The following is a 57,671-nucleotide window of genomic DNA, read 5'->3' on the forward strand; positions in this document are numbered from 1 at the left end:
CCGGCGGTCCGCACGCTTCCGGATTCACCCTGAGCCGACCCGGAATATGGCCACCGCCGCTGCGTTTTCCGACTACCGCGTACCGACTGCGTACCGAATCCGGGAATCAGTTGTGTTCGTGCAGTTCAGGTTTACACGTCGAAGTAGAGCTCGAACTCGTACGGGTGCGGGCGGACATTGATCTCGGCGATCTCGGAGTCGCGCTTGAGGCGGATCCAGGTGTCGATCAGGTCGTCGGTGAAAACCCCGCCCTGCGTGAGGTAGTCGTGGTCGGCCTCGAGCCGGTCGATGACCTGCTCGAGGCTGCCGGGGGTCTGGGTGACCTCGGCGCTCTCCTCGGGGGTGAGCTCGTAGAGGTCCTTGTCGACCGGCAGAGCGGGCTCGATCTTGTTGGTGATGCCGTCGAGCCCGGCCATCATCATGGCGGCGAAGGACAGGTACGGGTTGCCGGAGGAGTCGGGGCAGCGGAATTCGAGGCGCTTGGCGCCGGCGCTGGTGCCGGTCACCGGAATGCGCACGGCGGCGGAGCGATTGCGCTGGCTGTAGACCAGATTCACCGGCGCCTCGAATCCGGGCACCAGGCGCTTGTAGGAGTTCACCGTCGGGTTGGTGAAGGCCAGCAGGGACGGCGCGTGGTGCAGCAGGCCGCCGATGTAGTGGCGGGCCAGATCGGACAGGCCCGCGTAGCCGGCCTCGTCGTAGAACAGCGGTGAGCCGTCCTTCCACAGGGATTGGTGCACGTGCATGCCGGATCCGTTGTCGCCGAACAGCGGTTTGGGCATGAAGGTGACGGTCTTGCCGGACTCCCAGGCGGTGTTCTTGACGATGTACTTGTAGAGCATCAGATCGTCGGCAGCGGCGAGCAGGGTGCTGAACCGGTAGTTGATCTCGGCCTGCCCGGCGGTGCCGACCTCGTGATGCCCCTTCTCCAATTCGAATCCGGCGCGCTGCAGGTGGGTGCACATGCGATCGCGCAGGTCCACGTCCGCGTCGTACGGAGCGACCGGGAAATAGCCGCCCTTGGGCCGGACCTTGTAGCCGCGGTTGGGGGTGCCGTCCGGATTCGTGCGCCGGCCGGTGTTCCAGTCGGCCGACGACGAATCCACCTCGTAGAAGGCCCCGTTCATGGCGGTGTCGTACCGCACCGAATCGAAGATGTAGAACTCGGCCTCGGGCCCGAAGTAGGCCGTGTCGGCAATACCGGTGGAGCGCAGGTATTCCTCGGCCTTGCGGGCCACATTGCGGGGATCGCGGCTGTAGGCGGCGCGGGTGTGCGGGTCGTGGACGAAGCAGCTGATATTGAGGGTCTTGGCGGCGCGGAACGAATCCAGTTGCGCGGTGCGCAGATCCGGTAGGAGCAGCATGTCGGACTCGTGGATGGCCTGGAAGCCGCGCACCGACGAACCGTCGAAGGCGATGCCGTTCTCGACCAGATCCGCGCCGAACATGCTCGCCGGGATCGAGAAGTGCTGCTGGATGCCGGGGACGTCGCAGAATCGGATGTCGACGTATTCGACTTCCTCGACGTCGATGTAGCTCTGTACTCCATTGATGGTAGGGGTGATCACCGCTCGCTCCTCGTGGCCGCGCACGCCTACCCGATCGGACGGCCCGGTCGGGGTCCGGCGGTCCTGTTCGTGCTAACACGATACGTCGCAGAGATCCGGGTATGGACGCGAATGAGACTGCGTTACAAGTCCCGGAGTTACCCACATCGTGCGAAATCAGTTGTCACGTCCCGATCTACAAGGATCTTCGTCACTGTGCACAAATCCGCCGCCGCAGATCTTCGCCATTGCCACTGGTCCGCCCGGACCGTTGTGCGGTCTGCTGGAACAGCCCGGGGCCGTGGCCGCCCCGGCGATGGTCGATCCAGAGGTAGGTCGTGAGCTCAACACCGCGTGCGGGGACGGCCCCGCGCACCATGGTCGAGGCGTTCCAGGCCAATGTCGCCCGGTACCCGGACGAGATCGCGCTGCGCGCGCTCGGCGGCGCGGTCGTCCTCACCTGGCGCGAATACGGTGATCGGGTCCGCGCCATCGCCGCCGGGCTGGCGGCGCGCGGTATCGGCCGCGGCGACACGGTGGCGCTGATGCTGACCAACCGGCCCGAATTCCACCTGTGCGACACCGCGATCCTGCACACCGGCGCGACACCGTTCTCGGTGTACAACACCAATCCGGTGGATCTGCTGGTCTACCAGTTCGGGAACGCGGGCAACCGCGCGGTCGTCTGCGAGGCGCAGTTCGCGCCGCAGGTCCTCGAGGCGGTGGCGCAGGCGGCCGCGCAGGGCATCGCGGTCGAGCACGTGATCTGTGTCGACGACGCGCGCGAGGGGTGCGTGTCGCTGGCGGAGATCGAGGCCACCGGGGACGGCGGGTTCGACTTCGAATCCACCTGGCGGGCGGTGGATCCGGAGGATCTGCTGACCATCGTCTACACCTCCGGCACCACCGGCCCGCCCAAGGGGGTGGAGCTCACCCACACCAATTTCCTCGAGAACGCCCGCGTGGTGAACGAATTCGGCGGCGGCTCCCCCGCCGACAAGGTGGTCTCCTATCTGCCGGACGCGCACGCCGCCAATCGCTGGTTCGCGCACTACCTGTCCATGCTGACCGGCGGCGAGATCACCACCTGCCCGGACCTGCGGCAGGTGGCGGGCGCGCTCACCGAGGTGCGTCCGACGGTGTTCCTGGGCGTGCCCCGGGTGTGGGTGAAAGTCAAAGCGGCACTGGAGGAACGGGTCGCCACCGAGACCGGCCCGCTGCAGCGGCTGCTCATCGGCTGGGCGATCCGCACCGGCCGGGCGCGGGCGCGGGCGGCGTCGGACGGCCGCGCGCGGAGCGTGCTCGACACCGTGCGGTTCCGGCTCGCGGATCGCCTGGTGCTGTCCAGGATTCGCGCACGGCTGGGCATGGACCGCATCCGGATCGCCGTCACCGGTTCCGCGAGCTGGCGGCCGCCTTCGCCGAACGCCATCAGCTGACCGATCGGAGCCTGCCGGCCCTGACCGCGCACCCGCAGGTGCTGAAATCCCTGCAGGAGGGCATCGACGCGGCGAACAGCAAGCTCTCGCGAGTCGAGCAGATCAAGAAGTTCGCGGTGCTGCCCGAGGTGTGGGCCCCTGGCGGTGATCACCTCACGGCCACCGGGAAACTCAGACGCAAACCGATAGCTACCAGGTACGCCGCTACTATCGACTCGCTGTACGGGTAGTAGGAGAGTGATGCAGGCGCGATTGCGGGACCGAACGCTCGAGGAGCTGTACCGGCGCGCGGTCGTGGCGCGCGCGGAGGTACCGGCCTCGATACCGCGCTACCGTAGCCTGCCCGAACCTCTGGTGGCCGGCGGTTTCGAACGCGGCATCACCCTGAATGTGGACCTGTTCTTCGAGTTCGTGCGCTCCGGCCGCGTGCCCTCGCCGGAGGACACCCAGGAGGTCGTGCAGATCGCGCTGAGCCGGGTCCGCGACGGCGAATCCCTCGAGGACGTGCTGGGCCGCTACAGCATGGGCGCGGAATACCTGTGGTCTCGCCTGAAGGACACCGCCTCCGAGCCGGAGCGGGAACTGCTCGAGGACGCCGCGGTGTCGCTGCTGCGGTACATCACCCTGCTCACCACCCGCATCGCCACCGCGTGCGTGCAGCGCGCGCACGATCCGCGCTGGGAGTTGCTGGAACGCCGCCGCGCCATCGCCGACGCGCTGCTGGCCGGCCGCGACCCGATCGAGTGGGCGGACGAGCCGGCCATCACGGTGCCGGACGCGTTCCTGGTCGCGGCGTTCCGGCTGGGCGCGACCCGCAGCGCCGACACCGGCGAGCTGCGGCATCGCATCGAGTCCATTCCGGGTGTGTTCCTGCGGCTGGACAGCGGTGGCTGGACCGCGCTGCTGCCGCTGCAACCCGGCGACGACGGCACCGCCACTCTGACCGCACTGACCAGCCGCCTGCCCGGTCCCGCGCCCCAGCCCGAGACGCCCTTGTCCCGGATGGGCCCGCCCGCACCGTTCTGGGTGGGCGTCGCCACCGCCGCATCGCACGCGGCGGTCCCCACGGTCTTCGCCGAGGCCCGCCTGCTGGCCGAGCTCGGCCGCTGCCTGGACCGCCCCCAGCCGGTCTGCCGCCGCCCCGACCTCATGTTCGAATACACCGTCGCCGCAGGTGGTTCCGCCCGCGCGGGGCTGGCGGCCGTGCTCGCGCCGCTGGATTCCCAGCCGCTGCTGGCGGAGACCCTGGAGGTCTTCGTGGACACCGGCTTCAATCAGCTGGCCACCGCCCGGCTACTCACCATCCACCGCAATACCGTCACCTACCGGCTGGCCCGGGTGCACGAACTGACGGGGCTGGATCCGCACCGCCCGACCGACGCCATGACGCTGTCGGCCGCCCGCATCGCCCGGCGGCTCGAAATCGCCTGCTTCGCACCGTAATCCACCCCGTCGAACCGGCCCGTGACGCATCCTCGTTGCGGGCCTTCATGATTCACCGGCCCCCGCCGCTTGGACATATGCACAATGGTCCGGGCCGCAGTCTTGGCGATTGCCGATAGCGGCGCGCGGGCGCTGTGCGGTCTGCTGAACTCCGACGACGAGGTCGTGCGGGGCGCCGGAGATCCGGCGGACCCGACCGCGGCCCCCCGACCATCCGCAGAGGTAGATCGTTGAGTAGCTCCTTGCGGCCGTGCCGCTGCCGTCTGGCCCCGTGGGCCGTGGCCGGTTTCTCCGTGCTGGCCATGACCGTCACGTCCACCACCCCCGCCGGGGCCGCGCCGGTGTTCGGTCCGGTCCCCGACGCGCCCGTGAACTTCGGGCTCCCGTCCGGCTATCAGCCGACGCCGGAGCGGTACGGGGTGGGTTATCAACTGGGACAGGTCGTTCCGCTCTCCGACGGCACCCAGCTGCAGGCCGAGGTGCGCTATCCGACCGATCCGGCGACCGGCCAGCGGGCGGCGGGCGAGTTCCCGGTCGTCGTCAACTTCACCACCTACGGCGCGGTGACCAGCGCGCTCACCGCCGCCATCACCGGCGTCATCGACGACCTGCACATCCAGCTCCCCGAGCAGCTGAAGGACGCCCGCCGCATCATCAATCAGGCCACCTCCATGCAGGACATGCTGGTGCGGCACGGCTATATCGAGGTGACGGCGGACGTGCGCGGCACCGGCGGTTCGACGGGCGCGTGGAGTCCGGCTTCCGAGCAGGACGGCAAGGACGGCGCGGAACTGGTGGACTGGGCCGCGCGGCTGCCCGGCTCCAATGGCAAGGTCGGCATGTACGGCTATTCGTTCCCGGGCCTGTCGGCCATGCGGACCGCCGAAACCGTCGGCCCCGGTTCGCCATTGAAGGCGATCGTGCCCTTCGCGGTGCCCAACAACATCTTCGACGAGGTGCTCAACCACGACGGCATGATGAGCCCGCTACTGCTCACGGTCATCTCGCTGATGGTCCCCTACCTCAGCCTGATCGGGCCGTTCCTGACCGCCGCGGTCTCACCCCAGATGTTCCTGAAGTCCCTCGGCGATCACCTGCTGGCGCTGGTCGGCCCGGACACCAGCACCGTGAAGCTGCTGTTCGACGCCTACACCGGCGGCGCCACCGCCTACGACAACTCCTGGTGGCAGGACCGGCGTTTCGAGACCGGCCTGCACAACCTGGTCGACAACGGCATCGCCATGTACCAGGTGGACGGCTGGTGGGATCTGTATCAGGAAGGCGCGGTACGCAATTACGCGCAGCTGCAGAACCTGGCGGCCGGCCGCGACCAGTTCGCGCCCATGGCTCCCGGCCAGCAGGCCGACGGGCGCTACCAATTGCTCATGGGCCCTTGGTATCACGTCGGCCTCGGGCTGGGGCCGGGCTCGCGCATGGACACCGATCGGATCACCCTGGCCTGGTTCGACCGGTGGCTCGAGGACATTCACAATGGCGTCGACGAGACCGGCACCCCGCTGCACGTCATCGACGCCGGCGACAATGCCGCCGACACCGCGCGCTATCCGTTCGAGCAGGCGGCCGTCCAGCAGCGCTATTTCGACGGTGACCGTCTGGTCGCGGACCGGCCGACCGCTGCCGACGCCTCCGATCCCCTGAATTACACCGGCATCGACACCATCTGCAATCGCGAGTCGCTGGGCCAGTACACGGCGGGCCTGCTCGATTTCGTGTTCCGGATCTTCACCGTCTCCAACCCGTGCACCGAATGGGTGCAGAATCCGACGGCGGGCCTGCGCTACACCATGGACCCGGTGACCGGGCCGACCGTGCTGGCCGGGCCGTCGAGTGTCACCCTGTACGCCTCCTCCACCGGCACCGACGCCGCGTTCCAGGTGTGGCTCGACGATGTCGCGCCGGACGGCACGGCCGTGAACATTACGGGCGGTTCGCAATTGGCCAGCCAGCGCACCCTCGACGACGGCAAGACCTGGACGACCGCCGACGGCACCGTCTACGCGCCCGAGCACACCGTACTGAAGGAGAACGAGCAGCTCCTCACGCCGGGCGACGTGGTGAAGATGGAGGTCAAGATCCGGCCCGCCTTCCACCGGCTCGAGCCCGGCCACGCGCTGCGGCTGCGGATCAGCAGCGGCACGTTCCCCTCGACGATCCCCAATCCGGCGGATCTGGGCCGGCTGCTGGGCACCTCGCAGCAGATCCAGAAGAACGCCGTCTATCCGTCGGCTCTGGTGGTTCCACTCGGACCGGCGGATTCGTTCACGCACTGAACCGGACCGCCGCGGGCGCAAGCTCCGCGCGTGCTGCGGATTCGGCGGGCGCTGCTTGCGGGCGCCGCTGCACGCCGCTACAGGTGCATCCAGTTCGGCCACACCTGTGACCACGGCTGCTTCGGGCCCGAGCACTTCCAGATGGTGACGTCCTGGGTATTGCCCTTGAAGCCCAGCCTGGTGTCCACCTTGCCGACGGGTTCGACGTGCCCGAACTGGCTGCGCAGCACCGCCTCGGAGCTGCCGACGGCCAGCACCGCGGTGGCGTCGTCGGGCGGGGCGCCGAAGTAGCCGAAGCCGCGACTGGGGCTGTACAGCGGCGGTAGCCGGTCGCGGCCGAGCTCGTCGAGCGCGCTCGCCTGCCAGTAGGTGTCGGTGACGATGACCGCGTGCGTGCGCTCGGCCGGGGTGAGCGCCCGGTAGGCGCGGGTCACCTCGTCGGTGAGCTCGTGCCACCCGAACGAGCCGTACACGCCGATACTGATGGCGGCCTCGGCGTCGTCACGGGGCGGATGCACCTGATCGGCGGGCCGCCACGGGGTCGAGTGGAGCGTGAAAACCGTTGCGCCCAGCGCCAATACGGCCACACACACGGTGAGTGACCGGCGCCACACCGGGGCGATCCGCTCGGCCGTGCCGACCACGCCGACCGCGCCCGCCGCGATCAGCACCGCGTACATGCCCGTCGCGTAATAGATCCGCCCGCCGGTGATCAGGAACGCCGCGGACAACAGCAGCAGGGTGACGCCCAGAAACCGGAAGGGCCGCAGCACGTCCCAGCGCAGCAGCACCCACAGTCCCCACAACAGCAGCAGGGCGCCCAGATATCCCGCCAGACTCACCGACATCGGCACGAACAGCAGCCGCCCGCCCAGGATCCCCTGCTCGGATCCGATCACCCCGCCCATCTTCAGCTGCGGCCAGGAATGCCGGGCCTGCCAGATCAGCTCGGGCACGGTGGCGGCCACCACGATCGCCCCGCCCACCCACAGCAGCGGCCGCCGCACCAGCTCGCGCGGCCCGCACAGCAGGCTGCTCGCCACGACCGCGATCCAGAAGAACGGGATCAGCCACTTCACCTGCATATCCAGCGCGGTGACCAGGGCGGCGGCCAGCAGCAGCCGGTCATCGCGGGTGCGCACCCAGCGCACCACCAGCCAGGTGATGATCACCCACAGCGCGGTGTCGACGGCATTGGTGGTGAGCATGGTCCCCTGCAACAGCAGGAACGGCGAGCTGGCGTACCCGATCGCGGCGAGCAGCTGCGCCCACCGGCCGCCATCGAACTCCCGCGCGAGCATGGCGCAGAGCACGATCGCGGTCACCGTCAACGCGACCGACGGCAGCCTCAGCACGAAGAACGATCCGGGCGCGAGGCTGTCCATCAGCCACGCCAGCAGCGGCAGCACCGGCCCCTGATCCGCGTACCCGAACCCCGGCCGCCGGCCCGCGGCCAGGAAGTACAGCTCGTCCCCGAAATACCCGTACCGGCTCGCCGACAACAGCAGCGCCACTGCCGCCGGCACCGCGACAGCCGCGACGGTCCACCACGCCATGGGCGGGCGTTCCTCGGCCTTGGCGTGCCGTCCGGCACCGAGCGGCCGAGCTGGGCGATTCATCACATCTGTCAACGCGCACTCCTCGCCGACGGGTCATGGTGCGAACACTCCGGAATCTACAGCTTATTTCCAGCAAATTCCGGACACGGCGACACGCGATCTATACTCGATGCCGGTGTGACTGCCGCACAACGCGTTTCAGCGAAGGAGGACGGCATGACCGACCGGACCCCCGAGACCAATCCCTACGGGACCCCGACCACCACCGGTCCGGAGCCGATCCCGTCCTATCAGAACCTGCTCAATACCTGCATTCGCGGCCTGCTGCGGGTGCCGGTGCTGTCCGCCAAGGTCGGCAAGCGGCTGTGCGTGCTGCACGTGGTGGGCCGCAAATCGGGCAGGCACTACGACGTGCCCGTCGCCTACACCCGCCACGACGGCGACATCCTGGTCGGCACCGCCAAGCATCCGTGGGTCAGCAATATCCGCAAGGGCGTGCCCATCGAGGTGTCCTTGGGCGGGACCAGGCATACCGCCGACGCCGAGGTGGTCACCGATGCCGAATCGGTGGTGCGGCTGTCGGAGGTCATCGCCCGCGACAACAAGCAGTGGGCCAAGTTCAACGGCATGGGCGTCGACGCGGCGGGCAATCCCAATCTCGCCGATGCCTATCAGAGCTGGCAGCAGGGTTGTGTGATCATCCGGCTCACTGTGCGCTGACCCTCCGACTCACTGTGCGCTGAGCCGCCCGCCGGGCGTCAGTCGGCGCGCCGGGCCTGAACGTAGTCCTCGGCGTTCAGGCCCACCAGCACCTGACGCACCAGCGGCGGGGCCCACGATGCGGAGGCGTCGTGGCCGACCACCGGATCGGTGAGGGTCACCGTGTGCCCGCGAGTCTCGAACTCGAAGGTCCCCGCCGCCCGAATGTTCTTCAGCCAGTCCACGTCCCGCCCGTAGGTCAGGGCGATGCGGTAGCCGCCGTCGCGCTCGAAGACCATGACCGGGGACCGGTAGACACGCCCGGACCGACGACCGCGGTGGATCACGATCCCGAAGAACGGCGCCACCCGGGCCCCGACCCCCAGAACCGGGTTGCTGACCCGCCGATTGATCCTCGCGAGTACCTGCGGCAGCGGCATGATCTCGTCCTCCCTGACGAAAACGGTTGCGCCCCTGAGGCTACGCCGGGAGCCGGGAGCCCGCGAGGCATCGCTACTGTGCACGGCAGGGCGCCGGGTTCCGCGGCGCGGCAGGAAGGAGAGCCCGGTCCATGCCGGAGATGATCGCGGTGTACGACGCCGCCGGTCGTGAGATCGGCGCGCAGGAGCGCGCGGTGGTGTACGCGGAGGGCCTGTGGCACGCCAGTGCGGGCGTGCTGGTCCGCTCGGGCGACGGGTCGAAGGTATACGTGCACAAGCGGACCGATACCAAGGCCGTTTTCGCCGGTATGCACGACTGCCTGGCGGGCGGGGTGCTGGATCCGGGCGAGGAACCGGCCGCGGCGGCGGTCCGGGAGCTGGGCGAGGAACTGGGCATCGAACTGGGCCCGCACGATGATCGGCCGCTGCCACTGGCGAGCGCGTCCTGGGACGGCGAGTGGGCGGGGCGGCCGATGCGCTGCCATCTGTTCGCCTACGAACTGCGCTACGACGGGCCGATCCGGCATCAGCCGGAGGAGATCGCGGACGGCTGGTGGTGGTCCGACGAGGAGCTGCGGTCACATCTGGAGAACCCGGCGTGGCCGTTCGTGCCCGACACCCGGGTGCTCATCCCGGACCTGCTGCGCTGAGCCCACCAACGCCGACGGCCCACCGAATCCCGCGCGATTCGATGGGCCGTCGTGCTACTGCGGTTTCAGGCGGTCGGCGTGGTGCCGCCGGCACTGCCGCTGAACAGACCCTGGATGGTCTTGATCAGAACCGAAGCCAGGAAATCCGAAGCGGATCCGGACACGGGGTACTCCTCATCTTTCAAATGACATGTCGGGCATGTGAATCATGCACGGTTCACATTCGAGGGGAAGCCATTTCCCGGGGAAACATTTCCCCAACCCGACGAGAGCCCCACGGTAGAACGTGTTCCACCAGGGTTTATATCGGTTTGATAAAATTGTGACTTACATCACATAATGGCCGAACGCGCTACTTCCCGCCTTCGGCGAGGGTGACCGGCTGTGCGACGTAGGAACTCCCGGTGACATCGACGCCCTGGGACTTCAACTGGTCGAGGGCCTTCGTGACGTACTCGACGCTGTACGCGGCGGCGTCGGGATCCTTGGTGAGGACGGTCTTGCCCTCCTGGTTGCGGGTGGTCCTCGCGATCGAGACGGTGCGGTCCCACGCCGCCCGATCGATCATCCCGATTCCGCTCGGGGACGGCCAGATCAGCTTGTTCACCTCGGTGATCTGCCATTGCTGATGACTCGCGCCCAGGGTCGACCCGGCGGCCACGGTCAGATCGCGGCACCTGTCCACATTGTCGCGGCAGAAGGCCCAGCCCTTCAGCGAGGCGGCGATGAACTTCACCGTCTGATCGGCGTACTTGGCGTCCTTCAGCTTGTCGGTGTTGGCCCAGATGGCGTCCTGGAGCATGGCCACACCCTGATCGTTCCAGTCGATGGTGGCGAAATCGTTTGCCGTGTACAGCTTTCCGGTGGCGGGGTTCTTCACCTCGAGCAACTGCGCGTACTCGTTGTAGGACATGGCCTGGGCCGCGTCGATGTCGTGGGCGAGGAAAGCGTTCATGTCGAACTGCTGCTGGACCAGGGTGACGTCCTTGGCGGGGTCCAGGCCCGCCTTGGTCATGCCGGCGAAGAGTTCGAATTCGTTGCCGTAGCCCCAGTTTCCGACCTTCTTGCCCGCGAGGTCGGCGGGGCCGTTGATGCCCGCGCTCTTGAACGACACCTGCTTGGTGCCGGAGCGCTGGAAGATCTGGGCGACATCGGTGATGCCCGCACCGGCCTCCCGGGAGGCCAGGGCCTTGGGCACCCAGGCGATCGCGTAGTCGGCCTGTCCCTGGGCCAGGACGGTCTGGGGCACGATATCGGTGCCGCCGTCGAGGATCTGGACGTCGAGACCCTGCTCCTTGTAGTAGCCCTGGGCCTGCGCGGCCAGGTAGCCCGCGAACTGGCCCTGCTTGAACCATTGCAGTTGCAGCTTGACCTTGGTGAGCCCGTCGGCGGTGGTCGGGGAATTGTCGGTGGTGCTGCATCCGGACAGTGCCGCCACCGCCAGGGTGGCGGCGGCCAGCACGGCCCGGATACGGAATCTGCGGGTGGCACTTCTCATTTCGATCTCCCAGGGATGGTGCGGGGTCTGCGGGTGAGCTGTTCGAGCAGCAGCACGGCGGCCAGGAACACCAGGCCGAGGATCATGGCGGCGACCACGTAGGCCCAGGCGCGCGGATAGGCGGTATTGGCCGCCGCGGAGGTGATGCGGCTGCCCAGGCCGTGCTGGAGACCGCCGAAGTATTCGGCGATGATCGCCGCGATCACCGCACCGGGCGCCGCGATGCGCAGCCCGGTGAACAGGTACGGCAGCGCGGCGGGCAGGCGCACGGTGCGGGTGATCTGCCAGCCGGTGGCGGCGTAGGCGGTCATGAGGTCTTCGTGCACTCGCGGGACCTGACGCAATCCCCGTGTGGTGCTGACGAAGACGGGGAAGAACACGACGATGGTGGCCACCAGCCGGCGCGGCAGGTCGGTGGTGGTGGAGTACATGGAGTTCAGCAGCGGAGCCAGCGCCACGATGGGCACCGCGGCCGCGCCGGCCGCCAGCGCGCCGAGCACCCCGTCGACCACCCGGAAGCGCACGGCCACCGTGGCGGCGGCCATGCCGAGCACCGCACCGGCGAGCAGGCCGGCCAGCGCGTTCTTCCCGGTGGCCAGGGCGGCCTCCAGGATGGCGTGGTGATTGTCGGCGAACGCCTGTCCGATGGCGCTGGGCGCGGGCAGCAGGAACGACGGGACGCCCGCCGCGACCGTCAGCACCTGCCACAGCACCAGCAGGGCGACGCCGAAAAGCACTGGCGGCAACCAGAATCGGAGCATGCGGGTCATCGCATGTCCCGTCCGGCGGCGCTTTTCGGCGTGCCTGCGCTGCCGTGCCCCTCATGCAGGGCGGCGCGGACCGCGGCCACAGCGGTGAAGAATTCCTCGCTGGACCGGACCTCGTCGTCGCTGTGGCGGTCCCGGCCGCCGGTGGCCAGCACCCCGGTGATGCGCCCGGGACGCGGGGTCATGACCACCACGCGGTCGGAGAGGAAGACAGCCTCCGGGATCGAGTGCGTGACGAAAACCACTGCGGCGCCGGTCTCTTCGGCGATCCGCAGCAGTTCGCCCTGCATGCGCTCGCGGGTCATCTCGTCGAGCGCGCCGAACGGCTCGTCCATGAGCAGCAGCGGCGGTTTGCGGGCCAGCGCGCGGGCGATGGCGACGCGCTGCTGCATGCCGCCGGACAGTTCGGCCGGGAAGCGGCGCGCGAATTCGGTAAGGCCGGTGATCTCGAGCAGTTCGGCACTGCGGGAGCGCCTTTCGGCCTTGCGTACCCCGTGCAGCTGCAACGGCAGTTCGATGTTCTCCTGCACGGTCCGCCAATCCAGCAGTCCGGCCTGCTGGAAGGCGATGCCGTACTCCTGATCGAGCCGGGCCTGCCTGGCGGTCTTCCCGTGCACCACAACGGTTCCCGAGCTCGGCTGCTCCAGGTCGGCCACGATGCGCAGCAGCGTCGACTTGCCGCACCCGGACGGGCCGATCAGGGCGACGAATTCACCCGCCGCGACGCGCAGGCTCACGTCCTCGAGCGCGGTCACCGCGCCGGCGGCGAATATCTTGCCGACGCCACGCAACTCGACGGCGGGGATGGCCGCGGCCACCGCCGGTTCCGGTGCGGCCGCGGATGTCTCGACGGTCACGGGGTACCTCCGAACGAACGAACGGGTAGCGCGATGGTCACCGGGCCGCTCCCGCGGTGTGGCCGGGCCGGGCATAGCGGCGCAGCAGCACCTCGGCGAGCGAGACCGATCCGGTGAGCACCACGCCCAGCAGGGCCGCCGCGATCACCGCGGCGTACAACCGCGCCGCATTGCCGGTCGACTGCTGGGAGAAGACGATGATCTGGCGGCCGATGCCGCCCGCGGTGCCGGTCGAGATCTCTGCCACCACACAGCCGATCACGGCGGCGGCGGCGCCCAGCCGCAGGGCGGGCAGGATGTGCGGCACGGCCGCGGGCAACCGCAGATGTATCAGGGTGGCCCACCATCCCGCCGCGCAGCTGTGCAGCAGCTCCACCGAAGCCCGTGCCGGCGACTGCAATCCGCGCAGCGTGCCGATGGCGACCGGGAAGAACACCAGGTAGGACGCGATCACCACGATGCTCATCCACGGCTGCCACGGCCGGCCCGCGATGACGATCTTGCCGCCCCACCCCGCCACCAGCGGGGCCAGCGCGATCAGCGGCACGGTCTGCGAGACGATCACATACGGCAGCAGCCCGCGCTCCACCCACGAGAACCGCTGCATGAGCACCGCCAGCGCGACACCGACCACCGTGCCCAGTACCAGCGCCAGCAGCGCGAGTTCGAGCGTGAAGCCCGCCGTACGCAGCAGGGTCGCGCCGACGGTGGTCTTCCCGTCCCGCTCCCCCAGCACGGTCAGCACCGCCCAGGAGTGCGGCAGCGCGCCGTCGGAGGTGCGGGGCAGGACGCGCTGGTTCCCGATGCTCCCGCCATTGGCCGGAACCAGCGCCTTCACCAGCTCCCAGATCGCGATGAGCAGGGCGAAGGCCACGATCGGATACACCAGCCGCCATCCGCGCCCGCGGCCCGCGAGGGCGGTGCGGGCGAACGAGAATTCCTGCGGCTCGGTACTGATCGGGGACGGTGGCTCGGTCGTCGTCACACTCACGATCCGGTCCCCGTCGCCTCGATCGGATGTGCCAGGCGTGGCAGCACGGATTCGCCGTAGGCCTCGAGGGTGGAGGTCTTGGCGTCGTGTTGCAGGTAGACCGCGAACTGATCGACGCCCAGGGCCTCGAGCTCGCGCAGCCGGGTCAGGTGCTCGTCCGGGGTGCCGAGGATGCAGAAGCGGTCCACGATGTCGTCGGGAACGAACTCGGCGTGCACGTTTCCAGCCCGGCCGTGCTCGTTGTAGTCGTAACCGCGCCGCCCGGCGATGTAGTCGGTCAGCGCCTTGGGCACCTCGGAGTCGGAGCCGTAGCGGGCGACGATGTCCGCGACGTGGTTGCCGACCATGCCGCCGAACCAACGGCATTGCTCGCGTGCGTGTTTCAGCGATCCGACGGTGCCGTCGGTGATGTAGGCGGGTGCCGCCACGCAGATGGTCACCGCCCCCGGGTCGCGGCCCGCGCGTTCGGCGGCGGCCCGGACGCGGGCAATGGTCCAGGCGGTGATGTCCGGGTCGGCGAGCTGGAGAATGAACCCGTCGGCCACCTCGCCGGTGAGATCCAGGGCGCGCGGACCGTATCCGGCGACCCACACCGGCAGCCGGGAGTCCTGCGCCCACGGGAAGCGGACGGTGGTGTCGCCGATGTGCGCGCTGCGGCCGTTGCCCAGTTCCCTGATGACGTCGATGGATTCGCGCAGGGTCGCCAGGGTGGCGGGCCGCCCGCCCAGGGTGCGGACGGCCGAATCGCCGCGGCCGATACCGCAGATGGTGCGGTTGCCGAACATATCGTTGAGGGTGGCGAAGGTGGAGGCGGTGACGGTCCAGTCACGGGTGGACGGGTTGGTCACCATCGGGCCCACCATGACCTTGCGGGTCGCGGCGAGGATCTGGCTGTAGATGACGTAGGGCTCCTGCCACAGCAGGTGCGAATCGAAGGTCCACACGTGCGAGAACCCGTGTGTCTCCGCGATTCTCGCCAGTTCCACCACCCGTGACGCGGGCGGTGTGCACTGCAGCACCACACCGATGTCCATGCGGCACTCTCCCCTCGTAGCTCGGGTTCGTCAGATGAGGTTCTGGGACAGGCCGCGTTTGACGTACCGGCCGTGGCCGGCACTGCCCAGGTACTGCCCCGCGTCGACGATCACCCGGCCGCGCGAGAGCACGGTGTCCACGTGACCGTCGATCTCGAAGCCCTCGTAGGCCGAATGGTCCATGTTCATGTGGTGGGTCTTGCCCAGGCCGATGCTGGTGTGCCCGTGGGGGTCGTAGATCACCACGTCCGCGTCCGCGCCGGGGCTGATGACGCCCTTGCGCGGGTAGAGCCCGAACATGCGGGCCGGGGCGGTGCAGCACACCTCCACCCATTTCTCGAGGGAGATGCGGCCGTCCTTGACGCCCTGGAACATCAGGTCCATGCGGTGCTCGATGCCGCCGATCCCGTTGGGAATCTTGCTGAAATCGCCGAGACCGAGCTCCTTCTGATCCTTCATGCAGAAGGGGCAGTGGTCGGTGGCCACGGTGCTGACGTCGCCGGTGCGGATGTAGCGCCACAGCTCGTCCTGATGACCTTCGGCGCGGGCGCGCAGCGGCGTCGAGCACACCCATTTCGCGCCCTCGAAACCCGGTGCGCCCAGGTTCTCCTCGAGCGAGAGGTACAGGTACTGCGGACACGTCTCGCCGAAGACGTTCTGGCCCTTGCCCCGTGCCTGCGCGATCTGTTCCAGGGCCTGCTTGGCGGAGACGTGGACGACATACAGCGGCGCGCCCGTCAACTGCGCCAGCATGATCGCGCGGTGGGTGGCCTCCTCCTCCATCTGCCACGGGCGCGTGACGCCGTGGTGGTACGGCGCGGTCTCGCCCCGCGAAAGCGCCTGTTCCACCAGCACATCGATGGCGATCCCGTTCTCGGCGTGCATCATGAGCAGGGCGCCGAGATCACCCGCGGTCTGCATGGCGCGCAGGATCTGGCCGTCGTCGGAGTAGAAGACGCCCGGGTAGGCCATGAACAGCTTGAAACTGGTGACGCCCTCGGACACCAATTCGCTCATGCCCTTGAGGGATTCGGCGTCCACCGAGCCGACGATCTGATGGAACCCGTAGTCGACGGCGCAGTTTCCGGCCGCCTTCTCGTGCCACAGCGCCAGGCTGTCCTGGACCCGCTCGCCCGGCTTCTGCACCGCGAAGTCCACGATGGTGGTGGTACCGCCCCATGCGGCGGCGCGGGTGCCCGTCTCGAAGGTGTCCGACGCCTCGGTACCGCCGAAGGGCAGCTGCATGTGGGTGTGGCCGTCGACGCCGCCGGGGATCACGTACTTGCCGGTGGCATCGATGACGATGTCGGCGGTGGCGGCCAGGTCGGCGCCGAGCGCGGTGGATCCCGGCTGCACCACCGCGGCGATGGTCTCGCCGTCGATGAGGACGTCGAGGGGCTGGGATCCGGTGGCGGACACCACGATTCCGCCGTGGATGAAGGTCGTGCTCACGGCTCCACCAGCTTTCCGTAGGCATCCGGACGCCGGTCCCGATAGAAGGCCCACCGGTCGCGCACCACATTGATCAGTTCCATGTCGAGGTCGCGGACCACCAGCTCGGGGGCGGTGTCGGAGGCGACCTCACCCACGAACTGCCCCTCGGGGTCGACGAAGTAGCTGGTGCCGTAGAAGTCGTCGTCGCCGTACTCCTCGATGCCCACCCGGTTGATGGCCCCGATGAAGTACTCGTTGGCCACCGCCGAGGCGGGCTGCTCCAGCTTCCACAGGTAGCTCGACAGTCCGCGCGAGGTAGCCGAGGGATTGAACACGATCTCCGCTCCGGCCAGGCCCAGCGCACGCCAGCCCTCGGGGAAGTGCCGGTCGTAGCAGATGTAGACCCCGACTCTGCCGACGGCGGTGTCGAAGACCGGCCAACCCAGATTGCCGGGGCGGAAGTAGAACTTCTCCCAGAACCCGTTGACCTGTGGAATGTGGTGCTTGCGGTACTTACCGAGGTAGGTCCCGTCGGCGTCCACGACCGCCGCCGTGTTGTACAGCAGTCCCGGCTGCTCCTGCTCGTAGACGGGCAGCACCATCACCAGGCCGAGCTCGCGGGCCAGCGCCGCGAACCGCTCCACGGTGGGGCCCGGCACCGATTCGGCGTAGTCGTAGAACTTGGTGTCCTGGACCTGGCAGAAGTACGGCCCGTAGAACAGCTCCTGGAAGCAGATCACCTTCGCCCCCGCCGCAGCAGCCTGCCGCGCGTAGTCCTCGTGCGCTTTGATCATTGACTCTTTGTCGCCGGTCCAGCTCGTCTGCACCAGCGCCGCTCGAACAATCGCCATAGTTTGTGATACTGCACCTGAAACGAATTCGCTTGTGTTACAAGATGAAGGAAACGATTTCGTGACCGTAAATCCTCCGGCGCACCCGTCGGAGCCACCGCCGTCCCCCTCGCACACTGAGTCTGTGACCGCCGAATCCGCCGCCGACCTGGCCGCCGCCGCACACGACCGCACCGCGGCCGGGATCGCGGCCGGAATCGGCCAGCGCATCCGGTCCGGCGCGCTGGCACCCGGCACCCGGCTGCCCACCGTGCGCGAGGTGGCCCGGGAGCTGAAGGTCTCCCCTGTGACGGTCAATCAGGCGTGGCGTGCGCTGGCGGCGGCCGGGGCGATCGTGGCGCGCGGCCGGGCGGGCACCTTCGTCCAGGACGCGCCGCATGCCCCGCGCACGCCCGCCGCCGGACGCTATCAACGCCTCCACCCCCACTCCGACAGCGTCTTCCGCATCGACCTCTCACGCGGCACCCCCGATCCGGCGCTGCTCCCCGACCTCACCGCCGCATTGCGCGGTCTCGGCGACGACGGCCGGATCGACGACCTGTCGGCCACCTACCTCGGCGAGGCCGTGCTCCCCGAGCTCGAGGCCGCCATTCGCGCGGACTGGCCGGCCCGCGCCGAAAGGTTCACCATCCTCGACGGCGCGCTCGACGCCGTCGACCGCCTGCTCGCCGCCCACGTCCGGCTGGGTGACGCTGTGGCGGTCGAGAACCCGTGCTTCCCGCCGTTTCTGGACCTGCTGGCCCGGCTGGGGGCGCGACCGGTTCCCATCGATCTCGACGAATCCGGTATGCGTCCGGATCGGCTGGCCGCCGCACTGGCGGCCCGCTCCCCGGTCCTCGTACTGCTCCAGCCGCGCGCTCAGAACCCCACCGGCGCCTCGCTGTCGGCCCGGCGGGTACGCGAACTGGCCGACGTGCTGGCCGATGCCGCGGTCGTCGCGGGCGGCACGCCGGTCATCGTGGAGGACGACCACAGTTCGGGCATCACCCACGCGCCCCTGCGCTCCCTCGCAGCCCGCCTGCCGACCCGCACCGTGCACATTCGCTCCTACTCCAAATCCCACGGCGCGGACCTGCGCCTGGCCGCCGTCGGCGGCCCCGCCGACCTGCTCGACCCGCTCCTCGAACGGCGCATGCTGGGACCCGGCTGGACCAGCCGGCTGCTCCAGCGGGTGCTACTGCACATGCTCACCGACGACGCCGCCCGCACCACCGTCACCACGGCCCGCGGCATCTATCGCGCCCGCGCCGACGCGCTGCGAAAATCCCTGGCGCACCACGACATCCGTCTCCCCCGCGGCGACGGGATCAACCTCTGGTTCCCCGTCACGGACGAGAACGCCGCCATGATCTCCTTGGCTGCCGCCGGAATCAAAGCGGCCCCGGGCGGCCCGTTCGAGGTGACCGACCACCCCCACACCGACCACCTGCGCCTCACCGTCGCCACCCTCGCCGACTCCGAAATCCCCGAGGTGGCACGGCATCTCGCCACCGCCGCGGTGGCCGTGCCGACCTACCGCCGGGTCCGGCGGGCCTGACACCAGATCCCACCCAGCGGGCAATCACGGGTCACGCCTGCCCCGGACCAGTAGGAACGATCTCGACCCCCGTCCTATCGAGGAGACCCCATGGACCAGCTGGAAACCCGACTCGCCCTGCGCGAACTGACCGAGCGCTACGCCTCCCACGCCGACCGCCGCCGTGATGCGGCGATCGCCGAACTCTTCACCGCGGACGGCACATTGGTCATCGAGTGGGGTGGCGAGCAGCCCACGACGATGGTGCGCGGCCGCGCCCAGATCGAGGCGGCCATGCGGCCCCTCGACCGCTACCGCATCACCCGGCACATGATCGCCAACCAGCTGCTGGACTTCTCCGGTGACGAGGTGCGGGGCGAAACCTATTGCACCGCTTCCCATGTCTACGACGATGCCGACGGCTCCCGGGTCTTCGTCATGCACATCCGCTACGACGACACCTTCGCCCGCGACGGCGGCGCCTGGCGGTTCCGGCAGCGCCGGCTCATCGTCGACTGGACCGAGGATCGGCGGCTGCGCAGCACCCGGTGATGACGGTCCCCGGGCGTGTGATTGCCCCCACCGCGACCATGCCGTCCGTTACAGTCGCCCGGCACGAACCGATGCTGTCATCGATGCGCACTGTCAATCGACGTTCCATGGAGGGGTACATGAACACGATCACCCGTAGCGTCACCGGCCTGGCCGCCGCGGCCGCGCTCACCGGTGCCGCCCTCGGCCTCGGCACCGGCCCCGCGGCCGCCGACGACTGGCCGGTCCAGCAGGACCGCAGCCCCATCTACGTTTTCGAGACCCACGACTTCCTCACCCCCGGCGACCCCGACTTCTGGAACCCGCTGGTCAATCGTGCCCGCCTCACCTCGCCGTACGGCACCTCGACCCGTATCGTCTGCTCCGGCTTCCACGGCGTCACCACCAACTGCGTCCAGGCCGACGCCGACGGCAACCCGCATGCACTGAAGCGGCTGCCGTTCAACTTCCCGAACGTGAGCGGCTCCGGCGCCCCGGGTGGCGGTGTCTCGCACTGGGTGTACCCCGGCTTCATCCCCGGAATCAGCTGACCCGCACCGCCTCCACGCGTGCGAAGGGGCTCGCATCCGAAAGGATGCGAGCCCCTTGGCTTTTCCGGCTTACAGGTACTGGCCGGTGTTCGACTCGGTGTCGATGGCGCGGCTGGCGCTGGCGTTCTTCCCCGTCACCAAGGTGCGGATGTAGACGATGCGCTCACCCTTCTTACCCGAGATGCGGGCCCAGTCATCGGGATTCGTGGTGTTGGGCAGGTCCTCGTTCTCGGAGAACTCGTCAACGATCGAATCGTAGAGATGCTGGATACGCAGACCCGGATTGCCGGTTTCCAGAACGGACTTGATGGCGTACTTCTTGGCCCGGTCCACGATGTTCTGGATCATGGCGCCGGAGTTGAAGTCCTTGAAGTACAGGACCTCCTTGTCACCGTTGGCGTAGGTGACCTCCAGGAAGCGGTTGTCCTCGGACTCGGCGTACATGCGGTCCACCACGCGTTCGATGGTGGCCTGCACGCACTTGCCGCGATCGCCGTCGAACTCCTGCAGATCCTCGCTGTGCAGCGGCAGCGTCTCCGTCAGGTACTTGGAGAAGATGTCCTGCGCGGCTTCGGCATCCGGGCGCTCGATCTTGATCTTCACGTCCAGGCGGCCGGGCCGCAGGATCGCGGGATCGATCATGTCCTCACGGTTGGAGGCGCCGATCACGATCACGTTCTCCAGGCCCTCGACGCCGTCGATCTCCGAGAGCAGCTGCGGCACAACGGTGGTCTCCACATCGGAGGAGACACCCGAACCGCGGGTGCGGAAGATCGAATCCATCTCGTCGAAGAACACGATCACCGGGGTGCCCTCGGACGCCTTCTCGCGGGCCCGCTGGAAGATGATCCGGATGTGGCGCTCGGTCTCACCCACGAACTTGTTGAGCAGCTCGGGGCCCTTGATGTTCAGGAAGAACGACTTGGCTTCCTTGGCGTCCTCACCGCGCGCCTCGGCGATCTTCTTGGCGAGCGAGTTGGCAACGGCCTTCGCGATCAACGTCTTACCGCAACCGGGCGGACCGTAGAGCAGCACGCCCTTGGGCGGGCGCAGCGCGTACTCGCGGAACAGATCCTTGTGCAGGAACGGCAATTCGACCGCGTCGCGGATCTGCTCGATCTGGCGCGAGAGACCGCCGATGTCCTCGTAGCCGACATCCGGCACCTCTTCGAGCACCAGGTCCTCGACCTCGGCCTTGGGGATCCGCTCGAAGGCGAACCCGGCCTTGGTGTCGACCAGCAGCGAATCACCCGGCCGCAGTTTGCGAATCGGACGATCCGGATCCTCGAGGTCGTCCACGTCGACCAGGGCGGTCAGCGGCCCGGACAACCAGACCACCCGCTCCTCGTCGGCATGCCCGACGACCAGCGCGCGGCGCCCGTCGTCGAGAATCTCACGCAGCGTGCCGATCTCACCGATGGAGTCGAAATCGCCCGCCTCGACCACGGTCAGCGCCTCGTTGAGACGCACGGTCTGCCCGTAGTGGAGGGTGGTGGTGTCGATATTCGGCGAACACGTCAGCCGCATCTTGCGCCCGGAAGTGAACACATCGACCGTCTGATCGTCGTACACGCCGATGAGGACGCCGTAGCCCGAGGGTGGCTGGCCGAGGCGGTCCACTTCCTCACGGAGAGCGACCAGTTGCTGGCGCGCTTCCTTCAAGGTGTCCATCAGTTTGGTGTTGCGAATCGTCAGCGAATCGACGCGCGCTTCCAATTCCCGTGTGCGATCCGGCGTGTCGGCGAGTTGCCTCCGGAGTGCAGCGGCCTCGGCGCGTACTGCCTCGAGTTCCCTCCAGGCGGCCGAATCCGAATGTTCGATGGGGCTCATGATGCTGCTCCTCCCAGTCCCGGTCTATCAACGCTACCGGGCTCTAACCGTTCCCGCTTTCCGACATGGTTTCGTCGTGATCACATCTAGGCTGCGGCCTGCAGGTCGGACGAGCATGTTAGCCTGCCCTAACCTGTTTCCGGCGAGTTAATCGCCGGACCGAGCCGAAAGGCGCCGTTGATGCTCCTTCCCACCAGTCGTACTCCTGGTATGCGCAACGTCACGCGGACGCTTCGTGTTTCCGTGGCTACCGTCGCGGCCTTCGCGGCCGTTACCGCAACTGTGACCGGCTGCGGCTCCGACGACAAGGGTTCTTCGTCCTCGACCACCACCGTATCGGCCACCGCCACCGCGCCCGCGCCGACCGCGGACGCCCTGCAGAGCGTGCTCACGGCCTTCGCCGACCCGGCGAAGCCGGCTGCCGACAAAGCCAAACTAGTCGTCGACGGCGGCAAACGTCTCGGAAATATCGACACCATGAACCAGGGACTGGCGCATTACCAGGTCGGGTTCACCGTCGGTGAGATCAAGCAGGACGGGACCAAGGCCGACGCGAAGGTGTCGGTGACCTCCCCGCACGGCACCATGCCCGACGTCCCGATGACCTTCCAGTACAGCGACGGCGCGTGGAAGCTCTCCGACGCCGGCGCCTGCACCATCCTCGGCATGGCCCGCGCGGCCTGCCAGTAACCACCCCCTCGAGTCCCGAAAGGCCCGTTCGTTCATGCTCGCTCGTTCCGTTCGCCTGTCCCTGGCCGTCGCCGCGGCCGCCGTCGCCCTCACCTCGGGTGCGGGCCTCGCCGGCGCCGACACCCCCGCGCCCTCCGCCGACGAGTTGCAGTCGACGCTGACCCGCTTCACCGACCCGGCCGTGCCCGCCGCCGACAAGGCGAACCTGATGGTCAACGGCGGTGCACGCACCTCGAACATCGAGACGATGAACCGGGGCCTGGCCAACTACGGCAGCATCGGCTGGACGGTCTCGGGCGTGCAGGCCACCGGCGACACCGCCGATGCCTCGGTCGCCATCGTCTCCCCGCACGGCACCATGCCCGGCGTGCCCATGAACTGGCAGCACACCGACGCGGGCTGGCAGCTGTCGGAGAACACCGGCTGCACCATCCTGGCCATGGGCAAGGCGCCCTGCTGACGCGGCGAAACCGCTTCGCGATCGGCTGAATACGACGACGCGCCCCCGCCATTCCGTGGCGGGGGCGCGTTCGTATCGAGGCCGGATCCCGGCATCGGGATATATCTTCCCGGCGCTAGCCCTTGGACGGGCGGCGCTGCGGCTTGGGGGCGGTGACGCCGTCGGCGAGGCGGCGCGCCTTGACCAGGAAGGCGGTGTGGCCCTGCATGCGGTGTTCGGGGCGCACCGCGAGGCCGACCACGTGCCAGGGGCGGACCATGGATTCCCAGGCGGTGGGCTCGGTCCAGCAGCCCTGGCGGCGCAGCGCCTCGACCACCTCGGAGAGCTGGGTCGTGGTGGCCACGTAGGCGAGGAAGACGCCACCGGGGATCAGGGCCTTGGAGACGGCCTCGAGCGCGTCCCACGGCTTGAGCATGTCGAGGACGACGCGGTCGACCTGTTCGCCGGCGTAGTCCGCCACGTCACCGAGGGTGAGTTCCCAGTTGGCGGGGCGTTCGCCGAAGAAGCGCTCGACATTCTTGACCGCGTGCTCGGCGTGGTCGTCGCGGATCTCCCAGGAGATGACCTTGCCGTCGGGGCCGACCGCGCGCAGCAGCGAGCAGGTCAGCGCGCCCGAGCCGGCGCCGGCTTCCAGGACCTTCGCGCCGGGGAACATGTCGCCCTCGTGGACGATCTGGGCGGAGTCCTTGGGGTAGATGACCGCCGCTCCGCGCGGCATGGACAGCACGTAGTCGGTCAGCAGCGGGCGCAGGGCCAGGTAGGGGGTGCCCTTGGCGGAGTTCACCACGCAGCCCTCGTCGGCGCCGATGAGGTCGTCGTGGTTGATGTGGCCGGCGTGGGTGTGGAATTCCTTGCCCGCCTCCAGGATCACCGTGAACTTGCGCCCCTTGGCGTCGGTCAGCTGTACCCGGTCACCGATCTGGAATGGGCCGGTCCGTCTGGCCGTCATGAATCTCCGTTCTGCGTGGTTGTGATGAAGTCGTGCGTCGCCGCGAATGTGCTGCGCCGGATTCGTCCGCACCTTGTCGGTGCCTGCGTTTAGCCTGCCAGGTATGTCGGTTGACGTGATCAGTACCCCGGAGACAGAGCGGTTCGCTCCGCGTGGCCCCGCCCTGTCCCCCTCGCGCGCAATCGATTTCAAGCAGTGCCCGTTGAAATACCGGCTGCGGGTCATCGACCAGATTCCGGAACCGCCCTCGCGGGCGGCGGTGCGCGGCACGGTGGTGCACGCCGTGCTGGAGGCACTGTTCGGGCTGCCCGCCACCGAGCGGGATGCCGAGGCCGCGGCCGCTCTGGTCGAACCCGCGTGGACAGGGGTGCGCGAGTCGCGGCCCGAGGTGGAGTCGCTGATTCCGGCCGAGGAGCTGCCCGGGTTCCTGGCCGAGGTGCGCAAGCTGGTGGGCGTGTACTTCCGGCTGGAGGATCCGTCCGGCTTCGATCCGGAGTCGTGCGAGACGTTCATCGAGGCCGACCTGCCCGACGGCACGCCGTTGCGCGGCATCGTGGACCGCATCGACCGCTCGGCCGACGGGGAACTGCACGTCATCGACTACAAGACCGGCCGCGCCCCGGGCCTCACCTACGAGACCCGGGCCCTGTTCCAGCTGAAGTTCTATGCCCTGGTCCTGCTGCGCACCCAGGGCCGGGCGCCGGCGGAACTGCGGCTGATGTACCTCGCCGACGGTGTCACCCTCACCTACGCGCCGGACCCGGAGGAACTGCTGCGCTTCGAGCGGATCCTGTCGGCGCTGTGGGCCGCCATCGTGACCGCCGCCGAGACCGGGGAGTTCCCGCCCAGCCCGAGCTGGCTGTGCGAGTACTGCGATTTCAAGCGACTATGCCCCGAATTCGGCGGCACCCCACCGCCTTTCCCGTCCGGCGAGGACGAGCCGGAATCCGGCCCGTCCTGACCCGACCGGAATCAGAAGGCGCGGCAGGACCGGATGTCGGTGGCCAGGATCGCCTTGGCGCCCAGGTCCGCGAGCTGGTCCATGAGCTCGTTGCCGTTCTTGCGCGGCACCAGCGCGCGCACCGCGACCCACTCGGGATCGGTGAGCGGTGACACGGTCGGCGACTCCAGCCCGGGAGTGATCTTGACGGCTTCCTCGAGCAGCGCCTTGGGGCAGTCGTAGTCCAGCATCAGGTACTGCTGGGCGAAGACCACGCCCTGGATGCGGGCGACGAGCTGGTTGCGGGCCTTGTCGTGCTGATCGGCGCCCTTGGCCTCGATGAGCACGCCCTCCGAGGAGCACAGCGACTCGCCGAAGGCGACCAGGTTGTGCTGGCGCAGGGTGCGGCCCGAGCCGACCACGTCGGCGATGGCGTCGGCGACGCCGAGCTGGATGGAGATCTCGACCGCGCCGTCGAGGCGGATGACCTCGGCCTCGATACCGTGCCTGGCCAGGTCCGTCAGCACCAGGTTCGGGTAGGAGGTGGCGATGCGCTTGTCGTAGAGGTCCTCGACCTTCCATTCGCGCCCGGCCGGGGCGGCGTAGCGGAAGGTGGAGCGGCCGAAGCCGAGGGCGAGCCGTTCCTGCACGGGCGCACCGGAATCCAGGGCCAGGTCGCGGCCGGTGATGCCGAGGTCGAGCTCGCCGGAACCGACGTAGATGGCGATGTCCTTGGGCCGCAGGAAGTAGAACTCGACCTGGTTGACCGGGTCCAGCACGCTCAGCTCACGGGAGTCGGTGCGCTTGCGGTAGCCCGCCTCGGACAGGATGGCGAGGGCGGATTCGGAAAGTGCGCCCTTGTTGGGGACTGCGACGCGAAGCATGGGAGGTCCTTTCGGAACGGGGAGGGAAGACATGTCGACAGGGGGCTGAGCGGAACGGTGCGCCGCACCCAGCCCTTGAATGGGCACAGCGTGCGGCGCACCGGCGCATCACAGATGTCGGTACACGTCCTCGAGCCGCAGCCCGCGGCCCACCATCAGCACCTGCACCCAGTAGAGCAGCTGCGAGATCTCCTCGGAGAGTTCCTCATCGCTCTGGTACTCGGCCGCGATCCAGACCTCGCCGGCTTCCTCGAGCACCTTCTTGCCCTGCGCATGCACGCCGGCGTCCAGGGCGGCGACGGTGCCCGACCCCTCGGGGCGGTTGGCGGCACGATCCTGCAGCTCGGCGAACAGGGCTTCGAAAGATTTCACGGGGAGTGATTCTTTCAGACGGGCGCACACTCCCCGCAATCGGTTATACGGTGAGCAGTTCGGCGAGTTCGGTGACCGCCCCGCGCAGCTGCTCGGCGAAGTCGTGCATCTGCTGGGCGACGTGCTTGGGCGTGGCCAGGTAGAGGTTCCAGCGGTCGGGCAGCAGCACGTAGGCGATGCCGATGCACTTGGGGCTGGTGGAGCCGAAACCGAAGTACTGGATGTTCACCGACGGCGCGGAGCTGGTGCTCAGGTAGTCGTCGCGGGTGATGGTCCAGCCGGGGCTGTCGTAGAAGGCCATCGGGGCCGTCGCGCCGAGCTGTTCGCCGCGGCGGCGCTGGATCCACTGCAGTTCCCACAGGTGCTGTTCGGGGGCCTCGCCGCGCTGGCATTCCTGGGCGCGGCGCACGTGTGCCTCGGCGGCGGTGCGCAGCGCCACCAGTTTGCGGTCCCGGTCCACGGCCGGATCCTCGATGGCGGCAACGAAATCCAGCATCTCCTGGGTGATCACGCGCATGGCCTCGGTGCGGCCGTTGCGGAACTGGCGGGTGGCGATGGATTCGTAGGTGGCGCCGTTGAGCCCCTTGCTGCGGCGGTGCGCGAGCTGATAGCTCAGCTGCGCGAAGGCGTCCGGGGAGATGCCCAGCCGCTTGGCACGGTTGGTGCCGAAGTCGAACGACACCGTGGTGGTGGCGGTGTCGGCGGCGTACTGCGCGAAAGACGCGGCGGCGGAGGCGATCTCGGTCTTGGATTCCGGGCCGAGGACGAACTCGACGGGTTCGATGGCGGGCAGGCCCTGCGCCTGTGCGCCCGACTGTTCGGCGTGGTCGGTCACCGGCGCCTCGAGCAGGGTGTCGACGAAGGACAGGATGGTGGTGCCGTCCAGGCCGCAGTGCTCGACATTGATGCCGGCCTCGCCGTCGGCGAAGACGATGAACGACACCGACTTGTCGAACCAGCGGTTGCCGCTGTCGCCGTGCAGCAGCTGGTCGCAGGCGTGCAGGGTGTCGCGCGGCGCGAAGTCCTCGAGGCAGACGCAGAACAGCGCGGTCTCGATGGTGTCGAAGGCGGCGGCATTGGCGGGCCGCAGCGCCGCGTAGACCGGCGCCCAGTCGGCGCGGGCGAGGGTGGTGAGGTGCCCGGGCGAGGTGTTGGTGGCGGCGCGGCGCGCACCGGCCTTCATGACGGCGCGCAGGCCGTCGGCGAGGTCCTCGGGGGTGTAGGGGAGGCCGCCGGGGCCGAGGACGTCCATGCGGAACATGGTGCCGCGGTAGAAGACCACGATGTGGCGGGCGTCCGAGGGTCCGGGCCAGGCATCGCTGTAGGGCACCCGCACGGTGTCCTGCGGCGCGTCCGGTATGCGTGTCTCGGAGAACAGGAACTTGTTCTGCGCCATATTGAGTCGCGTGCCGCGCTGGGTGGCGGGCGGGATCTCCTCCCGGTCCAGGCGCAGCTTGTAGCCGACGGTCGCGGCGATGAGGGCGGCGGCGCGCTCGCTCTGGTCGGCGCTGGTCGAGGAGGCGAGGGCGGTGTCGTCGCGGAACAGGAAGAAGAAGTTCGCATTCAACGCGATCCGGTCGCGGCGGCCCAGGTAACGGGAGGGCCAGAACTCGTCGAGCCAGCTGCCCACGCCCGGGGTCTCGTCGAACCGCTGCAGATCGGCGTGCAGGGTGCGGGCGGGGCTGTCGGGGCGCAGCAGATCCTCGACGGCGGCCGCGGTGGCGGCGTACTCGTCGGAGGTCAGCAGGGGCGCGCACCAGTGCAGGAAGCGGGTGCAGCTCTCCTCCAGGGTGGGCAGCGGGACGCGGGGCAGCTGCTCGTCGAAGGCGAAGGTGCTGTCGCTCAAGGGGTGTCCTCGTGGGGTCGTCGGATAGGGGCAACCTGGCATTTGCACACGCGTGACCGTCCCCCTGGCGGTCACAGCACCCATTCTTGTCATCGAAACCGTCCGAGCGCCAGGCTTTCGCCCGAAACCACACGGTCCGGACCGGATGTGGATTTACTGCGCCACAATAGTTTTCATGCGGGTTCCGGAGTCACCCGGGATCGCCGATCTCCTTCAGCGCCCGCGGCACCTCGTCGGTCTGCAGGTAGCAGCCGGACTGCTCGAATCCGCCGATGGTGTGGGTCTGATAGTCGCCGTAGCCGATGCGCAGGAAGTCGTCGCCACTGAGGCCGTGCACGGTCCAGTCGAAGGCCACGCGGGCGCGGGCGACGACCGTGCGCAGCGCCATCAGGTGGTAGCTGCGTGCCACGAATTGGGCTGGGACACCACGCAATCCGATGCCGAGCGGGCGTGCCAGCGCATCGCGGCCGCCGAGGTCGACCACCATACCGAGATCCGGATGCCGGTAGGGTTCGGATCGTCCGCCCCGCAGGGTCGCCAGCAGGTTCTTGCCCAGGTGCCGGCCCTGGCGCATGGCGTGCTGGGCGGTGGGCGCGCACACCTTGTCGACGCCGTCGGTCAGATCCGGCACCGCGGCGGCGTCACCCATGGCCCACACGCCGTCCAGCCCGGGAACAGAGAGGTCGGCGTGCGCGATGATGCGTCCCTTGTCGGTTTCCGCGCCGAGGTGCCCGGCCAGCGGGCTCGGGGTGACGCCGGCGGTCCACAGCACGGTGCGGGAGGGGATGAATCGCCCATTGGTGAGTTTCACCCCGTTGGCCGTCACCTCCGCCGCCGACGCTCCGGAGATGAGTTCGATTCCGCGTTCGGCCAGAATCCTTTTCGCCTCCGCGCCGAGCCGCTCGCCCAGCTCCGGCATGATGCGGTCGCCGTGGGTGACCAGGTGCCACCGCACCATGCCGCGTTCGGCCTCGGGGAAGAAGCGCTTGGCGGCGGCGTGGCAGACCTTGTTCAGGACCGCGGCGGTCTCGGTCCCGGCGTAGCCCGCGCCGATGGTGACGAAGTTGAGCCGCTCCTGGTCCCCGTCCAGCCCGCCGCGCAGGGCGGCGACGTCCAGCTGCCGCAGCACATGGTCGCGCAGGTACATGGCCTCCGGCAGCGTCTTCATACCGAAGCCGTGTTCCTTGAGCCCGGGCACGTCCAGCACCCGGGTGATGGAGCCCGGGGCCAGCACGAGATGGTCGTACTCGAGGGCGGTTTCGCGGCCGGTGGATCGGCGCACCACCACCCGCCGGGTGTCGTGGTCCACCCCGACCGCCATGCCCGGCACCACCTCGGTGCGGCGCAGGATCCGGCGCAGGGATACCGAGACCGACCGAGGGTTGAGGGTGCCGGAGGCGACCTGTGGCAGCAGCGGAAGATACAGCAGTCCGGCGTCGGGCGAGACGAGCTGGACGAACGCCTCGTCGGGCCGCACTCGGCGTTCCAGATATCGGGCGCACTCGACGCCCGCGAAACCACCGCCGATAATTACGATCTTCGCTGGTGCCACCGATTCACCGTAACAATCGCGGGGAGTTTTCAGGTGAATCCGGGATGTGAATTCGATGTGCGACGCGATCAGTGTTCGGTCGCGCCGCTGATTTTCGGCCGGGACAGATACAGCTGGGCGTAGAGCCACCCGTCGGATTCGGCGCCGGCGGGGTCGATTCCGCTGTCCGCCAGGGTGTTCAGTACCCGTGCCTGCTCGTCCGCGGAGGCGAAGCGCCGCTGGCGGAACACGCCGGGTGCGCGTTCGGTGTGATAGCCGAGGGTCTCCAGGTGAGCGGCGATGGGGTCGAAGGAGAACATGCGCAGCACGAAATGTGCCATCCAGGGCAGTTTTCCGCCGTGCGCGCGGGCCACCCGCAGCAGGGTGCGTTCGGAGACGTAGCCGACGCAGCCGGTGGAGATGACCAGGTCCGCGACGGCGAGGGTGCGGCGCTGGGCCTCGGTGGGGTCGCCCGACTCCAGGTCGGCGTGCACGGCGTCCTGGAGGAAGCCGGCGGCGCCGGCGTAGTCGAGAGCGGGTCGGGAGGCGTCCATGCCGATGAAGCGGACGCCGGGGAGCTGATCGTGGGTCTGCAGCAGCTGCCGATCGCGGTCGATGAGCGCGGCGGTGTCATCGGTGTCGCGGCCGCGGTACCGTCCGGCCAGGTCGGCCATGGTGGTGTCCAGGCGCAGCAGGGCCGCGTTCACGCCGTAGGAGCAGCCGATGTCGAGGACGGCGGGAGTGGCGATGCCGGTGGCCGACCGATACTCCGCGAGGAGCCGCTGGAAGTGCGGTTTGGCCAATTCCGGTATCTGGTAATCCAATTCGGCCATGCGCGCGTAGTACTCGCGTGGATCGGGGCGGTCGTAGATGTGGTCGAACGAGGCTTTTCCGGTGGAGCTGTGTAACGAAACCGGCACGCGCTGTTCCCTCTCAGTCGAGCAGTCGATCGCCGCGGACCTCACCGACGGCCAGATGATCCGGCAGTACCCGCCCGAACAGCTGCCGGGTCCGCTCGGCGGTGCCGATCAGTCCCGGGGTGTCGCTGTAGGCGAAGATCGCCGAATGCCGTTGCACCGTCCCGCCTACGGGCGCGACCCGGTGCAACGAGAATCTCCCCTGGAACAGCTGCAGATCCCCCGGCCGCAACTCCAGCCGCCGGATGAACCGCTCCCCCTGCCCCGTCAGCACGTCCCGCACATCCGGGAGGTGCTCCGCCTCCCGCGACCGGATGTTCGGGCAGTACTCGAACACCCCACCGCATTCCGGCTCCTGCGTGAGCATGCTGACGGTGAACTCGTTGGTATCGAAATGCCACGGATGCGACATTCCCGGCGCGACCACATTGAGGCACAACCCCGCCAGCGGATCGGTGTACTCGTGCAGCTCGGCCAGCCCGAAACAGTCCGCCACGAACCGCTGGAACCGGCGATCGGTGTACAGCCGCTGGATCAGCGCGTCCGCGGGAATGAGATCCCTTGCCACGAACGCGTTCCCGCGGTGCAGCACGATCCGCCCCGGATGGTCGGGCGGTAGATCGGTATCGAGGGGAATGTTGTAGGCGTTGACGTCCTCCACGGTGTAATACGCGTGCGGAGCCAATTCCACCCCCTCGCCACGCAAGGTAGTCAGCAGTTCGGGCCTGATGAACCCGCGCAGCACGCAGCATCCATCCGCGGCCAGCTCGGCCCGCGCCTCGCCCACCGCCGCCAGCCACGCCGCACTCCCGGGTGAGTCCAGCGGATACTTCCCGACATCCACTCCCGGCACCGGACCCCCGCCCGCCGCCGCATCGGCTTCCCACGAGTCCGCCCGACCCCCGACCGCAACCATGCGGCCCATTCTTGCCGCCCGAACGCCCGACACGCCCGAGTTCCACTCCGATTGTGAATACTCACTATTCCTGCGCCCCAGCAGGTTTCATGCGGTACCGGTCGTCCGCTTCATCGCGGCCCCCATCGACCGTCGCGACTCTACGCCACCCGGATCAGCCGATATCCACCGGCCGGGCGAGTCCATCCCACGCCAGGGCGACGCGGACATCGGTCGGTTGATTCCGGTTGCGCTACAACCGGATTCATGACGGTTGACAACGCTCCCGAAGGGGGTACACCGGTAGTGAGAGGACCGGCGCGATGGGCAGTCAGGGATCGTGGGAGACCATCAACCGGGCGCTGAATCGGGTGTCCGGGCCGGGGAGGCGCGGCACCGAGTGGACTACCTATCTGTGTCCGGTTCACGAGGCGGATGGGCGACGGCATCGGCCGTCACTGGGGGTCGTGTACAACCCGCAGCGGCAGCGGACGGTCGTCCGGTGTTTCGCCGGGTGTTCGGATGAGGAGGTGCTGGAGCGGCTCGGGCTGCGGGTGCGGGACCTGTTCGACGCCCCGGCGGAGCGACGGGGGCCACTGACGCGGGGGACGGCGGAGACGGGGCTGGCCGATCGGGCCATTTTGGCTGCGGGACTGACACTTTCGGTACACAAGCGTGACTTCGGTCCGCCGATCGGACGGTCGCGGCGGGTCGCGGCCTATATCTACCGGTGGCCGGATGGCAGTCCGGCGGGGTGTGTGTTCCGGGTTCGGACGCTGCATCGGCAGGGGTATGTGAAGAGCTTCTATCAGCAGCGCCGGACCGAAACCGGTTGGGAGTACGGCGGATTCGAGCGTCTTCCGTTCCATTTGCCGGAGGTGATCGACGCCGTCGAGGACGGCCGTGACATCGTCGTCTGCGAGGGTGAGGCGGATGTTCTGACTGCCACGCGTGCCGGGTTGACCGCCACCTGTAATGCGGGCGGGGCGAACGGGTGGCATCGGGAGCATGCCGACTGGCTGCGCGGTGCGCATCGGGTGTGGGTGGTTGCCGATCGGGATGCGCCGGGGTATCGGCATGCGGCGAAAGTTGCCGAGTCACTGGTCGATTGCGTGGATGAGCTGCGGGTGGTGCAGGCTCGGGACGGGAAGGATCTCACCGATCACTGCAATGCGGGGCATCAGGTGTCGGAACTGGATCCGGTGCCCGTGCTGGACGAGCACTATCGCGGGCGGTGAGCACGGTCGCGGGCGGTCGCTCGCCGGCGGTGGTGACGGCCCGCTGGTAGCGGTCGATCAGGGTGCGCAGGGCGGCGACCAGATCGGGGGAATCGACGATGTCGAAGTCGGCGTCCAGCAGACCCAGGTAGAGGGCGAGCATTTCCGGGTGGTCGGAGCCGGGTTCGAAGGCGCACCGGTTGTCGCCGAGTTCCTCGATGTCGATGGGGATCGGGAGGCGGGCGCGGACGTGAGCGGCGGGGGCGTGCACGATCACGCGGGCGCGGAAATGCCACGTCGCCGAGCCGATTCCGCGTTCGACGTAGGACGCGATCTCGGAGTCGGGCGGCAGAGTGCGCGGAGTGAAGCGCGGTCCGGCCGGTGGGCGCGGGTCCATGCGGTCGACGCGGAAGGTGCGCCAGTCGCCGCGGTCGAGGTCCCAGGCCAGCAGGTACCAGCGCTGGCGGTGGTTGACGAGACGGTACGGCTCGACCGCACGCCGGGAGGATGCGCCCGAGTGGGTCCGATAGTCGAACCGCAGGCGTTCGTGGTCGCGGCACGCGGCGGCGATGGCGGTCAGCGTGTCGGCGCTGACCCGGGGCCCGCGCATCGGAACCGGCAATGCGCTCTGGAAGGCGCTGACCCGGTGCCGCAGCCGTGACGGCAGGATCTGCTGCAGTTTCGTCAGCGCGCGCAGCGACGTCTCCTCGATGCCGAGAACCGAACCGCTTGCGGCGGTTCGTAATCCGACGGCCACCGCGACGGCCTCGTCATCGTCGAGCAGCAGCGGCGGCAGCGCGCCACCGGTCCCGAGCCGGTATCCCCCGTCCACGCCCGGCCGCGCTTCCACCGGATAGCCGAGTTCGCGCAGCCGATCCATGTCCTTGCGGATCGTGCGCGGGGTGACCTCGAGCCGTGCGGCGAGTTCGGCCCCGGTCCAGTCGCGCCGGGACTGCAGCAGCGACAGCAGCCGCAGCAGGCGGGCGGAGGTTTCCAACATTTCTCGATGGTATGCGCGAATTGCGGAACGAACCGTTCCGCAATAGTCCATACCGTGGTGTCGAGCGGAAGATGAAGAGCCTCCGGCGAGGTTCTCCCGAGTGAACGGAACAGCCTGATGAGCACCGAGATTCGCCCCTTCACCCTCGACGTTCCCCAGTCCGACCTGGACTATCTGCACGACCGCCTGGACCGTGCCCGCTGGGCCGCCCAGCTGCCCGGCACCGGCTGGGAGCGCGGCATCCCCGAAACCGCCCTGCGCGAGCTGGCCGACTATTGGCGCACCGAATTCGATTGGCGCGCACAGGAAGCCGAGCTCAATGCCTTCCCCCAGTTCACCACCGAGATCGACGGCCAGCGCATCCACTTCCTGCATGTCCGTTCCGAGCGCCCCGACGCCCAGCCGCTGCTGATCACCCACGGTTTCCCCAGCTCGATCGCCGAGTTCATGGGCCTCATCGGCCTGCTCACCGACCCGGCCGAGGGCCCGGCCTTCCATGTGATCGCCCCGTCCCTGCCCGGCTACACCCTGTCCACCCCGCTGAGCGCCGTCGGCTGGACGATGGCCCGCGCTGCCCGCGCGTGGATCGAGCTCATGGCCCGCCTGGGTTACGACCGCTACGGCGTGCACGGCGGCGATGTCGGCAGCGGCGTCTCGGGCCTGGTCGCGGCCCTGGACCCCGAGCACGTCACCGGCGTCCATGTGGTCACCGACCCGCTCACCGCCGCCAATGTCGCCACCTTCCTGCCCGGTCTGGCCGACGGCCTCGACCCCGACGACCCGATCGACAAGGTCATCCTGGACCGGATGGACTCCTTCCGCCGCGAGGGTTCCGGCTACCTGGCCATCCAGAATTCCCGCCCCCAGACCATCGGCTACGGCCTGGTCGACTCCCCCTTGCTCCAATTGGCCTGGATCGCCGAGAAATTCGAGGCGTGGACCGACCTCCCCATCGACCGCGACCAACTCCTCACCACCGTCAGCCTCTACTGGTTCACCGGGTCGGGCGCGTCGGCCGCCCACACCCTCTACGAGCAGTCCCACTCCACCGAATGGGGCGCTCCCCCGTCGGTCCCGCAGGGCTTCGCCATCTTCGGCGCGGACGAGACCGTCCGCCGTGTCGTCCCCGCCCCCGCCGACGCCCACTGGACCGAATTCGAACGCGGCCTGCACTTCCCGGCCATGGAGGCCCCCGCCAACCTGGCCCGCGACCTCCAGACTTTCTTCGGTCCGCTGCGCTGACCCCGGAAAACGTGAACCGGCCCGGCGATACCGCCGGGCCGGTTCACGTCACTCGGACGCCATCCGCCGATCCAGCTCCGCCACAAGCCGTTTCGCCGCCACCATCCGATAGGCGTCCTCGACGATCTCCCCGATCTCGTCCCACTCCACGGCCGTATCCAGATACACGCCGAGCCACCCGCGATGCCCTACATACGGCGGCCGGAAGAACCGCTCCGGCTCACCGGCCGCCAACTCCTCCTGCACCCCCGCCGGTGCCGCACACCAGAATCCGACCCGCTCGTCATGATGGTGATCCGCGAACATCACGAACATCTTTTTCCCGCCCGCGAACCAGCACGGCTCCCCGTGACTGACCCGCTCGGTCACCTCGGGCAGCCCGGTGCACACACTCCGCAGCAACGCCAGCACACTGTCCATTCCCGCAGGCTAGGCGACGAACGACCCGCGGCCTTGGACGAATGGGAACCCCGGCGGGGTCATGGTGTTCGGAGTCAGCCGATTCCGGCGGGGACGAGATCGCCGAGGTCGGTCATGGTCAGCCCGACCAGGCTCTCGCGGAAGGTTCGGCCCGGGGCGTCCGGGACCGCGACCTCGCACGGCACCACCAGGAGCGCGCAGCCGGCGGCCTGGGCGGCGATCGAGCCGGTGGGCGAATCCTCGATGGCGACCGTGTTTTCCGGTGCGACGCCCAGGAGTTCGGCGGCCCGGAGGTAGACGTCCGGGGCGGGCTTGCCGTGGGGCACCTCGTCGGCGCAGACGGTGGCACCGAAGAACTCGCGGCCGATGGTGTTCAGGCCGTACTCGGTCAGCGACCGCTTGGTGTTGGTGACCAGGGCCATCGGGATGCTCGCGGCCTGCACCATTTCCAGCGCTTCACGCGCGCCGGGACGCCAGGGCACCGGGCCGTGGAACAGTTCGGTGACCCGTCGCTCCATCCAGTCCGAGGCCGTGGCGACGGCCCCGGGCGTGTGCTCGATACCCAAGCCCTCGAACAGAATCCGGAAGGCGTTCGGGCCGGACGCGCCGATCAGCGCGTGCCGGACCGTGTCGGTCAGCTCCCGCCCGTACTCGCCGGCCAGTTCGCGCAATGCCATGTCCCAGAGCTTTTCCGAGTCCAGCAGCGTTCCGTCCATGTCCCACAACACCGCGTCCAACCGCGCCACCGACTCGAACTCCTTCCACACCACCTGAACCAAAAAACCGGCTCCGCCGCGGGGCGGAGCCGGTTCAGCCTATCGGGGACCGATCACAGACCCGAGGCCGCGATCATCAGGTGCCCGGTCGAGGAGTCGACCTGGATCCACCGGTTCTCGGTGGACACCTGCCCGTTCTTGAGCACGTAGGTCAGCGCCACCACGGCCCGGTTGTCGCCGTTGGGCGTGACGGCGCCCACGCTCACCGACGAGATGCCGCCCCAGAACTGCGCGTACGCGTTGTAGCCGCCTGTGGAGGACTGGTAGCCGGGCGACAGCATGGACCACGCACCGCTCACATTGCCGGGGAGCATGCTGTAGTAGCCCTGGATGAACGAGACCACCGAGGTCGCCGGCGGCGGACCGAACGGTGTCGTCGAGGACGGCGTCACCGTGGTCGTGCTCGGCCGGGCCGAGGAGGTGGGCGCCACCGACGAAGTCGGCGCGGGCGTGGTGGTGGGGGCGTGGGTGGCCGCACCCGCCTCGCCGGTGCGCGTGGGCTGCTGGGTGCCGCCGTCGGCCTGGCCCATATTGTCCGGGGAGGTCGCCGGAATCGGCGAGGCCCCCGCGCTGACCGAGCCGCCGTTGCTCGCCAACGGCTGGTTGCCGCCACCGCTGTTGTGGCTGACCGACATGGCGATCACGACGGCCGCGACGAGCGCGGCCACCACGCCGGCCGCCACCAGCACCAGCCGCCGCGGATTCCGGTCCGCGCCACCGGTTTTCGCTCCCCCGGTCACGCCCGGCGGCGGCGTGCCCGGCATCGTCCCGCGCTGTGGCGACACGTCCCGGGCCATGTCCACGTGCACGGTGGCGTCGGTGGCATTGCTGGGCGCGCCGCTGCGCGAGGTCGACATCACGGTCGTGGCGGCCGAACCGTCCACGGCGGCAGCGGCACTCATCGCGGGCAGCACCTTGGTCTGCTGGATCGGCACGGCCGGGGCCCGCCCCTCCGCCACCGCCTGCAGCCGTTCCGCCGCCTGCGCCATGGTCGGCCGGTCCGCGCCCTCGGCCGCGAGCAGGTCCATCAGCACCGGCGCGAGCGCCGCGGCATGGGTCGGCGGCGGCACCTGGGCGCGCGCCACCGAGTGCAGCACCGCGAGGGGGTTGTCGCCCTCACCGAAGGGCGGCTTCCCCTCGACCGCGGCGTAAAGCGTTGAACCCAGGGCGAACACGTCGGAGGTGGGCTCCGGGTTCTCGCCCCGCGCCACCTCCGGCGACAGGTAGGCGGGCGTGCCCGCCAGGAATCCCGTGGAGGTGACGGTCACGTCCCCGGTGGCCCGCGAGATGCCGAAGTCGGTGATCTTCACCGTCCCGTCGTCGGCCACCAGGATATTGGCGGGCTTGACATCCCGGTGCACGATCCCGGCCTTGTGGGCCGCGGCCAGCGCCTCGGCCACCTTGGCCCCGATCCGCGCCACCTCGACCGGCTCGAGTCGCCCCTTCTCCCGCATGTGCGCCGCCAGGCTGACGGCGTCCACGTATTCCATGACGAGCCAGGGCTGGCCGTCCTCCTCCGCCACGTCGAACACGGTGACGGCGTTGGGATGATGCAGTCGCGCCGCGATGCGCCCCTCACGCATCGCCCGCATCCTGGCCTCGACGGCCTGCGACCGGGTCAGCCCCGGTGTCAGCAGCAATTGCTTGACCGCGACCGTGCGCCGCAGCCGAACATCGGTCGCGCGCCACACGACCCCCATAGCACCGGTGCCGATCGGATCCGTTAGCCGGTACCGCCCCGCAATCAGCCGGTCTGCGCTCATGTGGTTGTGCCCCTCCTGCTGGCTTTCACGCCGAGCACCCCTGCAACTCTGCGCGAAAGCCCGGAAATCTGGTGAAGATATTAAGCGTTGAAGTACTTGGCTTCCGGATGCAGCAGCACGAACGCATCCGTGGACTGCTCCGGATGCAGTTGCAACTCCTCGGACAAGATCACTCCGATCCGGCCGGCGTCCAGCAGCTCCACGAGTTTCGCCCGATCCTCGAGATCCGGGCAGGCACCGTAGCCGAACGAGTACCGTGCGCCACGGTATCCGAGTTTGAAGTAATCCAACACATCGGCGGGATCCTCGTCGGCGACCGAATGTCCTTCCAGTGTCAGCTCTTCCCGAATCCGGCGGTGCCAAAACTCGGCGAGTGCCTCGGTGAGTTGCACGCCGATGCCGTGCACCTCGAGATAGTCGCGGTAATTGTCGCCCGCGAACAGCACATTGGCGAAGTCGGCAATGGGCTTACCCATGGTGACCAGCTGGAACGGCAGTACATCGACCTGCCCGGTCTGCTTCGCGTACTCGCGTGAGCGAATGAAATCGGCGATGCAGAGGAACCGGTCGCGTTGCTGACGCGGGAATGTGAACCGGAAGCGTTCCGGCGCATCGGGATTCGGCTCGGTGAGAACAATCACATCGTCGCCCTCGGACACGGCCGGGAAATAGCCGTACACCACCGCGGCGTGCTGCAGCACCCCCTCGGCGGTCAGCCGGTCCAGCCAGTACCGCAGGCGCGGACGGCCTTCGGTCTCCACCAGCTCCTCGTACGAAGGTCCCTCGCCGCCGCGCTGGCCGCGCAGGCCCCACTGACCCAGGAACAGCGCCCGCTCGTCGAGCAGGCTCGAGTACTCGTTGACCGACAGGCCCTTCACGATGCGCGAACCCCAGAACGGCGGCGTCGGCACCGGCAGCTCCGCGGCCACATCCGAGCGCTCTGGCACCTCGACCGGCACCTCGGAGGCCTTGCGCTGCTCGGCGATCCGCTTGGACCGCTCGTGGCGGGCCTTGCGCTCGGCGGCCTTCTCCCGGGCGGCGATGGCCTCCGGAGAACCCGGGTCGGCCGCGCCGCCACGCTTGACGGTCATGATCTCGTCCATGAGCCGCAGGCCCTCGAAGGCGTCACGCGCGTAGTGCACCTCGCCGTCGTAGACCGCGGTGAGGTCGTTCTCCACGTACGCGCGGGTCAGTGCCGCGCCGCCCAGCAGTACCGGGAACTGTTCCGCGACACCGCGGCCGTTGAGCTCCTCGAGGTTCTCCTTCATGACCACGGTGGACTTCACCAGCAGCCCGGACATGCCGATGACATCGGCCTTCTTGTCCACGGCGGCATCCAGGATCGTCGAAATCGGTTGTTTGATACCGAGATTCACGACCTCGTAGCCATTGTTGGACAGAATGATGTCCACCAGGTTCTTGCCGATGTCGTGCACATCGCCCTTGACGGTGGCCAGCACGATGCGGCCCTTGCCGGAATCGTCGGTGGCCTCCATGTGCGGTTCCAGGTAGGCGACCGCGGTCTTCATGGTCTCGGCCGACTGCAGCACGAACGGCAGCTGCATCTGGCCCGAACCGAACAGCTCGCCAACGGTTTTCATGCCCGCCAGCAGCGTCTCGTTGATGATCTGCAGTGGCGGGACCTCGGCCATGGCGGCATCCAGATCGGCGTCCATACCGGCCTTCTCGCCGTCCACGATGCGCCGCTCGAGCCGCTCGAACAGCGGCAGCGCCGCCAGTTCCTCGGCCCGCGACGCCTTCGACGAGGCCGCCGACACGCCCTCGAACAGCGCCATGAGCTTCTGCAGCGGGTCGTAGTCCTCGGTACGCCGGTCGTAGACCAGATCCAGCGCCGTCTGCCGCTGCTCCTCCGGAATCCGCGCCATGGGCAGGATCTTCGAGGCGTGCACGATGGCCGAATCCAGGCCCGCCTCGACGCATTCGTTCATGAACACCGAGTTGAGCACCTGCCGCGCGGCCGCGTTCAGGCCGAAGGAGATGTTCGAAAGACCCAGTGTGGTCTGCACATTCGGGTGCCGCTTCTTGAGTTCGCGGATGGCCTCGATGGTTTCGATGCCGTCGCGCCGGGACTCCTCCTGGCCGGTGCCCAGGGTGAAGGTCAGCGTGTCGATGATGATGTCGGACTCGTCGAGCCCCCAGTTGCCGGTGATGTCGGCGATCAGGCGCTCGGCGATCTCCACCTTCTTCTCGGCGGTGCGCGCCTGGCCCTCCTCGTCGATGGTCAGCGCCACCACGGCCGCACCGTGTTCGGCGACCAGCGCCATGGTCTGCTGGAACCGCGAATCCGGCCCCGCGCCGTCCTCGTAGTTCACCGAGTTGATGGCGCAGCGCCCGCCCAGGTGCTCCAAACCGGCCTTCAGCACCGGGGTTTCGGTGGAGTCCAGCATGATCGGCAGGGTCGACGCGGTCGCCAGCCGGGAGGCCAGCTCGGTCATGTCGGCAGTGCCGTCGCGGCCCACGTAGTCCACGCACAGGTCCAGCATGTGGGCGCCGTCGCGGGTCTGATCCTTGGCGATGTCCAGGCACTTCTGCCAGTCACCGGCCAGCATGGCGTCCCGGAAAGCCTTGGAGCCGTTGGCATTCGTGCGCTCACCGATCATCAGGACCGAGGCGTCCTGCTCGAACGGCACCGAGCTGTAGATCGACGACACGCTCGGCTCGTGCACCGGATCCCGCTTGGCCTGCTGGACCTCGCGCACCGCCTCGGCCACCTGCCGGATGTGCTCGGGCGTGGTGCCACAGCAACCGCCGACCAGCGACAAACCGAACTCGGACACGAACTGGCTCAGCGCGACCGCGAGCTCCTCCGGCGTCAGCGGGTATTCCGCGCCGTTCGCGCCGAGGATCGGCAGACCGGCGTTCGGCATGACCGACACCGGCAGCTGCGCGTGCTTGGACAGATGCCGCAGATGCTCGCTCATCTCGTCCGGACCGGTGGCGCAGTTCAGCCCGATCATGTCGATGCCGAGCTTCTCGAGCGCGGTCAGCGCCGCGCCGATCTCGGAGCCGACCAGCATGGTGCCGGTGGTCTCCATGGTCACGTGCGTGATGATCGGGATCCGGCGCCCGGCCTGGTCCATGGCCCGGTGACTGCCGGTGACCGCGGCCTTGACCTGCAGCAGGTCCTGGCAGGTCTCGATGAGGATGGCGTCGGCGCCGCCGTCGAGCATGCCGAGCGCGGCCTCGCTGTAGGCGTCGCGCAGGGCAGCGTAGGGCGCGTGGCCCAGGGTGGGCAGCTTGGTGCCCGGGCCCATCGAACCCAGCACGTACCGGGGAGTCCCGTCGGCGGACGGTCCCATCTCGTCGGCCACCTCGCGGGCGAGGCGGGTGCCGCGCTCGGACAGGTCGCGAATGCGGTCGGCGATGTCGTAATCGGCCAGGTTGGGCAGGTTGCACCCGAAGGTATTGGTCTCGACGGCATCGGCGCCGGCCTCGAAATAGGCCCGGTGGATGTGGCGCAGCACGTCGGGGCGGGTGTCGTTGAGGATTTCGTTGCATCCCTCGAGGCCGCGGAAATCGTCGAGAGTGAGATCCGCGGCCTGCAGCATCGTGCCCATCGCACCGTCCCCGATCACGACACGCCGTCTGAGCGTGTCCAAGAGGGTGGTGTCGAATTCGGCGCGGCTGCGTACAGACATGTACTCAAGAGTAGTGGGAGACGCCGACAATCCCTGCGCCGGTGTGGGGTGCTACCCCAACTCCTACATTGCGCGTCGCATGCACACTGCGTCTACGCACACCGTAGGCTGACCGGGTGAACGCCAGTGAATCCCCGGTGCCACCCGAATCGGACCTGCCTACGCTGCGGGATCCGGTACTCGTGGCCGCCTTCGAAGGCTGGAACGATGCGGCCGATGCCGCCAGTGGCGCGGTCGAGCATCTGGAACTGATCTGGGACGCGCAGCCGCTGGCCGAGCTCGACTCCGAGGACTATTACGACTATCAGGTGAACCGGCCGACGGTCCGGCAGGTGGACGGGGTGACCCGCGAGATCCAGTGGCCCTCGGCCATGCTGTCGGTCTGCTCGCCCCCGGGCAGCGATCGGGACGTCGTGCTCCTGCGGGGCGTCGAACCGAATATGCGCTGGCGCAGCTTCTGCAACGACATCCTCGAATTCGTCGAGCAGCTCGGGGTGTCCACGGTGGTGATCCTGGGCGCGCTGCTGGCCGACACCCCGCACACCCGGCCGGTTCCGGTCACCGGGACCGCCTATAACAAGGAAGCCGCGGAGCGCTTCAACCTGGAGCAGACCCGCTACGAGGGACCGACCGGTATTACCGGAGTGCTGCAGGATGCGTGCGTGCGCGCGGGCGTCCCGGCCATCTCCTTCTGGGCGGCGGTGCCGCACTACGTCTCCCAGCCGCCCAACCCCAAGGCCATCATCGCCCTGCTACACCGGGTCGAGGATGTCCTCGATGTCGAGGTGCCGCTCGGTGGTCTGCCCGAGCAGGCCGAGGAGTGGGAGGGCGCGGTCAACGAGATGACCGCCGGCGACGAGGAGATCGCCGAGTACGTGCGCTCGCTCGAGGAGCGCGGCGATGCCGAGGTCGATATCAACGACGCCATGGCCAAGATCGACGGTGACGCCATCGCGGCCGAGTTCGAGAAGTACCTGCGCCGCCGCGGACGGGGCGGCTTCGGTCTCTGACACCGGGCTTCCCGCACCGAAACCATTGCCGCACCTGCGTTCACGCGCAGGTGCGGCGTTCGTTTCGACGGCTAGTGCTCTACGGCCCAGATCTTGACGGAGGCCTCGTGGGCCAGCTTCGCGATCAGCAGGTCGCGCGGAATGGTCTGCCCCGCAAGGTGATCGAGCGACGGCACCACCACGTGGTGGGCATCGGCACGCTTGAGTTCGGCCGTCAGCTCCGCGAACGCGGTGCCGTCGCCGGGGGTCGATTCATGGAACGTGGCAGCGAAGCAGAGGCCGGCGGACTGAGCGAGCCCGCACATGGCGTTCTCCAGCTCTTCGCTGCGGCCGTCGGCCAGATCGTCACGCACGTACCCATAGATCAACGCTTCCACCCGAACCTCCGTTGGATTGGGGATCGCTGTCATGAATGTGCCCTGTTGAACAGTTTGGCGAAATCACGAATGCAATTGCAGATGTCAACCCACTGACATCGAGATGCCCTATCCGGGTCCATCCTTCGTTAACTGGTGAGATACTACAGAGCGTGTCCGCCGGTGACGATCGACCTGTCTGGGCCGTCCGAATGCGTGCCGAACGTGATACTCGCGGGTGGTCTCAAGCCGATGCGGTCCGTGCCATGCGGGGCAAATCGAGCCACAATCTGCCAACGGACAGCACACTTCTGCGCAACTGGCGGCGCTGGGAGTCCGGGGAATCGCGGCCGGACGATTTCTACGCTCCGATCATCGCGGCGGCTTTCGATACGGTGACGGCCGCCTTCTTTCCCAAGGCGCGGCCCAATCGGGACGACGAGATGCTCTCGGCCACCGGGATGGACACGCTGGAATTCATTGGGCGGCTACGTATGTCCGATGTGTCCGCCTCGACGCTCGACGCCATTCGCATCACCGCTGATCGGCTGTGTTCGGAGTATCCGTGCGCCGATCCGCACGAGTTGCATGCCGAAGGCACGGCGTGGCTGCGGCGCATCACTTCGCTACTGGACGGTCGCTTGACTCTCGCGCAGCATCGGGAGGTCCTGGTGCTGGCCGGATGGGTTGCCCTGCTGATCGGTTGCGTCGATTACGATCTCGGCTGGCGCACCGCCGCCGAGGCGACCCGCCGGGCCGCGCTCTCCCTCGGCCAGGAGGCCGAGCACGCCGAAATCATCGGCTGGGGAGCCGAAATGGCCGCCTGGTTCGCACTCACGCAGGCCAACTACCGGGGCGCCATCGAGACCGCCGAGGCCGCGCACGCCACCACCGACCATCTGGGTGTCGGCGTCCAGCTGGCCGCACAGCGCGCCAAGGCGTGGGCACGGCTCGGTGACCGCCGCGAAGTGGAAAAGGCGCTCGCCCAGGGCCGTTCGATCCTGGACACCATCGAGCATCCGTCCGATCTGGACAATCACTTCGTGGTCGATCCGCAGAAGTTCGACTTCTACGCCATGGACTGCTGCCGGGTAGCCGGGCAGGACCGGCTCGCGGAAAACTATGCCCGGCAGGTGATCTTGACCTCCACCCGCCCCGACGGCAGCATCCGCAAACCCATGCGGGTCGCCGAGGCGCACCTGACGCTGGCGGTGGTCGCCATCCGCGATCGCAATCTGGAGCTCGCCCTCGACGAGGGCGTGCGGGCCTTCGCCGGCAAACGCCGCTCGCTGCCCTCGCTCATATGGATCGCGGGAGAGACGGCGCGGGAGATGATCGAGCGCTTCCCCGGCGATCCGCGCACCCGGACCTATCTGGATCAGCTGCGCGCACTGGCTGCGGGCTGACACCCCTCGCAGCGCGCCGGGACATCCCTCGGCACGCGCCCACCGGTTACGCTCACGCGCATGGACTTCAGTCTGTGGACCTGCGCTGCCCGAGGGCACGAGACCTACGCCCCGACCGAGCCCGAGCTCGCGGCACGCCTCCACGTCCCCACCCCGGCGGGTGAATCCTGGCGCTGCCTGCGTTGCGGAGATTTCGTGCCCGGCGAGCCGCGTCGCACCGGTCCGGCCGACGACGCGCCCGAGGTGCCGCGCGGGCATCTGCTGCGCGACCGGATCATCATGCGGCTGCTGGCGGCCGAGCGCATCGTCCGGGCCCTGGTGCTGATCCTGCTGGGCGCGGGCGTGCTGAAGCTGCGCGGTGCGCGCGAGCACTGGAAGGCCAACTGGGACAAGGATCTTCCGCTCATCCGCCAGCTGGCGGACCAGATCGGTTTCAACCCTGACCATTCCAAGATCATCAAGGGCATCGACAAAGCGTTCACGTTCTCCCCCACCGTGCTCACCTGGGTGGCGGTGGCGCTGTTCGCCTATGCCGCGATCCAGCTCACCGAGGCGGTGGGCCTCTGGCTGGTCAAGCGCTGGGGCGAGTACTTCGCGGTCATCGCGACCAGCATCTTCCTGCCGCTGGAGATCTACGAGCTCACCGAGAGGATCACCTTCCTGCGGGCGGCGGCGCTGATCGTCAACCTGGCGGCGGTGATCTGGCTGTTGTGGAGCAAATCGCTGTTCGGGCTCAACGGCGGTGCCGCCAAGTATTACGCCGAACACCACTCCGAGAGCTTGATGACGGTCGAACGTGCCGCCGTGGCAGCCGAATCCGAGCGGCCGACCGAACGCATCGACACCCAGCGCGCACACTGACGCCGCCGGGCCCGCGTCACTCGGGCACGCCGAGACCGTAGGCCAGGGTGGGCCAGGATTTGATCAGTTCGTCGCGGAAGACGGCCCAGGCATGGGACCGTTCGGCGGCAGGTCGTCGGTGACCGGGGGCGCGCGGCCACCGGCGCGGCCAGGGACGCGACGACCAGCCACCCGACGATCACAGCGCTCCGCAGTCGGTGCCGCACGGGCTTCCCCCGAGGTCGATGGTGAGGTCGACGCCGCCACGACCGGAACGCTGTAACCCCCACATCTATTCATGTGTGTCGCGGCGTGACGCCCCCGGTAACTCCCGTCACGCCGCGGCATTCCACCGCGCGGAGTACTACGGGGTGACGATGTTGAAGTTCGGGTCGGGCTTGTCCATGACGTCCTTCAACTGCTTCAGCTTGACGGGGTCGCCGCTGACCTTGATCGCGCCGGCCTGGATCTCCTTCACGATGTCCTTGGTCCCGGTCATGGTGGCGATCAGCTCCAGCCGGGACAGGGTGAAGGTGGCGTCCGGGGCCGGACCCTTGAAGTCGGCGGGGATCACGTAGTGGATGAGCACGCCGTTGCGTAGCTCGGTGCGGTAGGTCCGGTTCTGGTCGGTAATGATCCAGTCGTTGACCAGGTGCAGGTCCCACGCCTTCGGGCCATTGATCAGGAATGCCGCGGAGTCGAAGACCTGGTCCACGCTCAGGGCGCTGATCATGCCGGCGGAGTTGGCCTTGGTCGGGGTGCCGAAGGTGCCGTTGCGCAGCTCGTAGGCGCCGGAGAGGAAGAAGTTGCGCCAGGTGGCGTTCTCCGAGCCGTAGCCGAGCTGTTCGAACGCGCTGGCCTGCAGCATCTTCGCCTGCTCATTGCCCGGGTCGGCGAAGATCAGGTAGTTGAGAACCTGGACGCACCAGCGGTAGTCGCCGTCGGAGTACGCCTTGCGGGCCACCTTCAACGCCCCGCTCGCACCGCCCATCGCGTCCACGTGCCGTTTGCCGGAATCGACCGGCGGGTGCTCCCACAGGTGCGCCGGATTGCCGTCGAACCAGCCCATGTAGCGCTGGTAGATGGCCTTCACATCGTGGCTGACCGATCCGTAGTAGCCGTGGTTGTACCACTTGCTCTCGATGGCCGGCGGCATCTGGATCATCTCGGCGATCTCGATGCCGGTGTAGCCCTGGTTCAGCATGCGCAGGGTCTGGTCGTGCAGGTAGGCGTAGGTATCCCGTTGCAGCGACAGCCATTCGGTGACCTTGTCCGCTTCCCACATGGGCCAGTGGTGCGAGGCGAAGGCGACGTCGTACTTGTCGGAGAACATGGTGATGGTCTCGGTCAGGTACTGCGACCACACGTGCGCGTCGCGAACCAGCGCGCCGCGCAGGGTGACCAGGTTGTGCAGGGTGTGGGTGGCGTTCTCCGCCATGCACATCGCACGGAAGTCGGGGAAGTAGAAGTTCATCTCCGACGGCGCCTCGGTGCCCGGGGTGATCTGGAAGACGACCTTGATCCCGTCGATGGTCTCTTCCTGGCCGGTGTGGGTGACGTCCTTGTTCGGCGGAATCAGGCTCACGGTGCCGACCGAGGTGGTCATGCCCAGGCCCGCACCGACCTGGCCCTTCGCACCACGCGGCAGCGCCGCGCCGTACATGTAGGCCGAGCGGCGGGCCATGGCGGTGCCGGCGAAGACGTTCTCCTCGACCGCGTGCTCCACGAAGCCCTGCGGCGCGATCACCGGGATCCGGCCCGAGGCAGCGTCTTCCAGGCTGATGACACCCAGGGCGCCGCCGAAGTGGTCGACGTGGGAGTGGGTGTAGATCATGCCGGTCACCGGCTTCCGACCGCGGTGCGCGAAGTACAGGTCCATGCCCGCCTTGGCAGTCTCGGTCGAGATCAGCGGGTCGATGACGATGATGCCGGTGCTGCCCTCGATGATCGTCATGTTCGACAGGTCGAGACCGCGGATCTGGTAGATGCCCGGAACCACTTCGTAGAGGCCCTGTTTCACCACCAGCTGCGACTGCCGCCACAGCGAGGGATGCACCGAGTTGGGGCAGGTGCCCTGAATGAATCCGTAGGAATCGTTGTCCCACACCACCTTTCCAGTGGAATCCTGCACCACGTCCGGCTCGAGCTTGGCGATGAAGCCCCTGTCGGTGTCGGTGAAGTCCTGCGTGTCGGCGAAGGGCAAAGCGGATTGCGCCCGATGCTGCTGGTCGACGATGTGGCCGCTCGGATCGACCGGATCCTTGGTGGTCCGCTCGGCGGCGGAACCGTTGTCGCCGTTGCTGTCACACCCGGCGACGGCGGCTCCGACACCGGCGGCCACCAGCGCGGCCGCGCCCACCCCGAACACCCCCCGCCGCGACACCGTGAAGCCGCCCGGCCTGCGGTCGTCGCCGTTGTTCGTGAGGTCCGCGTCGGTCATCAGCGCTCTCCTGTCTCCATGCGGTCGATATCCGGACAGCAGGAGTAGCCGATCATTCGCTGCCGTTCTGCCATCGCCGCCACAGTACATCACTATTGCAGTGATACTGCAATATGATGGCCGTGTGACACCACCCATGACCCCGCGAACCCTCCGCCGGACCTGCGTGCACACGCTCCGGCCGGATGTGATCGGATTCTCGTCATGAGCGAGGGCAAAGGCGAAGGCCCACGGCGGCGACGCAACCCGGAACAGACCCGCAGAGCGATCATCGAGGGCCTGCTGTCGGCGGTCCACGACGGCGAGTTCGACCCCACCACCCGCAGCATCGCCGAGCGCGCCGGCGTGTCGGAACGCAGTATCTTCGTGCACTTCCCGACCCGGACAGCGCTGATCACCGCGGCGGTGGATCAGCAGTCCGAGCAGGTCGAGGCGCTACTGGCCGAGATCGACCCGGAACTGCCACTGGCCCAGCGCATCGAAGCGGTGGTGCGCCAGAGCGAGGCCATCTTCACGCTGCAGCGCGAGCCCCGGGTGCTCGGGCTCATCGAATCCCTGCGCACCCCGGCGGTGGACACCCGGATGCGGTTGACCGACAAGCGGATTCGGGACGCGCTCACCCGCGCCTTCGCACCGGAACTGGACTACGCCGAGGGCGAGCAGCTACTCGATCTCGTCGACGCCACCGTGGGCTGGCCGTACCGCCACCACCTGATGGACCGGCGCGGCCTGTCCACACGCGCCGCCTCCGAGGCGGTCGGCCGCGCGCTCACCGCCATGCTCACCCACGAACACTGAACCGGCCGAGCACCATTGGCGACCGCCGTGCCGGGCACGGACCCCCGCCGCACCCGTCGCGGGTGACTCGGGGTCCGGAATTCAGCAAACCCTCACGCATTGCCGCTACGTTGCTGATGACGGCTGATTGCGGGCTGATTCGGCTCACCCGAAACGGGTGAAAGTACGCGCACGAACCGAGAGCACACAATCCTCCAGCCAAGCTTCACCCGCCGCTTCGGGAATTCACGCCCTGCGGCGACAACGACCGATCGAAAAGCAGTGGGGTCCGGCTGGTTTCCCAGCCGGACCCCACTCGTGTCCGCTGCTACGGAGTCACGATGTCGAAGTCCGGGTCGGGCTGGTCGAAGAGGCCCACCAGTTTGGCGAAGGCCTGGACATCACCGTCGATCCTGAGCCGTCCGGCCTGCACGGCCGCCTGTAGGTCCTCGCCCGCGAGCAGCACGCCGATCAGGGTGGGCCGGGTCAGGGTGAAGGTGACGTCGGGGGCCGGCAGTTTGTCACCGTCGCGGCGATCCCAGTGCAACAGCACGCCGTTGCGCAGCTGTAGCCGGACGGTGCGGTTCTCGTCGGTGAAAACCCAGTCGCTGGTGGCCTTTTCGTGCCAGGCCTGGGGACCGTCGAGCCGCAGCGCCATGCCGTCGAAGACCTGGTCCACGGTGAGCGCCGCCATCATGGACGGCGAGCTGGCCTTGGTCGGCGTACCGAACTTGCCATTGCGGAGCTCATAGGCGCCCGAGAGGAAGAAGTTGCGCCACGGGCCGTTCTCCGCGCCGAAGGCGAGCTGTTCGAAGGCGTCGGCCTGCAGCGCCTTGGCGGCCTGGTTGGACGGGTCGGCGAAGATCACGTAGTTGACCGCCTGCACGACCCACCGGTAGTCGCCCTCGTCGAAGGACTTGCGCGCCTTGCGCAGCACCTCGTCCGCGCCGCCCATGAACTCCACGTGCCGCTTGACCCCTTCGACCGGCGGGTGCTCCCACAGGTGGGCCGGATTGCCGTCGAACCAGCCCATGTACCGCTGATAGATGGCCTTCACATTGTGGCTGACCGACCCGTAGTAGCCGTGCGCGGCCCACGAATCGACCAGCGCCGGAGGCATTTCCATCATCTCGGCGATCTCGCTGCCCACGTAGCCCTGGTTGAGGCGGCGCAGGGTCTGGTCGTGCAGGTAGGCGTACAGGTCGCGCTGCAACTCCAGGTACTCGACCAGCCGCTCGGTGCCCCAGGTGGGCCAGTGGTGCGAGGCGAAGACGACCTCGCTCTCGCGGCCGTACAGGTTGATCGATTCGGTGAGGTAGGTGGACCACACGTGCGGGTCACGCACCAGCGCTCCGCGCAGCGTCAGCAGGTTGTGCAGCGTGTGGGTCGCGTTCTCCGCCATGCAGAGTGCGCGGAAGTCCGGGAAGTGGAAGTTCATCTCCGACGGCGCCTCGGTACCGGGGGTAATCTGGAAGACGATGCGCACGCCGTCGATCGTCTGTTCCTGCCCGGTGTGGGTGATGTCGAGGGTTGGAGCGATCAGCGTGACACTGCCTGTCGAGGTGGTCTGCCCCAGCCCCGCACCGACCTGGCCCTTCGGACCGCGGGGCAGCGCGGCACCGTACATGTAGGCTGCACGCCGGGCCATGGCGGTGCCCGCGTAGACGTTCTCGGCGACAGCGTGTTCCAGGAATCCGGCCGGCGCCACCACCGGCACCCGCCCGGACTCGGCGTCCTCCACGGTCATCACACCCATCGCACCGCCGAAATGATCGACGTGCGAATGGGTGTAGATCATGCCCGTCACCGGCTTCCGGCCGCGATGCGCGAAATACAGGTCCATCCCCGCCTTCGCGGTCTCGGCCGAGATCAACGGGTCGATGACGATGACACCGGTGTCGCCCTCGATGATCGTCATATTCGACAGATCCAGGCCGCGGATCTGGTAGATGCCCGGAACCACCTCGTACAGGCCCTGTTTCACCACCAGGCCCGACTGCCGCCACAGCGACGGGTGCACCGAGTTGGGGCAGGAGCCCTGCAGGAAGCTGTAGGAGTCGCCGTCCCAGACCACAGTCCCCTTGTCGTCCTTGACGATTCCGGGTGCCAGCTCGGCGATGAAGCCGCGGTCGGCGTCCTGCTGGTCGGCGGTGTTGTCGAACGGAAGCTCTTTCAGGGCACGCTGGTTCTGCTCGATGATGAACGGGCTCGGTTCGGTGACCGCACTCACTGTCCGCCTCCTGTACCTGCCGGGATCTCCGACGTCGATGGCATCGAAAAGGCTTGCCGCTTACCGGGATCGGTGAGACCGATGATGAGCGCCACCCCGCACACCACCAGCACCGCGACCGTCGCGATGGCGATGACCCGCTGCCCGTGCGCCCAGTGCCCGCGGTGCAGTGAGTTGTTGCGCAGGACGCTGAGCCCCGCCACGAACATGAGTCCGACCGCCGCGAGGGCGGGCGCGATGGCCGCCGGATGCCAGCCGCTGGTCGCCGCATGATTGACGAACAGCACCCCGGTCCCCATCGCGGCGATCGCGGTGCGCCGCCAGGCCAGTGCGGTGCGCTCGGCGGGATAGGTGGGCGGCGCGGTCACGGCCACACCGTCGCGATCGCCGCGAAGATGGAGACGATCGCGATGCCACCCGCGAGAATCGGGACGAGCATCGTGTTCCCCAGCGGCTCACCGCGCACCATCCGGTCCTGGACATCGCGCCAGTGCGTGTACGCGCCGGCGGCCAGCACGACCGCCAGCACGATGCAGCTGAGCGAGAGCAGCCGCCGCACCCCGGCGTGATGGAACGGCTGCACCAGCGTGTGCACCGCGACACCGGCGGCCAGCAGACCGAGCGCGGTGCGGATCCACGCGAGAAAGGTTCGTTCGTTCGCCAGGGTGAACCGGTAGTCGAGCTCCGGGTGTTCCGTGTCGCCGCTGTCCTGGGGTTGGTTCTCCACTGCTACCACCTGTCCGGTGTCGCGATCGCGGTCCGACTACAGCAAATGATCAGCAAGAGCGATCATTCCATGAAATCGGCGACAGTTCGATACTCGACGGGCACGGCGAGTGACGCAACCGAACCCAGCTATGACAACTGGGCGGGCGAATGACCGGCGATGCGACGGCCGGCCTGGCCCGATTCCTGTCCGAGGACCTCGGCCGCGCGGTGACCGCTAGGCCCGTTCACGCAGTCGGCCCAGGTGTCCATGTGCAACTACTGGTCCAACCGGCTGTGCTGTGAAGCGGCCGATCGCGCTATGCAGATTCACGGTGGGCTCGGCTATTCCCGCCACACACCGTTCGAGCACATCTACCGGCATCACCGGCGTTATCGAATCACCGAGGGCAGCGAGGTGATTCAGATGCGACGCGTAGCCGGCTACCTCTTCGGTTTCATGCAGCACGCTGCGCCCAAGTGGCTGTGACTCACTTCAGGAGCCGTTGCTCGTTCGCGACGGCGACTGCCGCGGCGCGATTGTCGACGCCCAGCTTGTCGTAGATTCGCCCCAGGTGCGTCTTCACGGTCGCCTCGCTGACATGCAGTGCCCGGGCGATTTCCCGATTCCCCAGCCCCTGCGACAGCTGGCCGAGAATATCCAGTTCCCGGGCCGTCAACGCGGGCTGCGGGTTTCGCATGCGGTTGAGCACCCGGTCCGCGATGGGCGGGGACAGTGCCGTACGCCCTCGCGCGGCCGCGTGAATCGCCGCGAACAGCTCCTCGGGGCGTTCGGCCTTGAGCAGGTAGCCCATCGCGCCGGCGGCGATGGCGCGCGTGATGTCGGCGTCGGTGTCGTAGGTGGTGAGCACCAGCACGTGCGGGGTCGCACCAGCGCCCGCGGTGATGCGGCGGGTGGCTTCGATGCCGTCCATGTCACCACCGAGCTGGAGATCCATCAGCACGACGTCCGGCTGCAGACGCTCGGCGAGGGCGACCACCTCCGGGCCGCTGCCCGCTTCGCCGACGACGTCGATGTCGGGTGTGCTGCCCAGCAGGGCGCGCAGGCCGGCGCGGACGACCGCGTGGTCGTCGCAGATCACCAGGCGGACAGTGGTTTCGGCTTCGGTCACGACCGCTCCAGGGGGACTTCGGCGGAGACGACGGTGCCGTCTCCGGGCGCCGATTCGACGGTGAGGGTGCCGCCCAGCTGGCGCAGGCGGGCACGCATGGCGGGCAGGCCGTGGCCGCGGTCGGCGGTGGTGGCGGTCTCGGCGGGGTCGAAACCCCGTCCGTCGTCGGCGATGTCGAGGACGAGCCGGTCACCGAGGTCGGTCAGGGTGATGGTGACCGCGGTCGCGGCCGCATGCTCGCGCGCATTCGCCAACGCCCCCTGCGCGATTCGCAGGACCGCCGCCGCCACGCCCGCGGGCAGCCCCACCGGCGCGCCCTCCACGTGGATGCGCACGCTGAGCGAGTCGCCGCTCTCCCGTTCGGCCATCGCCTCCAGCGCCGCGACCAGCGACCCGCCCGCGGCCAGATCCGTGGGCGCGAGGTCGTGCACGAAGCGGCGCGCCTCGGCGAGGTTGTATTCCGCGACGGCCGCCGCGCTGCGCACGTGCTCGCGGGCCCGGTCCGGTTCGCTGTCCCAGATCCGGTCGGCCGCCTGCAGCAGCATGCGCTGGCTCGAAAGTCCTTGGGCCAGGGTGTCGTGGATCTCCATGGCGAGACGCTGCCGTTCGGCGAGGGTGCCTTCGCGGCGTTCGGTGGCCGCGAGTTCCCGGCGGGTGGCGCGCAGGTCGTCGATGAGTGCGGCCTGCCGTTCGGTCTGACGGATCAGGCCGACGAACAGCGCGGTGCTCAGGGCGGCGACGGCGGGCGGGGCCAGCAGCAGGTTGGGGTCGGCCCAGCCCGCGAGCTTCAGCTGAGCGAAGACGACGAGCGCGGTCAGCCCGGCGACCAGCGCGAGGGCGACACGCAGCGGGAGGATGCGCAGGCCGGTGTACAGCAGCGGCACCGCGCACCAGGCGAAACTCGGTGCGAGGACGACCAATACCGCCCACGCGGTCACCAGCAGCGCGAACAGCACCACGCGACGGGAGGCGCGCAGTTCGCTCAGCACATAAAGCACGGCCAGTCCGAGCGAGAGTCCGATCACCCACGGCATGCGCGCACTGTCGGGATGGCGGAGCACGAAGCGCAGCATCGACGCAGCCAGCAGGACGTAGAAAGCGCTGTGCACGATGGTGCCCAGCAACCGGGTGTCGTCACGGGGCTGCGCGCCCACCTGGTCCGGAGACGGCATACGGGCACCTCCTCGGCGGCAGCGACGTGGGCGAACACTCGGTGACATGGACAAACACCCTCATTCTGCCGTGCCCATCCGCTCCCGGGGTCATCCGATCGGTTGATACGGGGATCAGCCGGACCGCGCGCGAATTCCCAGCCGCTGCGCCGATGTGCCCGGCCGGCCTGGGCAGCACGCTGGAATGCGAACAGAGCGAACAGCTTTCACCCGAGATCCGTGGAGGACATCATGACCACCCCGCAGCAGTCCAGCTCCAACCGCAAGCGCCTCGTCATCGGCGGCGCGGCCGCGGCGGTCGTGGCCGCCGGGGTGATCGGCGTGGTGTCGGTGAACGCACAGGATCCGGATCCGGGCAGCAAGGCCCCGGTGGCGGCCGATGTCGCCAATGCGAACCTGCAGCAGAGCACCCATCTGACCATCGCCGCCGCCACCAGGGCCGCGCAGACCGCGCTGGATGCGGCGGTGAAGGAGAACCAGCACGTGACGGTCGCCGTGGTGGATCGCGACGGCAATACCGTCGTCACGTTGCGCGGCGATGGCGCCGGGCCGCAGTCCTACTCGTCCGCGCAGCAGAAGGCGTTCACCGCGGTCTCCTGGAACGCGCCGACCTCGCAGCTGGCCAAGCGCCTCGACAGTGCGCCGCAGCTGGCCGACATCCAGGGCACCCTGTTCCTCGCGGGCGGCGCCCCGGTGGCCGCCAAGGGTGGCGCGCCGATCGCGGGCATCGGAGTCGCGGGTGCGCCGAGCGGTGATCAGGACGAAAAGTTCGCGCAGGCGGGCGTGGCCGCGCTCGGTAACTGACCGCCGATCGCGAACCCGGAATCGGCCGCCGGGGGGCCGGATCGGGCGCGCCGACACTCGGCACGATTCCGAACCGGTCGGGAGGGAGTACTAACCTTCTCCCGGTGACCGAGTCCGCTGACGGATTGCTGCCCGACCCGAGGGGGGTCGGGTCCGAGGAGATTCCAAGCGCGGAGAGGCGGAGCGACGCCGACCGGCTGCGTCTGTTCTCCTTCGCCACCGCCGAGAAACGGGCCGATTACCTGTGGGTGTTGCGGGCCTTCGACACCGCCCGCGCCGCCTACGTGGTGCTGTTGCACGCCTCCGACGTCGCCGACTCGCTCGATCGTTGCCCGGGCGCGCCCGCGCTGACCGCCACCGAGGTGGGTCCGCTGCTGGAGCAGCTGCACCAGTGGGGTGTGCTGGAACGCAGTTACGACGGGACCCGGGCGGCGACGCTGGCCGAGTATCGGAACCGGCATTTCGTCTATCAGTTCTCACAGGCGGGTTATCAGGCATATCGGGCGGTTTCGGATGTGCTGGAGGCGCGGCTCGACGAGGCCGCGCTCTCACGGCTGGTGCTGCCGGAGCTGCTGGCGGATCTGCACACCCTCGCCGAGGCCAACAAGAGCGCGGACGCGCCGCGCGTCTACCGGGTACTGAACCGGCTGGACCGGGCGCTGTCGGATCTGGCCGAGCGGGCGGCGCACTTCTATCTCACGCTCGGCGATCTGGTGCGGACCACCGAGGCCACCCCCGAAGCCTTCCTCGCGCACAAGGACGCGCTGCTGGCGCACATGCGCGAATTCTCCATGGACCTGGCGCGTTTCGCGCCGCGGCTGGCCGCCGCCATCCGCGAGGTGGAGGGCACCGGGGTCGCGGATCTCATCGAGCGCGCGGCCCGCTGCGACGAGCGGGTGCTGCTGGATACCGCTGAGCGCCAAGCGGATTGGCGGGCGCGCTGGCAGGGGCTGCGGGGCTGGTTCATCAGTGACGACGAGGGCGGGCTCACCGAATGCGAGCGGCTGCGCGAAGCGACCATGAGCGCCATCGCGGCCGTGCTCTCACTGCTGCGACGAGTCACCGAGACACGTAAGGGCGGAGTCAGCCGGGAATCGGCGCTGCGACACCTCGCCGGATGGTTCACCGCCGCCCCGACCGCCGAGGCCGCGCATGCGCTGTACGACGCCGTCTTCGGATTGGGCCGTCCCCGCCATCTGGCCATGCAGCACCCGGACGCCGACGTGATGCCGGCCATCCGATCCTGGTGGGACGCACCACCTTTGGAGATCGCCCGCACCCTCGCCGAGACCGGGCGGCCGCCGACACCGGGTGCGCCCGCCCGGCTGCAACGCAATGACGCGGGGATTCGCCGCCTGCGCCAGGTACAGCTCGACGCCCAGCGCGCCCGCGCCGAGGCCGCACGCTCGCTGGCCGCCGCAGACCTCTACGACCGGGAGCTCGACGAGGGCGAGACCGAGGTGCTGCTCAAGCTGCTCGACGCCGCGTCCACCGCGTGGGTGCCGGTGAGCGGGCGGGTACCGGGCACCTCCGGTTCCGACAACGGCGTGACACTCACCGTGTCCGAGCACCGGGGGTCCACGCTCGTCCGTACCTCCAAGGGGGTGCTGCACCTCAACAACCGGCGACTCGAGGTTCGCGAGACGGCTGCCCTGCGTGGCCGCAAATCCTCTGCCGCGCAGTCGAATCGGCCGGATCCATCGGTCACGCCCGCGGGCGGGGTTGCCGACGGCGGGGAGGTGGGCTGATGCACGCGCGAAGTATCGATTCGCTGGCGCTGGACAGTTATCAGCGTGCGGCGCGGGTGATCCTGGCCAATCACCTGGTCACCCGCACGTATCCGGATCGCATTGCGCTGCCGCTGCTGCGGCGATGGGCGACGGAGCTGCGGGAGGATCTGGCCGAGCTGTTCGGGTACCGGCTGGAGGTCACCGAGACCACGGCGCGGCTGTTCCCGGTGCTGGATCGCCTCGACGCCGGACGGCCCGCGCGGACCACCGGTGACCGGCTGTTCGATCGCCGCCGCTACGCCTATCTCGCCTTGGCGCTGGCCGCGCTGGGTCGCGCCGGGGATCAGATCACGTTGTCGGAGTTGGCCGATCAGGTCGCCGCCTACACCGAACGGGTGGAGGGCCTGGAGCTCGCGCCGGATCGGGCCGCGGATCGGGATGCGTTCGTCGACGCGGTCGGCTGGCTCGCGGCGCGCGGCGCGGTCACCCTGGCCGACGGCGATGCCGGGGGCTGGGCGAGCGACCCGGAGGCCGGTGAGGCGCTTTACGACATCGACCGATCGGTGGTCTTCGCGCTGTTCCGGCCGCCGCGGGCGCTGCAGCATCTGCAGAGCGTCACCGGACTGCTCGGCGAGGAGGCGGGCGGATCCGATACCCGTTCCCCCGCACTGGCGTTGGCGGCACGCGAGGTCCGGCGGGCCCTGGTCGAGCAGCCCGTGGTCTACGCCGACGAGCTCGACGAGCCGCAGCGCTCGCTGCTGGGGCAGGAGAAGCTGGTCGCCGAGGTCGAGTACCTCACCGGGCTGCGGGCCGAGCGGCGTGCGGAAGGCGTTGCGCTGATCGACAGTTCGGGGCGGCTGTCGGATGTGCGATTCCCGGGCACGGGCACGCTCGCGCAGGTGGCGCTGCTGCTGGCGGGTGAGATCGCGGATCTGGTGCTGGACATCGACAATCCGGTCGAACGCCGGCCGCGGCCGGACCGTCCGCTGCTGGATCTGGTGGAGCAACTCGACACCGCCATCCCGTCGAATACCGTGTTCGCTCCGCTCGCGGATCCGATGGATGTCTTCGGGCCGCACGAGGATCCGGACGTGGAAGCAGCCGAGGCCGAGATCCCCGACTTCCCGTTCCTCGCGTCGTCCTGGATCCGCGACACCGTGCAGATGCTGACCGACCGGTACGGCAACACCTTCGCGGCCCAGTGGCAGGCCGATGTGCCGGGCCTGACCGCCGAGGCGGTCTCGCTGTTGGAGCGGCTGCGGCTGGTGGAGCTGGTCGACGGCGGCCTGCTCATCCTGCCCGCGCTGGCCCGGTACCGGGGCGCGATCGTCACCGTCCGCACCCGCGCGGAGACCGAATTGTTCATCTCCCCCACACAACTCGGCGCGAACGCCGTGCCTGCGGACAGCTCGACAGAGAAGGGATCCGGGAACTGATGGCCGACCACATTCACGGTGGAGTGCGCTTCGTCCCCACCCGGGCGGGCATCATCAACCTCTGGGACTACCGCGACCAGGAGTTCTGCTTCGCCGACGGGCGGCTGGTGCTGCGCGGGCCCAACGGCTCGGGCAAGACCAAG

Annotated in this window: 50 protein-coding genes and 3 pseudogenes (1 of these 53 running past the window's edge); 23 read left to right on the forward strand and 30 right to left on the reverse strand. The window is 68.5% G+C overall.

The window, feature by feature from the left end; genetic code table 11:
* Window positions 1-131: 131 nt before the first annotated feature.
* The gene (gene glnA / locus ACWEQQ_RS17095; RefSeq protein ID WP_452342198.1) at window positions 132-1,568 is read right to left on the reverse strand and encodes a type I glutamate--ammonia ligase; all 1,437 of its coding nucleotides are present in this window, start codon (window positions 1,566-1,568) and stop codon (window positions 132-134) included.
* Window positions 1,569-1,924: 356 nt separating this feature from the next.
* Here glnA and ACWEQQ_RS17100 point away from each other — a divergent pair.
* The 4 genes and pseudogenes from ACWEQQ_RS17100 to ACWEQQ_RS17115 all read left to right on the forward strand — a co-directional run.
* Window positions 1,925-2,950: pseudogene (locus ACWEQQ_RS17100) on the forward strand (AMP-binding protein); the annotation flags it as partial.
* Window positions 2,951-3,024: 74 nt separating this feature from the next.
* A complete protein-coding gene (locus ACWEQQ_RS17105; protein ID WP_452348846.1) occupies window positions 3,025-3,216 on the forward strand; it encodes a hypothetical protein in 192 nt (63 codons plus the stop codon).
* Window positions 3,217-3,226: 10 nt separating this feature from the next.
* Window positions 3,227-4,429 (forward strand): PucR family transcriptional regulator, encoded by a 1,203-nt coding sequence (locus ACWEQQ_RS17110; RefSeq protein ID WP_452348847.1) that lies wholly within the window; start codon window positions 3,227-3,229, stop codon window positions 4,427-4,429.
* A 230-nt stretch (window positions 4,430-4,659) separates the two neighbouring features.
* On the forward strand, window positions 4,660-6,720 hold the full coding sequence (locus tag ACWEQQ_RS17115; protein ID WP_452348848.1) for a CocE/NonD family hydrolase: 2,061 nt from the start codon (window positions 4,660-4,662) through the stop codon (window positions 6,718-6,720).
* Between the two features lie 77 nt (window positions 6,721-6,797).
* Here the strand turns inward: ACWEQQ_RS17115 and ACWEQQ_RS17120 are convergent, their stop codons facing one another.
* Complete coding sequence (locus ACWEQQ_RS17120; protein ID WP_452349009.1) at window positions 6,798-8,342, reverse strand: glycosyltransferase family 39 protein; 1,545 nt, start codon at window positions 8,340-8,342, stop codon at window positions 6,798-6,800.
* A 153-nt stretch (window positions 8,343-8,495) separates the two neighbouring features.
* Here ACWEQQ_RS17120 and ACWEQQ_RS17125 point away from each other — a divergent pair, with 153 nt between their 5' ends.
* Window positions 8,496-8,999, forward strand: a complete 504-nt coding sequence (locus ACWEQQ_RS17125; RefSeq protein WP_452348849.1) for a nitroreductase family deazaflavin-dependent oxidoreductase — start codon at window positions 8,496-8,498, stop codon at window positions 8,997-8,999.
* A gap of 38 nt (window positions 9,000-9,037) precedes the next feature.
* Here ACWEQQ_RS17125 and ACWEQQ_RS17130 read toward each other — a convergent pair whose 3' ends face one another.
* Window positions 9,038-9,418, reverse strand: coding sequence for a nitroreductase family deazaflavin-dependent oxidoreductase (locus ACWEQQ_RS17130; RefSeq protein WP_379385942.1), 381 nt, complete (start codon window positions 9,416-9,418; stop codon window positions 9,038-9,040).
* Between the two features lie 131 nt (window positions 9,419-9,549).
* Between ACWEQQ_RS17130 and ACWEQQ_RS17135 the strand changes: the two genes are divergently transcribed.
* Window positions 9,550-10,068 (forward strand): NUDIX hydrolase, encoded by a 519-nt coding sequence (locus tag ACWEQQ_RS17135; protein WP_354832126.1) that lies wholly within the window; start codon window positions 9,550-9,552, stop codon window positions 10,066-10,068.
* Window positions 10,069-10,420: 352 nt separating this feature from the next.
* On the opposite strand, the gene ACWEQQ_RS17140 is transcribed toward ACWEQQ_RS17135, so the two are convergent.
* Genes ACWEQQ_RS17140 through ACWEQQ_RS17170 form a run of 7 tightly spaced genes read right to left on the reverse strand, consistent with a single transcriptional unit; the run spans window position 10,421 to window position 17,500 of the window.
* Window positions 10,421-11,566 (reverse strand): ABC transporter substrate-binding protein, encoded by a 1,146-nt coding sequence (locus ACWEQQ_RS17140; protein WP_452348850.1) that lies wholly within the window; start codon window positions 11,564-11,566, stop codon window positions 10,421-10,423.
* Window positions 11,563-12,336, reverse strand: a complete 774-nt coding sequence (locus ACWEQQ_RS17145; RefSeq protein WP_452348851.1) for an ABC transporter permease — start codon at window positions 12,334-12,336, stop codon at window positions 11,563-11,565. Before ACWEQQ_RS17145 ends, ACWEQQ_RS17140 begins: the two co-directional genes overlap by 4 nt.
* Window positions 12,333-13,190, reverse strand: a complete 858-nt coding sequence (locus tag ACWEQQ_RS17150; RefSeq protein ID WP_452348852.1) for an ABC transporter ATP-binding protein — start codon at window positions 13,188-13,190, stop codon at window positions 12,333-12,335. The genes ACWEQQ_RS17145 and ACWEQQ_RS17150 overlap by 4 nt, the downstream gene beginning before the upstream one ends.
* A gap of 37 nt (window positions 13,191-13,227) precedes the next feature.
* Window positions 13,228-14,181 carry an ABC transporter permease gene (locus tag ACWEQQ_RS17155; RefSeq protein ID WP_452348853.1) on the reverse strand — a complete coding sequence of 318 codons (954 nt, stop codon included), beginning with the start codon at window positions 14,179-14,181 and terminating at the stop codon, window positions 13,228-13,230.
* On the reverse strand, window positions 14,178-15,215 hold the full coding sequence (locus tag ACWEQQ_RS17160) for a TIGR03842 family LLM class F420-dependent oxidoreductase (RefSeq protein ID WP_452348854.1): 1,038 nt from the start codon (window positions 15,213-15,215) through the stop codon (window positions 14,178-14,180). The genes ACWEQQ_RS17155 and ACWEQQ_RS17160 overlap by 4 nt, the downstream gene beginning before the upstream one ends.
* Window positions 15,216-15,245: 30 nt before the next feature.
* Window positions 15,246-16,667, reverse strand: a complete 1,422-nt coding sequence (hydA, locus tag ACWEQQ_RS17165; RefSeq protein ID WP_452348855.1) for a dihydropyrimidinase — start codon at window positions 16,665-16,667, stop codon at window positions 15,246-15,248.
* Window positions 16,664-17,500, reverse strand: coding sequence for a nitrilase-related carbon-nitrogen hydrolase (locus tag ACWEQQ_RS17170; RefSeq protein ID WP_452342186.1), 837 nt, complete (start codon window positions 17,498-17,500; stop codon window positions 16,664-16,666). The genes hydA and ACWEQQ_RS17170 overlap by 4 nt, the downstream gene beginning before the upstream one ends.
* A gap of 124 nt (window positions 17,501-17,624) precedes the next feature.
* Between ACWEQQ_RS17170 and ACWEQQ_RS17175 the strand changes: the two genes are divergently transcribed.
* From ACWEQQ_RS17175 to ACWEQQ_RS17185, 3 genes are all read left to right on the forward strand, one after another.
* A complete protein-coding gene (locus tag ACWEQQ_RS17175; RefSeq protein WP_452348856.1) occupies window positions 17,625-19,037 on the forward strand; it encodes an aminotransferase-like domain-containing protein in 1,413 nt (470 codons plus the stop codon).
* 90 nt (window positions 19,038-19,127) lie between these two features.
* A complete protein-coding gene (locus ACWEQQ_RS17180; protein WP_452348857.1) occupies window positions 19,128-19,568 on the forward strand; it encodes a nuclear transport factor 2 family protein in 441 nt (146 codons plus the stop codon).
* Between the two features lie 119 nt (window positions 19,569-19,687).
* Entirely contained in the window at window positions 19,688-20,098 is a 411-nt protein-coding gene (locus tag ACWEQQ_RS17185; RefSeq protein ID WP_452348858.1) for a hypothetical protein, read from the forward strand.
* Window positions 20,099-20,167: 69 nt separating this feature from the next.
* Here ACWEQQ_RS17185 and arc read toward each other — a convergent pair whose 3' ends face one another.
* Window positions 20,168-21,928 (reverse strand): proteasome ATPase, encoded by a 1,761-nt coding sequence (arc, locus tag ACWEQQ_RS17190; protein ID WP_452342182.1) that lies wholly within the window; start codon window positions 21,926-21,928, stop codon window positions 20,168-20,170.
* 243 nt (window positions 21,929-22,171) lie between these two features.
* On the opposite strand from arc, the gene ACWEQQ_RS17195 reads away from it, so the two are divergent.
* Both ACWEQQ_RS17195 and ACWEQQ_RS17200 read left to right on the forward strand, forming a co-directional pair.
* On the forward strand, window positions 22,172-22,618 hold the full coding sequence (locus ACWEQQ_RS17195) for a hypothetical protein (RefSeq protein WP_452342181.1): 447 nt from the start codon (window positions 22,172-22,174) through the stop codon (window positions 22,616-22,618).
* Window positions 22,619-22,652: 34 nt separating this feature from the next.
* Window positions 22,653-23,078 (forward strand): hypothetical protein, encoded by a 426-nt coding sequence (locus tag ACWEQQ_RS17200; protein ID WP_452348859.1) that lies wholly within the window; start codon window positions 22,653-22,655, stop codon window positions 23,076-23,078.
* Between the two features lie 115 nt (window positions 23,079-23,193).
* Here the strand turns inward: ACWEQQ_RS17200 and ACWEQQ_RS17205 are convergent, their stop codons facing one another.
* Window positions 23,194-24,027 carry a tRNA (adenine-N1)-methyltransferase gene (locus tag ACWEQQ_RS17205; RefSeq protein WP_452342179.1) on the reverse strand — a complete coding sequence of 278 codons (834 nt, stop codon included), beginning with the start codon at window positions 24,025-24,027 and terminating at the stop codon, window positions 23,194-23,196.
* 103 nt (window positions 24,028-24,130) lie between these two features.
* Between ACWEQQ_RS17205 and ACWEQQ_RS17210 the strand changes: the two genes are divergently transcribed.
* Window positions 24,131-24,988, forward strand: a complete 858-nt coding sequence (locus tag ACWEQQ_RS17210) for a RecB family exonuclease (RefSeq protein WP_452342178.1) — start codon at window positions 24,131-24,133, stop codon at window positions 24,986-24,988.
* A gap of 11 nt (window positions 24,989-24,999) precedes the next feature.
* On the opposite strand, the gene hisG is transcribed toward ACWEQQ_RS17210, so the two are convergent.
* The 6 genes from hisG to ACWEQQ_RS17240 all read right to left on the reverse strand — a co-directional run bounded on the left by hisG (window position 25,000) and on the right by ACWEQQ_RS17240 (window position 31,433).
* Window positions 25,000-25,851, reverse strand: coding sequence for an ATP phosphoribosyltransferase (hisG, locus tag ACWEQQ_RS17215; RefSeq protein WP_364618149.1), 852 nt, complete (start codon window positions 25,849-25,851; stop codon window positions 25,000-25,002).
* Window positions 25,852-25,959: 108 nt separating this feature from the next.
* Window positions 25,960-26,223, reverse strand: coding sequence for a phosphoribosyl-ATP diphosphatase (locus tag ACWEQQ_RS17220; RefSeq protein WP_033085388.1), 264 nt, complete (start codon window positions 26,221-26,223; stop codon window positions 25,960-25,962).
* A gap of 43 nt (window positions 26,224-26,266) precedes the next feature.
* Window positions 26,267-28,069, reverse strand: coding sequence for a choline/carnitine O-acyltransferase (locus ACWEQQ_RS17225; protein ID WP_452348860.1), 1,803 nt, complete (start codon window positions 28,067-28,069; stop codon window positions 26,267-26,269).
* Between the two features lie 190 nt (window positions 28,070-28,259).
* Window positions 28,260-29,621 carry an NAD(P)/FAD-dependent oxidoreductase gene (locus tag ACWEQQ_RS17230; protein WP_452348861.1) on the reverse strand — a complete coding sequence of 454 codons (1,362 nt, stop codon included), beginning with the start codon at window positions 29,619-29,621 and terminating at the stop codon, window positions 28,260-28,262.
* Between the two features lie 68 nt (window positions 29,622-29,689).
* Window positions 29,690-30,520, reverse strand: coding sequence for a class I SAM-dependent methyltransferase (locus ACWEQQ_RS17235; protein ID WP_452342175.1), 831 nt, complete (start codon window positions 30,518-30,520; stop codon window positions 29,690-29,692).
* Window positions 30,521-30,533: 13 nt separating this feature from the next.
* Window positions 30,534-31,433: a HalD/BesD family halogenase gene (locus ACWEQQ_RS17240; protein ID WP_452348862.1), complete on the reverse strand. Its 900-nt coding sequence runs from the start codon at window positions 31,431-31,433 to the stop codon at window positions 30,534-30,536.
* Between the two features lie 302 nt (window positions 31,434-31,735).
* Between ACWEQQ_RS17240 and ACWEQQ_RS17245 the strand changes: the two genes are divergently transcribed.
* Window positions 31,736-32,650: a toprim domain-containing protein gene (locus ACWEQQ_RS17245; RefSeq protein WP_452348863.1), complete on the forward strand. Its 915-nt coding sequence runs from the start codon at window positions 31,736-31,738 to the stop codon at window positions 32,648-32,650.
* Between the two features lie 34 nt (window positions 32,651-32,684).
* On the opposite strand, the pseudogene ACWEQQ_RS17250 reads toward ACWEQQ_RS17245, so the two are convergent.
* Window positions 32,685-33,629, reverse strand: a pseudogene (locus tag ACWEQQ_RS17250) (helix-turn-helix transcriptional regulator); the annotation flags it as partial.
* A gap of 117 nt (window positions 33,630-33,746) precedes the next feature.
* Here ACWEQQ_RS17250 and ACWEQQ_RS17255 point away from each other — a divergent pair.
* Window positions 33,747-34,871, forward strand: a complete 1,125-nt coding sequence (locus ACWEQQ_RS17255; protein ID WP_452342171.1) for an epoxide hydrolase family protein — start codon at window positions 33,747-33,749, stop codon at window positions 34,869-34,871.
* A 48-nt stretch (window positions 34,872-34,919) separates the two neighbouring features.
* Here the strand turns inward: ACWEQQ_RS17255 and ACWEQQ_RS17260 are convergent, their stop codons facing one another.
* The 4 genes from ACWEQQ_RS17260 to metH form a co-directional block, all read right to left on the reverse strand.
* Window positions 34,920-35,291, reverse strand: a complete 372-nt coding sequence (locus tag ACWEQQ_RS17260; protein ID WP_452348864.1) for an MmcQ/YjbR family DNA-binding protein — start codon at window positions 35,289-35,291, stop codon at window positions 34,920-34,922.
* A gap of 74 nt (window positions 35,292-35,365) precedes the next feature.
* Entirely contained in the window at window positions 35,366-36,037 is a 672-nt protein-coding gene (locus ACWEQQ_RS17265) for an HAD family hydrolase (RefSeq protein ID WP_452348865.1), read from the reverse strand.
* An 83-nt stretch (window positions 36,038-36,120) separates the two neighbouring features.
* Window positions 36,121-37,830, reverse strand: coding sequence for a protein kinase domain-containing protein (locus tag ACWEQQ_RS17270; protein ID WP_452348866.1), 1,710 nt, complete (start codon window positions 37,828-37,830; stop codon window positions 36,121-36,123).
* Between the two features lie 80 nt (window positions 37,831-37,910).
* A complete protein-coding gene (gene metH, locus ACWEQQ_RS17275; protein WP_452348867.1) occupies window positions 37,911-41,489 on the reverse strand; it encodes a methionine synthase in 3,579 nt (1,192 codons plus the stop codon).
* Window positions 41,490-41,605: 116 nt separating this feature from the next.
* Between metH and ACWEQQ_RS17280 the strand changes: the two genes are divergently transcribed.
* Window positions 41,606-42,499 carry a PAC2 family protein gene (locus ACWEQQ_RS17280; RefSeq protein ID WP_040857388.1) on the forward strand — a complete coding sequence of 298 codons (894 nt, stop codon included), beginning with the start codon at window positions 41,606-41,608 and terminating at the stop codon, window positions 42,497-42,499.
* Between the two features lie 71 nt (window positions 42,500-42,570).
* On the opposite strand, the gene ACWEQQ_RS17285 is transcribed toward ACWEQQ_RS17280, so the two are convergent.
* Entirely contained in the window at window positions 42,571-42,876 is a 306-nt protein-coding gene (locus tag ACWEQQ_RS17285; RefSeq protein ID WP_379385993.1) for a hypothetical protein, read from the reverse strand.
* 245 nt (window positions 42,877-43,121) lie between these two features.
* Between ACWEQQ_RS17285 and ACWEQQ_RS17290 the strand changes: the two genes are divergently transcribed.
* Together ACWEQQ_RS17290 and ACWEQQ_RS17295 are read left to right on the forward strand one after the other, a co-directional pair.
* Window positions 43,122-44,261 (forward strand): XRE family transcriptional regulator, encoded by a 1,140-nt coding sequence (locus tag ACWEQQ_RS17290; protein ID WP_452348868.1) that lies wholly within the window; start codon window positions 43,122-43,124, stop codon window positions 44,259-44,261.
* A 60-nt stretch (window positions 44,262-44,321) separates the two neighbouring features.
* Complete coding sequence (locus tag ACWEQQ_RS17295; protein ID WP_452342164.1) at window positions 44,322-45,122, forward strand: DUF2127 domain-containing protein; 801 nt, start codon at window positions 44,322-44,324, stop codon at window positions 45,120-45,122.
* A 343-nt stretch (window positions 45,123-45,465) separates the two neighbouring features.
* Here ACWEQQ_RS17295 and ACWEQQ_RS17300 read toward each other — a convergent pair whose 3' ends face one another.
* Window positions 45,466-47,541 (reverse strand): alkyl/aryl-sulfatase, encoded by a 2,076-nt coding sequence (locus tag ACWEQQ_RS17300; RefSeq protein ID WP_452348869.1) that lies wholly within the window; start codon window positions 47,539-47,541, stop codon window positions 45,466-45,468.
* Between the two features lie 204 nt (window positions 47,542-47,745).
* Here ACWEQQ_RS17300 and ACWEQQ_RS17305 point away from each other — a divergent pair, with 204 nt between their 5' ends.
* On the forward strand, window positions 47,746-48,339 hold the full coding sequence (locus tag ACWEQQ_RS17305) for a TetR/AcrR family transcriptional regulator (RefSeq protein ID WP_452342162.1): 594 nt from the start codon (window positions 47,746-47,748) through the stop codon (window positions 48,337-48,339).
* A 307-nt stretch (window positions 48,340-48,646) separates the two neighbouring features.
* On the opposite strand, the gene ACWEQQ_RS17310 is transcribed toward ACWEQQ_RS17305, so the two are convergent.
* From ACWEQQ_RS17310 to ACWEQQ_RS17320, 3 genes are read right to left on the reverse strand one after another with little or no spacing between them, the layout of a single operon-like run.
* Window positions 48,647-50,548 carry an alkyl/aryl-sulfatase gene (locus ACWEQQ_RS17310; RefSeq protein ID WP_452348870.1) on the reverse strand — a complete coding sequence of 634 codons (1,902 nt, stop codon included), beginning with the start codon at window positions 50,546-50,548 and terminating at the stop codon, window positions 48,647-48,649.
* A complete protein-coding gene (locus ACWEQQ_RS17315; protein WP_452348871.1) occupies window positions 50,545-50,916 on the reverse strand; it encodes a DUF202 domain-containing protein in 372 nt (123 codons plus the stop codon). Before ACWEQQ_RS17315 ends, ACWEQQ_RS17310 begins: the two co-directional genes overlap by 4 nt.
* Entirely contained in the window at window positions 50,913-51,275 is a 363-nt protein-coding gene (locus ACWEQQ_RS17320; protein ID WP_354832051.1) for a YidH family protein, read from the reverse strand. The genes ACWEQQ_RS17315 and ACWEQQ_RS17320 overlap by 4 nt, the downstream gene beginning before the upstream one ends.
* A 219-nt stretch (window positions 51,276-51,494) precedes the next feature.
* On the opposite strand from ACWEQQ_RS17320, the pseudogene ACWEQQ_RS17325 reads away from it, so the two are divergent.
* Window positions 51,495-51,743, forward strand: a pseudogene (locus ACWEQQ_RS17325) (acyl-CoA dehydrogenase family protein); the annotation flags it as partial.
* Window position 51,744: 1 nt separating this feature from the next.
* On the opposite strand, the gene ACWEQQ_RS17330 reads toward ACWEQQ_RS17325, so the two are convergent.
* Window positions 51,745-52,386, reverse strand: a complete 642-nt coding sequence (locus tag ACWEQQ_RS17330; protein WP_452348872.1) for a response regulator — start codon at window positions 52,384-52,386, stop codon at window positions 51,745-51,747.
* A complete protein-coding gene (locus ACWEQQ_RS17335; protein WP_452348873.1) occupies window positions 52,383-53,558 on the reverse strand; it encodes a sensor histidine kinase in 1,176 nt (391 codons plus the stop codon). The genes ACWEQQ_RS17330 and ACWEQQ_RS17335 overlap by 4 nt, the downstream gene beginning before the upstream one ends.
* 231 nt (window positions 53,559-53,789) lie before the next feature.
* On the opposite strand from ACWEQQ_RS17335, the gene ACWEQQ_RS17340 reads away from it, so the two are divergent.
* From ACWEQQ_RS17340 to ACWEQQ_RS17355, 4 genes are all read left to right on the forward strand, one after another.
* Entirely contained in the window at window positions 53,790-54,362 is a 573-nt protein-coding gene (locus ACWEQQ_RS17340) for a GlcG/HbpS family heme-binding protein (RefSeq protein ID WP_452348874.1), read from the forward strand.
* A 197-nt stretch (window positions 54,363-54,559) separates the two neighbouring features.
* Window positions 54,560-56,110, forward strand: a complete 1,551-nt coding sequence (locus ACWEQQ_RS17345) for a TIGR02677 family protein (RefSeq protein WP_452349010.1) — start codon at window positions 54,560-54,562, stop codon at window positions 56,108-56,110.
* The gene (locus ACWEQQ_RS17350; protein WP_452342156.1) at window positions 56,110-57,528 is read left to right on the forward strand and encodes a TIGR02678 family protein; all 1,419 of its coding nucleotides are present in this window, start codon (window positions 56,110-56,112) and stop codon (window positions 57,526-57,528) included. Before ACWEQQ_RS17345 ends, ACWEQQ_RS17350 begins: the two co-directional genes overlap by 1 nt.
* A protein-coding gene (locus tag ACWEQQ_RS17355; RefSeq protein ID WP_452348875.1) for an SbcC/MukB-like Walker B domain-containing protein crosses the window boundary here: on the forward strand, window positions 57,528-57,671 show its beginning. Its footprint extends 4,323 nt past the window's final position; only the first 144 of its 4,467 coding nucleotides appear in the window; it begins with the start codon at window positions 57,528-57,530; the stop codon falls past the right edge of the window. The genes ACWEQQ_RS17350 and ACWEQQ_RS17355 overlap by 1 nt, the downstream gene beginning before the upstream one ends.

This window comes from Nocardia sp. NPDC004123, assembly GCF_053603795.1.

Coding starts and splice junctions, on each gene's coding strand:
- ACWEQQ_RS17110 (WP_452348847.1), top strand. CDS start 3,227: ATGCAGGCGCGATTGCGGGACCGAACGCTCGAGGAGCTGTACCGGCGC.
- ACWEQQ_RS17130 (WP_379385942.1), bottom strand. CDS start 9,418: ATGCCGCTGCCGCAGGTACTCGCGAGGATCAATCGGCGGGTCAGCAAC.
- ACWEQQ_RS17160 (WP_452348854.1), bottom strand. CDS start 15,215: ATGGACATCGGTGTGGTGCTGCAGTGCACACCGCCCGCGTCACGGGTG.
- ACWEQQ_RS17180 (WP_452348857.1), top strand. CDS start 19,128: ATGGACCAGCTGGAAACCCGACTCGCCCTGCGCGAACTGACCGAGCGC.
- metH (WP_452348867.1), bottom strand. CDS start 41,489: ATGTCTGTACGCAGCCGCGCCGAATTCGACACCACCCTCTTGGACACG.
- ACWEQQ_RS17340 (WP_452348874.1), top strand. CDS start 53,790: ATGACCACCCCGCAGCAGTCCAGCTCCAACCGCAAGCGCCTCGTCATC.
- ACWEQQ_RS17240 (WP_452348862.1), bottom strand. CDS start 31,433: ATGGTTGCGGTCGGGGGTCGGGCGGACTCGTGGGAAGCCGATGCGGCG.
- ACWEQQ_RS17135 (WP_354832126.1), top strand. CDS start 9,550: ATGCCGGAGATGATCGCGGTGTACGACGCCGCCGGTCGTGAGATCGGC.
- ACWEQQ_RS17295 (WP_452342164.1), top strand. CDS start 44,322: ATGGACTTCAGTCTGTGGACCTGCGCTGCCCGAGGGCACGAGACCTAC.
- ACWEQQ_RS17205 (WP_452342179.1), bottom strand. CDS start 24,027: ATGACGGCCAGACGGACCGGCCCATTCCAGATCGGTGACCGGGTACAG.
- ACWEQQ_RS17335 (WP_452348873.1), bottom strand. CDS start 53,558: ATGCCGTCTCCGGACCAGGTGGGCGCGCAGCCCCGTGACGACACCCGG.
- hisG (WP_364618149.1), bottom strand. CDS start 25,851: ATGCTTCGCGTCGCAGTCCCCAACAAGGGCGCACTTTCCGAATCCGCC.
- ACWEQQ_RS17290 (WP_452348868.1), top strand. CDS start 43,122: ATGCGGGGCAAATCGAGCCACAATCTGCCAACGGACAGCACACTTCTG.
- ACWEQQ_RS17200 (WP_452348859.1), top strand. CDS start 22,653: ATGCTCGCTCGTTCCGTTCGCCTGTCCCTGGCCGTCGCCGCGGCCGCC.
- ACWEQQ_RS17350 (WP_452342156.1), top strand. CDS start 56,110: ATGCACGCGCGAAGTATCGATTCGCTGGCGCTGGACAGTTATCAGCGT.
- ACWEQQ_RS17140 (WP_452348850.1), bottom strand. CDS start 11,566: ATGAGAAGTGCCACCCGCAGATTCCGTATCCGGGCCGTGCTGGCCGCC.
- ACWEQQ_RS17255 (WP_452342171.1), top strand. CDS start 33,747: ATGAGCACCGAGATTCGCCCCTTCACCCTCGACGTTCCCCAGTCCGAC.
- ACWEQQ_RS17145 (WP_452348851.1), bottom strand. CDS start 12,336: ATGACCCGCATGCTCCGATTCTGGTTGCCGCCAGTGCTTTTCGGCGTC.
- ACWEQQ_RS17300 (WP_452348869.1), bottom strand. CDS start 47,541: ATGACCGACGCGGACCTCACGAACAACGGCGACGACCGCAGGCCGGGC.
- ACWEQQ_RS17305 (WP_452342162.1), top strand. CDS start 47,746: ATGAGCGAGGGCAAAGGCGAAGGCCCACGGCGGCGACGCAACCCGGAA.
- ACWEQQ_RS17270 (WP_452348866.1), bottom strand. CDS start 37,830: ATGAGCGCAGACCGGCTGATTGCGGGGCGGTACCGGCTAACGGATCCG.
- ACWEQQ_RS17125 (WP_452348849.1), top strand. CDS start 8,496: ATGACCGACCGGACCCCCGAGACCAATCCCTACGGGACCCCGACCACC.
- ACWEQQ_RS17185 (WP_452348858.1), top strand. CDS start 19,688: ATGAACACGATCACCCGTAGCGTCACCGGCCTGGCCGCCGCGGCCGCG.
- ACWEQQ_RS17245 (WP_452348863.1), top strand. CDS start 31,736: ATGGGCAGTCAGGGATCGTGGGAGACCATCAACCGGGCGCTGAATCGG.
- ACWEQQ_RS17260 (WP_452348864.1), bottom strand. CDS start 35,291: ATGGACAGTGTGCTGGCGTTGCTGCGGAGTGTGTGCACCGGGCTGCCC.
- ACWEQQ_RS17170 (WP_452342186.1), bottom strand. CDS start 17,500: ATGGCGATTGTTCGAGCGGCGCTGGTGCAGACGAGCTGGACCGGCGAC.
- arc (WP_452342182.1), bottom strand. CDS start 21,928: ATGAGCCCCATCGAACATTCGGATTCGGCCGCCTGGAGGGAACTCGAG.
- ACWEQQ_RS17210 (WP_452342178.1), top strand. CDS start 24,131: ATGTCGGTTGACGTGATCAGTACCCCGGAGACAGAGCGGTTCGCTCCG.